The organism is Nocardioides bigeumensis (assembly GCF_039531755.1).
GTDB lineage: Bacteria > Actinomycetota > Actinomycetes > Propionibacteriales > Nocardioidaceae > Nocardioides > Nocardioides bigeumensis.
This window is the reverse complement of sequence record NZ_BAAAQQ010000012.1, coordinates 281889-336597: the sequence shown is the minus strand read 5'-3', so window position 1 is coordinate 336597 and position 54709 is coordinate 281889. Positions and strand designations below refer to the sequence as shown.

63 protein-coding genes (2 of these 63 only partly in view) are annotated in these 54709 nt (G+C 71.4%); 22 read left to right on the top strand and 41 right to left on the bottom strand.

Going from position 1 to position 54709, the window contains the following annotated elements:
* Nucleotides 1–817 carry the 3' portion of an FHA domain-containing protein gene (locus ABD295_RS14155; RefSeq protein ID WP_344304406.1) on the top strand. Its footprint begins 368 nt before the window's first position, so only the last 817 of its 1185 coding nucleotides appear in the window; its start codon lies off the left edge, out of view; the stop codon is at nt 815–817.
* Nucleotides 818–822: 5 nt separating this feature from the next.
* Nucleotides 823–2262, top strand: a complete 1440-nt coding sequence (locus ABD295_RS14150; RefSeq protein WP_344304405.1) for a serine/threonine-protein kinase — start codon at nt 823–825, stop codon at nt 2260–2262.
* Nucleotides 2263–2499: 237 nt separating this feature from the next.
* Here ABD295_RS14150 and ABD295_RS14145 read toward each other — a convergent pair whose 3' ends face one another.
* The 25 genes from ABD295_RS14145 to rpsJ all read right to left on the bottom strand — a co-directional run bounded on the left by ABD295_RS14145 (nt 2500) and on the right by rpsJ (nt 16350).
* Nucleotides 2500–3585 (bottom strand): TerC family protein, encoded by a 1086-nt coding sequence (locus ABD295_RS14145; RefSeq protein ID WP_344304404.1) that lies wholly within the window; start codon nt 3583–3585, stop codon nt 2500–2502.
* Between the two features lie 68 nt (nt 3586–3653).
* Entirely contained in the window at nt 3654–4484 is an 831-nt protein-coding gene (map, locus tag ABD295_RS14140; protein ID WP_344304403.1) for a type I methionyl aminopeptidase, read from the bottom strand.
* 22 nt (nt 4485–4506) lie between these two features.
* On the bottom strand, nt 4507–5082 hold the full coding sequence (locus ABD295_RS14135) for an adenylate kinase (RefSeq protein WP_344304402.1): 576 nt from the start codon (nt 5080–5082) through the stop codon (nt 4507–4509).
* Nucleotides 5082–6377: a preprotein translocase subunit SecY gene (gene secY, locus ABD295_RS14130; RefSeq protein ID WP_344304401.1), complete on the bottom strand. Its 1296-nt coding sequence runs from the start codon at nt 6375–6377 to the stop codon at nt 5082–5084. The genes ABD295_RS14135 and secY overlap by 1 nt, the downstream gene beginning before the upstream one ends.
* 155 nt (nt 6378–6532) lie before the next feature.
* Nucleotides 6533–6973 (bottom strand): 50S ribosomal protein L15, encoded by a 441-nt coding sequence (gene rplO / locus ABD295_RS14125; RefSeq protein WP_344304400.1) that lies wholly within the window; start codon nt 6971–6973, stop codon nt 6533–6535.
* Between the two features lies 1 nt (nt 6974).
* Nucleotides 6975–7157: a 50S ribosomal protein L30 gene (gene rpmD, locus ABD295_RS14120; protein ID WP_344304399.1), complete on the bottom strand. Its 183-nt coding sequence runs from the start codon at nt 7155–7157 to the stop codon at nt 6975–6977.
* Nucleotides 7157–7795 carry a 30S ribosomal protein S5 gene (rpsE, locus tag ABD295_RS14115; protein WP_344304398.1) on the bottom strand — a complete coding sequence of 213 codons (639 nt, stop codon included), beginning with the start codon at nt 7793–7795 and terminating at the stop codon, nt 7157–7159. Before rpsE ends, rpmD begins: the two co-directional genes overlap by 1 nt.
* 40 nt (nt 7796–7835) lie before the next feature.
* Complete coding sequence (gene rplR, locus ABD295_RS14110; RefSeq protein ID WP_344304437.1) at nt 7836–8219, bottom strand: 50S ribosomal protein L18; 384 nt, start codon at nt 8217–8219, stop codon at nt 7836–7838.
* A gap of 2 nt (nt 8220–8221) precedes the next feature.
* The gene (gene rplF / locus ABD295_RS14105) at nt 8222–8764 is read right to left on the bottom strand and encodes a 50S ribosomal protein L6 (protein ID WP_344304397.1); all 543 of its coding nucleotides are present in this window, start codon (nt 8762–8764) and stop codon (nt 8222–8224) included.
* Nucleotides 8765–8793: 29 nt separating this feature from the next.
* Complete coding sequence (gene rpsH / locus ABD295_RS14100; RefSeq protein WP_344304396.1) at nt 8794–9201, bottom strand: 30S ribosomal protein S8; 408 nt, start codon at nt 9199–9201, stop codon at nt 8794–8796.
* An 88-nt stretch (nt 9202–9289) separates the two neighbouring features.
* On the bottom strand, nt 9290–9475 hold the full coding sequence (locus ABD295_RS14095; RefSeq protein ID WP_028636399.1) for a type Z 30S ribosomal protein S14: 186 nt from the start codon (nt 9473–9475) through the stop codon (nt 9290–9292).
* A 1-nt stretch (nt 9476) separates the two neighbouring features.
* The gene (gene rplE / locus ABD295_RS14090) at nt 9477–10085 is read right to left on the bottom strand and encodes a 50S ribosomal protein L5 (protein WP_344304395.1); all 609 of its coding nucleotides are present in this window, start codon (nt 10083–10085) and stop codon (nt 9477–9479) included.
* Nucleotide 10086: 1 nt separating this feature from the next.
* Nucleotides 10087–10488: a 50S ribosomal protein L24 gene (gene rplX, locus ABD295_RS14085; RefSeq protein WP_344304394.1), complete on the bottom strand. Its 402-nt coding sequence runs from the start codon at nt 10486–10488 to the stop codon at nt 10087–10089.
* Nucleotides 10488–10856, bottom strand: a complete 369-nt coding sequence (rplN, locus tag ABD295_RS14080; protein WP_135266712.1) for a 50S ribosomal protein L14 — start codon at nt 10854–10856, stop codon at nt 10488–10490. The genes rplX and rplN overlap by 1 nt, the downstream gene beginning before the upstream one ends.
* An 81-nt stretch (nt 10857–10937) precedes the next feature.
* The gene (gene rpsQ, locus ABD295_RS14075; RefSeq protein WP_344304392.1) at nt 10938–11210 is read right to left on the bottom strand and encodes a 30S ribosomal protein S17; all 273 of its coding nucleotides are present in this window, start codon (nt 11208–11210) and stop codon (nt 10938–10940) included.
* Nucleotides 11207–11470 carry a 50S ribosomal protein L29 gene (rpmC, locus tag ABD295_RS14070; protein WP_344304391.1) on the bottom strand — a complete coding sequence of 88 codons (264 nt, stop codon included), beginning with the start codon at nt 11468–11470 and terminating at the stop codon, nt 11207–11209. The genes rpsQ and rpmC overlap by 4 nt, the downstream gene beginning before the upstream one ends.
* Nucleotides 11470–11889: a 50S ribosomal protein L16 gene (rplP, locus tag ABD295_RS14065; RefSeq protein WP_344304390.1), complete on the bottom strand. Its 420-nt coding sequence runs from the start codon at nt 11887–11889 to the stop codon at nt 11470–11472. Before rplP ends, rpmC begins: the two co-directional genes overlap by 1 nt.
* Before the next feature lie 5 nt (nt 11890–11894).
* A complete protein-coding gene (gene rpsC / locus ABD295_RS14060; RefSeq protein WP_344304388.1) occupies nt 11895–12734 on the bottom strand; it encodes a 30S ribosomal protein S3 in 840 nt (279 codons plus the stop codon).
* Complete coding sequence (rplV, locus tag ABD295_RS14055; protein WP_344304387.1) at nt 12734–13168, bottom strand: 50S ribosomal protein L22; 435 nt, start codon at nt 13166–13168, stop codon at nt 12734–12736. The genes rpsC and rplV overlap by 1 nt, the downstream gene beginning before the upstream one ends.
* The gene (rpsS, locus tag ABD295_RS14050; RefSeq protein WP_344304386.1) at nt 13165–13446 is read right to left on the bottom strand and encodes a 30S ribosomal protein S19; all 282 of its coding nucleotides are present in this window, start codon (nt 13444–13446) and stop codon (nt 13165–13167) included. Before rpsS ends, rplV begins: the two co-directional genes overlap by 4 nt.
* 6 nt (nt 13447–13452) lie before the next feature.
* Nucleotides 13453–14289, bottom strand: coding sequence for a 50S ribosomal protein L2 (gene rplB / locus ABD295_RS14045; protein WP_344304385.1), 837 nt, complete (start codon nt 14287–14289; stop codon nt 13453–13455).
* Between the two features lie 28 nt (nt 14290–14317).
* Nucleotides 14318–14623, bottom strand: a complete 306-nt coding sequence (rplW, locus tag ABD295_RS14040) for a 50S ribosomal protein L23 (RefSeq protein WP_344304384.1) — start codon at nt 14621–14623, stop codon at nt 14318–14320.
* On the bottom strand, nt 14620–15366 hold the full coding sequence (rplD, locus tag ABD295_RS14035) for a 50S ribosomal protein L4 (RefSeq protein ID WP_344304383.1): 747 nt from the start codon (nt 15364–15366) through the stop codon (nt 14620–14622). The genes rplW and rplD overlap by 4 nt, the downstream gene beginning before the upstream one ends.
* Nucleotides 15363–16022 (bottom strand): 50S ribosomal protein L3, encoded by a 660-nt coding sequence (gene rplC / locus ABD295_RS14030; protein ID WP_344304382.1) that lies wholly within the window; start codon nt 16020–16022, stop codon nt 15363–15365. Before rplC ends, rplD begins: the two co-directional genes overlap by 4 nt.
* A gap of 19 nt (nt 16023–16041) precedes the next feature.
* Entirely contained in the window at nt 16042–16350 is a 309-nt protein-coding gene (gene rpsJ, locus ABD295_RS14025) for a 30S ribosomal protein S10 (RefSeq protein WP_008360994.1), read from the bottom strand.
* 659 nt (nt 16351–17009) lie between these two features.
* On the opposite strand from rpsJ, the gene ABD295_RS14020 reads away from it, so the two are divergent.
* The 5 genes from ABD295_RS14020 to ABD295_RS14000 are packed head-to-tail and all read left to right on the top strand — an operon-like array spanning nt 17010 to nt 22072.
* On the top strand, nt 17010–17984 hold the full coding sequence (locus tag ABD295_RS14020) for a hypothetical protein (protein WP_344304381.1): 975 nt from the start codon (nt 17010–17012) through the stop codon (nt 17982–17984).
* A complete protein-coding gene (locus tag ABD295_RS14015) occupies nt 17981–18607 on the top strand; it encodes a DUF4129 domain-containing protein (protein WP_344304380.1) in 627 nt (208 codons plus the stop codon). Before ABD295_RS14020 ends, ABD295_RS14015 begins: the two co-directional genes overlap by 4 nt.
* Nucleotides 18604–19779, top strand: a complete 1176-nt coding sequence (locus ABD295_RS14010) for a DUF4350 domain-containing protein (RefSeq protein WP_344304379.1) — start codon at nt 18604–18606, stop codon at nt 19777–19779. Before ABD295_RS14015 ends, ABD295_RS14010 begins: the two co-directional genes overlap by 4 nt.
* Nucleotides 19776–20771 (top strand): AAA family ATPase, encoded by a 996-nt coding sequence (locus ABD295_RS14005; RefSeq protein WP_344304378.1) that lies wholly within the window; start codon nt 19776–19778, stop codon nt 20769–20771. Before ABD295_RS14010 ends, ABD295_RS14005 begins: the two co-directional genes overlap by 4 nt.
* A gap of 8 nt (nt 20772–20779) precedes the next feature.
* A complete protein-coding gene (locus ABD295_RS14000) occupies nt 20780–22072 on the top strand; it encodes a DUF58 domain-containing protein (protein ID WP_344304376.1) in 1293 nt (430 codons plus the stop codon).
* A gap of 130 nt (nt 22073–22202) precedes the next feature.
* Here the strand turns inward: ABD295_RS14000 and ABD295_RS13995 are convergent, their stop codons facing one another.
* On the bottom strand, nt 22203–23198 hold the full coding sequence (locus ABD295_RS13995) for a stage II sporulation protein M (RefSeq protein ID WP_344304375.1): 996 nt from the start codon (nt 23196–23198) through the stop codon (nt 22203–22205).
* Nucleotides 23199–23246: 48 nt separating this feature from the next.
* On the opposite strand from ABD295_RS13995, the gene ABD295_RS13990 reads away from it, so the two are divergent.
* Nucleotides 23247–24074, top strand: coding sequence for an RDD family protein (locus tag ABD295_RS13990; protein ID WP_344304374.1), 828 nt, complete (start codon nt 23247–23249; stop codon nt 24072–24074).
* Here the strand turns inward: ABD295_RS13990 and ABD295_RS13985 are convergent.
* Entirely contained in the window at nt 24050–25414 is a 1365-nt protein-coding gene (locus tag ABD295_RS13985; protein ID WP_344304373.1) for an MFS transporter, read from the bottom strand. The two genes, ABD295_RS13990 and ABD295_RS13985, sit on opposite strands and share 25 nt — an antisense overlap.
* A 120-nt stretch (nt 25415–25534) precedes the next feature.
* Here ABD295_RS13985 and ABD295_RS13980 point away from each other — a divergent pair, with 120 nt between their 5' ends.
* Complete coding sequence (locus tag ABD295_RS13980; protein ID WP_344304372.1) at nt 25535–25948, top strand: hypothetical protein; 414 nt, start codon at nt 25535–25537, stop codon at nt 25946–25948.
* A 28-nt stretch (nt 25949–25976) separates the two neighbouring features.
* On the opposite strand, the gene trmB is transcribed toward ABD295_RS13980, so the two are convergent.
* Nucleotides 25977–26723 carry a tRNA (guanine(46)-N(7))-methyltransferase TrmB gene (gene trmB, locus ABD295_RS13975; protein WP_344304371.1) on the bottom strand — a complete coding sequence of 249 codons (747 nt, stop codon included), beginning with the start codon at nt 26721–26723 and terminating at the stop codon, nt 25977–25979.
* The gene (locus ABD295_RS13970; RefSeq protein ID WP_344304370.1) at nt 26720–27241 is read right to left on the bottom strand and encodes a DUF4190 domain-containing protein; all 522 of its coding nucleotides are present in this window, start codon (nt 27239–27241) and stop codon (nt 26720–26722) included. Before ABD295_RS13970 ends, trmB begins: the two co-directional genes overlap by 4 nt.
* Before the next feature lie 33 nt (nt 27242–27274).
* Here ABD295_RS13970 and ABD295_RS13965 point away from each other — a divergent pair, with 33 nt between their 5' ends.
* Complete coding sequence (locus ABD295_RS13965; protein WP_344304369.1) at nt 27275–28132, top strand: alpha/beta fold hydrolase; 858 nt, start codon at nt 27275–27277, stop codon at nt 28130–28132.
* Nucleotides 28133–28317: 185 nt separating this feature from the next.
* Here the strand turns inward: ABD295_RS13965 and tuf are convergent, their stop codons facing one another.
* The 5 genes from tuf to ABD295_RS13940 all read right to left on the bottom strand — a co-directional run bounded on the left by tuf (nt 28318) and on the right by ABD295_RS13940 (nt 34270).
* Nucleotides 28318–29511 carry an elongation factor Tu gene (gene tuf / locus ABD295_RS13960; protein WP_344304368.1) on the bottom strand — a complete coding sequence of 398 codons (1194 nt, stop codon included), beginning with the start codon at nt 29509–29511 and terminating at the stop codon, nt 28318–28320.
* Between the two features lie 78 nt (nt 29512–29589).
* On the bottom strand, nt 29590–31701 hold the full coding sequence (gene fusA, locus ABD295_RS13955) for an elongation factor G (RefSeq protein WP_344304367.1): 2112 nt from the start codon (nt 31699–31701) through the stop codon (nt 29590–29592).
* 83 nt (nt 31702–31784) lie between these two features.
* A complete protein-coding gene (rpsG, locus tag ABD295_RS13950) occupies nt 31785–32255 on the bottom strand; it encodes a 30S ribosomal protein S7 (protein ID WP_344304366.1) in 471 nt (156 codons plus the stop codon).
* 245 nt (nt 32256–32500) lie between these two features.
* On the bottom strand, nt 32501–33763 hold the full coding sequence (locus ABD295_RS13945) for an MFS transporter (RefSeq protein WP_344304365.1): 1263 nt from the start codon (nt 33761–33763) through the stop codon (nt 32501–32503).
* A gap of 57 nt (nt 33764–33820) precedes the next feature.
* Nucleotides 33821–34270, bottom strand: a complete 450-nt coding sequence (locus tag ABD295_RS13940) for a MarR family winged helix-turn-helix transcriptional regulator (protein WP_344304364.1) — start codon at nt 34268–34270, stop codon at nt 33821–33823.
* Nucleotides 34271–34425: 155 nt separating this feature from the next.
* Between ABD295_RS13940 and ABD295_RS13935 the strand changes: the two genes are divergently transcribed.
* From ABD295_RS13935 to ABD295_RS13925, 3 genes are read left to right on the top strand one after another with little or no spacing between them, the layout of a single operon-like run.
* On the top strand, nt 34426–35577 hold the full coding sequence (locus ABD295_RS13935; protein WP_344304363.1) for a glycoside hydrolase family 16 protein: 1152 nt from the start codon (nt 34426–34428) through the stop codon (nt 35575–35577).
* A gap of 46 nt (nt 35578–35623) precedes the next feature.
* A complete protein-coding gene (locus ABD295_RS13930) occupies nt 35624–36079 on the top strand; it encodes a hypothetical protein (RefSeq protein ID WP_344304362.1) in 456 nt (151 codons plus the stop codon).
* A 52-nt stretch (nt 36080–36131) separates the two neighbouring features.
* A complete protein-coding gene (locus ABD295_RS13925; RefSeq protein WP_344304361.1) occupies nt 36132–36434 on the top strand; it encodes a DUF2530 domain-containing protein in 303 nt (100 codons plus the stop codon).
* A 39-nt stretch (nt 36435–36473) separates the two neighbouring features.
* On the opposite strand, the gene ABD295_RS13920 is transcribed toward ABD295_RS13925, so the two are convergent.
* The gene (locus tag ABD295_RS13920) at nt 36474–37265 is read right to left on the bottom strand and encodes a DUF3027 domain-containing protein (protein ID WP_344304360.1); all 792 of its coding nucleotides are present in this window, start codon (nt 37263–37265) and stop codon (nt 36474–36476) included.
* 101 nt (nt 37266–37366) lie between these two features.
* Between ABD295_RS13920 and ABD295_RS13915 the strand changes: the two genes are divergently transcribed.
* Nucleotides 37367–38788, top strand: a complete 1422-nt coding sequence (locus ABD295_RS13915; RefSeq protein ID WP_344304359.1) for an MFS transporter — start codon at nt 37367–37369, stop codon at nt 38786–38788.
* On the opposite strand, the gene ABD295_RS13910 is transcribed toward ABD295_RS13915, so the two are convergent.
* Both ABD295_RS13910 and ABD295_RS13905 read right to left on the bottom strand, forming a co-directional pair.
* Nucleotides 38757–39164 (bottom strand): cold-shock protein, encoded by a 408-nt coding sequence (locus ABD295_RS13910; protein WP_344304358.1) that lies wholly within the window; start codon nt 39162–39164, stop codon nt 38757–38759. The two genes, ABD295_RS13915 and ABD295_RS13910, sit on opposite strands and share 32 nt — an antisense overlap.
* 351 nt (nt 39165–39515) lie before the next feature.
* Complete coding sequence (locus ABD295_RS13905) at nt 39516–40133, bottom strand: HAD family hydrolase (protein ID WP_344304357.1); 618 nt, start codon at nt 40131–40133, stop codon at nt 39516–39518.
* A 122-nt stretch (nt 40134–40255) separates the two neighbouring features.
* Between ABD295_RS13905 and ABD295_RS13900 the strand changes: the two genes are divergently transcribed.
* Nucleotides 40256–42397: a S8 family serine peptidase gene (locus ABD295_RS13900; protein ID WP_344304356.1), complete on the top strand. Its 2142-nt coding sequence runs from the start codon at nt 40256–40258 to the stop codon at nt 42395–42397.
* 106 nt (nt 42398–42503) lie between these two features.
* Here ABD295_RS13900 and ABD295_RS13895 read toward each other — a convergent pair whose 3' ends face one another.
* Nucleotides 42504–44120, bottom strand: a complete 1617-nt coding sequence (locus ABD295_RS13895) for an AMP-binding protein (protein WP_344304355.1) — start codon at nt 44118–44120, stop codon at nt 42504–42506.
* 47 nt (nt 44121–44167) lie between these two features.
* On the opposite strand from ABD295_RS13895, the gene ABD295_RS13890 reads away from it, so the two are divergent.
* Nucleotides 44168–44950, top strand: a complete 783-nt coding sequence (locus tag ABD295_RS13890) for an inositol monophosphatase family protein (RefSeq protein ID WP_344304354.1) — start codon at nt 44168–44170, stop codon at nt 44948–44950.
* Nucleotides 44951–44956: 6 nt separating this feature from the next.
* Here ABD295_RS13890 and ABD295_RS13885 read toward each other — a convergent pair whose 3' ends face one another.
* From ABD295_RS13885 to ABD295_RS13875, 3 genes are read right to left on the bottom strand one after another with little or no spacing between them, the layout of a single operon-like run.
* A complete protein-coding gene (locus tag ABD295_RS13885; protein ID WP_344304353.1) occupies nt 44957–46000 on the bottom strand; it encodes an RDD family protein in 1044 nt (347 codons plus the stop codon).
* A 6-nt stretch (nt 46001–46006) separates the two neighbouring features.
* Nucleotides 46007–47203 (bottom strand): FHA domain-containing protein, encoded by a 1197-nt coding sequence (locus ABD295_RS13880; protein WP_344304351.1) that lies wholly within the window; start codon nt 47201–47203, stop codon nt 46007–46009.
* Nucleotides 47200–48057 carry a PP2C family protein-serine/threonine phosphatase gene (locus ABD295_RS13875; RefSeq protein ID WP_344304350.1) on the bottom strand — a complete coding sequence of 286 codons (858 nt, stop codon included), beginning with the start codon at nt 48055–48057 and terminating at the stop codon, nt 47200–47202. The genes ABD295_RS13880 and ABD295_RS13875 overlap by 4 nt, the downstream gene beginning before the upstream one ends.
* A 99-nt stretch (nt 48058–48156) precedes the next feature.
* Here ABD295_RS13875 and ABD295_RS13870 point away from each other — a divergent pair, with 99 nt between their 5' ends.
* The 6 genes from ABD295_RS13870 to ABD295_RS13845 form a co-directional block, all read left to right on the top strand.
* On the top strand, nt 48157–50433 hold the full coding sequence (locus ABD295_RS13870) for a helicase-associated domain-containing protein (protein WP_344304349.1): 2277 nt from the start codon (nt 48157–48159) through the stop codon (nt 50431–50433).
* Between the two features lie 23 nt (nt 50434–50456).
* A complete protein-coding gene (locus ABD295_RS13865; protein WP_344304348.1) occupies nt 50457–50981 on the top strand; it encodes a CGNR zinc finger domain-containing protein in 525 nt (174 codons plus the stop codon).
* Between the two features lie 50 nt (nt 50982–51031).
* Nucleotides 51032–51937, top strand: a complete 906-nt coding sequence (locus ABD295_RS13860) for a GNAT family N-acetyltransferase (RefSeq protein ID WP_344304347.1) — start codon at nt 51032–51034, stop codon at nt 51935–51937.
* A 23-nt stretch (nt 51938–51960) separates the two neighbouring features.
* Nucleotides 51961–53613: a DNA repair helicase XPB gene (locus ABD295_RS13855; protein ID WP_344304346.1), complete on the top strand. Its 1653-nt coding sequence runs from the start codon at nt 51961–51963 to the stop codon at nt 53611–53613.
* 202 nt (nt 53614–53815) lie between these two features.
* Entirely contained in the window at nt 53816–54403 is a 588-nt protein-coding gene (locus tag ABD295_RS13850; RefSeq protein ID WP_344304344.1) for a hypothetical protein, read from the top strand.
* 37 nt (nt 54404–54440) lie between these two features.
* A protein-coding gene (locus ABD295_RS13845; RefSeq protein ID WP_344304343.1) for an HNH endonuclease signature motif containing protein crosses the window boundary here: on the top strand, nt 54441–54709 show its 5' portion. 208 nt of this gene lie beyond the right edge of the window; 269 of the gene's 477 nt are visible here — the first part of the coding sequence; the start codon lies at nt 54441–54443; its stop codon lies beyond the right edge, outside the window.

Sequence of the window (54709 nt, the reverse complement as noted above, 5' to 3'; positions counted from 1 at the left end):
CAGCGAGCGCAGCGAGCGGATAGTCGACACCACCCGCCACCTGATCGACGCAATCCCCGCCCACATCCTGGCCGCCGGCGCGCCCGACCGGGAGTCCGACGCCGGCCGGCTGGCCCGCGCCCTGGACTCCACGCCCCGCTCGGCGGCGACCGAGGACCCCGTCATCACCACCGAGTCGCCCGGCGACCCCGACCACGACGGCGACCACGACGGGCAGACCAGCTTCCGCCCCGCTGTCGTCCGGCTCTCGGGCCAGGCCCCGCCGGGTGAGACCGACACGGACGGGGACGAGACCGACGAGGACGGCCGCACCGTGCGCAGCGTCGCCCGGCACCTGCGGCCCCCGACGAGCGAGACGGTGCTCGCCGTCAACTGCCCCGACGGCCACCTCACCGCGGCGTACGCCCCCGACTGCCGCGTCTGCCACCAGCCGGTGCCGACGCAGGACCCGCGGCGGGTGCCGCGCCCGCGGCTCGGCGTCCTCGCGCTGCCGACGGGAGAAGTCGTCCCGCTGGACCGCGGCGTCGTGCTGGGCCGCAAACCGCGGGCCGTGGCGGGCGGCGAGCCCTACCCTCACCTGGTGCACCTGCCGGCGGAGTCGACGTACCTCTCGCGGCTGCACCTCCAGATCGAGCTCGACGGCTGGCTCGTGCTCGCGCGCGACCTGGGGGCGGCGGGCGGCACCCGGCTGCACGTGCCCGGCCGCGACCCCGAGCAGCTGCGCGCGCAGGAGGCCTACGTGCTCGAGGACGGTCACAAGCTCGACCTGGCCGACGTCTACCCCGTCACCTTCCACGTCTCGCAGGCGAGCGGCTGAAACGGGTGAGCGCACCCACCATCTCGGGCTACACGTTCGTCGAGCACCTCGGCAGCGGGGGCTTCGCCGACGTCTTCTGCTACGAGCAGCAGTGGCCCCAGCAGAAGGTCGCCATCAAGGTCGTCCGCGCCGTCAACGACAAGGGGGCCCTCAACGAGCGCGAGCGGTCGCTCTTCACCTCCGAGGCCAACGCGATGGCCCGGCTCGGCGACCACCCCAACATCGTGCCGGTGCTGACCGCGGGCGTGACCGACGACGGCCGCCCCTTCCTGGTGATGCGCTACTGCCCGCCACCCGACCTCGGCGCACGCGTCCGGCACAGCCCGCTCTCCGTCGCCGACGCGATCAGCACCGGCATCAAGCTGGCGAGCGCGATCGAGACCGCGCACCGGGCGGGCATGGTGCACCGCGACATCAAGCCGAGCAACGTGCTGGTCACCAGCTATCACGAGCCCGCCCTGACCGACTTCGGCATCGCCGGGAGGCTCCAGGAGGTCGCCGCCGAGGACGAGGTGCGCATCTCCTACCCGTGGTCGGCCCCGGAGATGCTCGACGGCCGCTCCAACGGCTCGATCGCCTCCGACGTCTACTCCCTCGGCGCCACGATCTGGCACCTCCTGGTGGGCCGCTCGCCGTTCTCGATCACCGGCGGCGACAACTCCGCTCGGGCGTTGAGCGCGCGGATCCTGCACGCCGCCCCGCCGCCCACACAGCGCCCCGACGTCCCGCCGGCGCTCGACCGGCTGCTCCAGCAGGCGATGGCCAAGCAGCCCGGCCACCGCCCCGAGACCGCCCTCGACCTGGCGCGCACGCTGCAGCGCCTCGAGGCGGCCGCCGGCTTCCCGCGCACCCAGATCGCGGTCGAGGGCGACCGGGCGCCGGTCGCGGTCGCCCGCCGGCGGGACGACGGGCCGGACGGGCCGGACCTCGACCTCACCCAGGTCAAGCCGGTGAGCGTCGTCTCCGCGTCGGGACCGCGGGCGGTGGCCCCCGCCGGTGCACCCGACGCTCACGAACCGTTGCCACCCGTACGCCGCTCGCTGCTCGTCTGGGCGGGCATCGCGGTGGCGGTGGCGGCCGCCGTCGTGATCGGGCTGCTGGTGACCGGCCGCGACCCGTCCGACCGCGAGCCCTTCACCGAGCTGACCGTCACCCCCACCCCCGACGACGTCGCGCCGGAGGCTCCCGACGGGCCGCCCGTCCTCGACGGGCGCCGCACCCGGCAGGGGGTGGTGTTCACGTGGGCGGGTCCCGATGCGGGACAGCCCGGTGACTCCTGGCAGTGGCAGCGCCCTGACACCGGTGAGAGCGAGCGCACCGACGACACCCGCCTGCTGATCACCGGGCCCGAGGCCCAGGAGTCGGTCTGTCTCCAGGTGCGGCTGATCCGCGGCTCCTTCGCCTCGGAGTGGGCGCAGGCCTGCGTCGACGAGCAGGCCGGCTGACGTGCGGCGCTGGGCGGTGGCGGTTCGGTCGACGCGCCCGACCCACGGGCCGAAGAGAACGATTGGTCAGGAACCGCAGATCTGGGGTCGGTTTCCTTGCAGTTCCTGACCAAACCTGACTCCCAGGTGAGGTTTGGTCACTAACCGCAGGTCCGCGCGCGGGCGGAGGGCGGTCCGAGCTTGCGAGGCCCGCTATCGCCCGGACCAGTCCAGCCCGCAACACCGACCCGAAGAGAGTCAGGCGTTGTCGGTCCGGGTCTCCGAAGAGGACGCCTCCGACCCAGAGCCCGACTCGTCGGCCTTGCGCGAGCGCGCCTCGGCGGGCGTCTCGCGCACGATGCCCTTGGCCCGGTCGCGGCGGTCCTTGGCGAAGCTGGCCACCGCGGTCACCGCGAGGGTGCCGACGATGACGACCAGCGACAACCAGATCGGGATCTCCGGGGCCCACTTGATGTGCTCGCCACCGTTGATGAAGGGCAGCTCGTTCTCGTGCATCGCGTGCAGCACCAGCTTCACGCCGATGAACAGCAACAGGAAGGCCAGCCCGTAGGACAGGTAGACCAACCGCTGCAACAGGTCACCGATCAGGAAGTAGAGCTGCCGCAGACCCATCAGCGCGAACACGTTCGCGGTGAAGACCAGGTAGGGCTCCTTGGTCAGCCCGTAGATCGCCGGGATCGAGTCCAGCGCGAACAGCAAGTCGGTCATGCCCAGCGACAGCACCACGATGAACATCGGGGTCAACAGCCGCTTGCCGTTCTCGTGGACGAACAGCTTCACGCCGTTCCACTCGTCGGCGACCGGGAAGTGCCGCTTCACGTACGACACGACCCGCGGCTCGTCGTAGCCGCCGTCCTCGTCATCGTCCATGCCCTCCCGGGCCAGCTGCACCGCGGTGAAGATCAGGAACGCGCCGAAGAGGTAGAACACCCAGCTGAAGTTGTTGATCGCTGCCGCACCCACCGCGATGAACATGCCCCGCATCACCAGCGCGATCACGATGCCGACGAGCAGCGCGGTCTGCTGGTACTCCCGGGGCACCGCCAGCTTGGTCATGATGATGATGAAGATGAACAGGTTGTCGATCGAGAGCGAGTACTCCGTCAGCCAGCCCGCGAAGAACTCACCGCCGTACTGCCCGCCGTACTGCCACCACACCCACAGCCCGAACACCACCGCGAGCCCGATGTAGCCGGCCAGGTGGCGTGCCGACTCGGCCGTCGTGGGCTCGTGCGGACGGCGACCGATGATGAAGACGTCGAAGAGCAGGACGCCGACCGTGATGGCCACCGTCGTCCACCAGAGCCAGGCTTCAACGTGCACCGAGGAGTCCTTCGTGTCGGGGAGCGGGGGCCCGGCCCATCGCACGGGCAGGCTCGACCAGCTCCAACCTATCGGCCACCGAAAGGCACACCCAGCGCAGCCAGCTGCGTCTCACCGCCGTCGAGGGCGGTCAGCACCCACGCCCCGTCCGGCGTGAGGGTGAACGTGTGCTCGAAGTGCGCGGCCCAGGAGCCGTCGGCGGTGACCACGGTCCAGTCGTCGTCGAGGACCTCGACGTCGGGGCTGCCCAGCGTGACCATCGGCTCCACGGCGAGGGCCAGGCCCTGCACGAGCTTGGGCCCGCGACCGGCTGCGCCGTAGTTGGGCACGTTGGGCGGCTGGTGCATGGCCGAGCCGATGCCGTGGCCGACGTAGTCCTCGAGGATGCCGAAGGACCTCCCGTGTCCGGCGTGGCTGCGGACGTGCTTCTCGACCGCGTGCGAGATGTCGGTGACGCGACCGCCGAGGCGCGCGGCGGCGATGCCGTGCCAGAGTGCTTCCTCGGTGACCCGCATCAGCTCGGTGACCTCGGCCGGCACCGCGCCGACGGCCACCGTGACGGCCGCGTCGCCGTGCCACCCGTCGACGATGGCGCCGCAGTCGAGGGACACGACGTCGCCCTCGGCGAGGACTCGCTCCCCGGGGATCCCGTGCACGACCTCGTCGTTCACCGAGGCGCAGATCGAACCGGGGAACCCGTGGTAGCCCAGGAAGGACGGAGTCGCTCCGGCGGACCGGATGTGGTCCTCGGCGATGCCGTCGAGCTCGGCGGTGGAGACGCCGGGGCGTACGGCGGCGCGCAGCACCTCCAGGGCACCGCCGACCACCAGGCCGGCCCGTCGCATCGCCGCGATCTGCTCCGGCTTCTTGATCTCGATCCCGCGGTCGCGCAGGCCCATCGGTCTGCCCAGTCCCTCGGGGTCAGCTCTCGGCGATGCCGGCGAGCGCGTTGAGGATGCGACCCGTGACCTCGTCGACCTCACCCATGCCGTCGACCTCGAGCAGCAGGCCGCGGTCGCGGTAGACCTCGATGAGGGGTGCGGTCTGCTCGGCGTAGAGCTCCTGGCGCCGGCGGATCACGTCCTCGGTGTCGTCGGCGCGGCCCTCGGACTCCGCCCGCTGCAGGAGCCGCTGCACGATCTCGTCACCGTCCACGGTCAGCGAGACGACCGCGTCGAGCCGGTGCCCGGTGAAGCGGATCATCCCGTCGAGCTCCTCGACCTGGGCGAGGGTGCGCGGGTAGCCGTCGAGCAGGAAGCCCCGCTCGGCGTCGGGCTCGTCGATGCGGTTGCGCACCATGCGGTTGGTGACCTCGTCGGGGACGTACTCCCCGGCGTCCATGTAGCGCTGGGCCTCCCGTCCGAGCTCGGTGCCCTGGGAGACGTTGATGCGGAAGATGTCTCCGGTGGAGATGGCCGGGATGGAGTACTTCTCGGCCACGAACTTGGCTTGGGTGCCCTTGCCGGCCCCGGGGGGGCCCATGAAGATGAGTCTCATTAGCGCAAGAAACCTTCGTAGTTGCGCTGCTGGAGCTGGGACTCGATCTGCTTCACCGTGTCGAGCGCGACACCCACCATGATCAGGATGGAGGTTCCGCCGAAGGGGAAGTTCTGGTTGGCGTTGATCACCGCGAAGGCGATGAGCGGGATCAGCGAGATCAGACCGAGGTACAGGGCGCCGGGCAGCGTGATGCGGGACAGGACGTAGGACAGGTAGTCCTCGGTCGGCTTGCCCGCCCGGATCCCGGGGATGAAGCCGCCGTACTTCTTCATGTTGTCCGCGACCTCTTGCGGGTTGAAGGTGATCGAGACGTAGAAGTACGTGAAGAAGATGATGAGGGCGAAGTAGATCGCCATGTAGAGCGGGTGGTCGCCACCCACCATGTAGTCGTTGAGCCAGCGGACGATGGTGGAGTCGCTGGTGGTGTTGAACTGGACCGCCATCGCCGGCAGGTAGAGCAGCGAGGACGCGAAGATGACCGGGATGATGCCGGCCTGGTTGACCTTGAGCGGGATGTAGGTGGAGGAACCGCCGAACATCTTGCGGCCCACCATCCGGCGGGCGTACTGCACCGGGATGCGGCGCTGGGCCTGCTCGATGAAGATGACCGCCGCGATGATGATCAGGCCGATCACCAGCACGATGCCGAAGACCCACGGGCCCTGCGACTTCTGCACGTCCCACAGCGAGGCCGGGAACGTCGCGACCACCTGGGTGAAGATCAGGATCGACATGCCGTTGCCGACGCCGCGGTCGGTGATCAGCTCGCCGAGCCACATGATCACGGCGGTGCCCGCGGTCATGGTGATGACCATGACCAGGAAGGTCCCGGTGCCGTCGCTGTGCAGGAGGTCCTGGGTGCAGCCTTGGAGCAGCTGGCCGGAGCGGGCCAGGGCGACGATGCCGGTGGCCTGCAGGACCGCGAGGCCGAGGGTGAGGTAGCGGGTGTACTGGGTGATCTTGGCCTGACCGGCCTGCCCCTCCTTCTTGAGGGACTCCAGCCGCGGGATCACCACCACCAGCAGCTGCAAGATGATGCTCGCGGTGATGTAAGGCATGATCCCCAGCGCGAAGATCGTGAGCTGGAGCAGCGCACCGCCCGAGAACAGGTTGATCAGGCTGTAGAGGCCGCCGTCGTCGAGCTGGTCGAGGCAGGACTGCACGTTCGACACGTTGACCCCGGGCGCGGGCACCTGCGAGCCCAGCCGGAAGATCACGATGATGAAGAGCACGAACAGCAACTTGCGTCGCAGGTCCGGCGTCCGGAATGCGTTGACGAACGCGCTCAGCACGAGGGTCCTCTTTCTTGCGCGGGTGTGGATCGGGCCGGACCCGTCGGCGGGAGTTCCACCTGCGGTCCGGCCCGACCTCCGAGACTAGACGAAAGCCCCCCCACATCGAGATGTGCGGGTGGCGTACGTGGGGCACGCACGCTCAGGCCCCTGTGTCAGCGGACGGCGACGGAGCCGCCGGCGGCCTCGATCTTCTCCTTCGCCGAGCCGGAGAACGCGTGGGCGCTCACCTGGACGGCGACGGAGATCTCACCCTGGCCGAGGACCTTGACGGGCTGGTTCTTGCGGACCGCGCCCTTCGCCACGAGCGAGTCGACGGTGACCTCGCCGCCCTCGGGGAACAGCTCACCGAGCCGGTCGAGGTTGACGACCTGGAACTCCACCTTGAAGGGGTTCTTGAACCCCTTGAGCTTGGGCAGCCGCATGTGGATCGGCATCTGGCCACCCTCGAAGGCGGCCGGGACCTGGTTGCGAGCCTTGGTGCCCTTGGTACCGCGACCCGCCGTCTTGCCCTTCGAGCCCTCACCGCGACCCACACGGGTCTTCGCGGTCTTGGCACCCGGAGCCGGACGCAGGTGGTGCAGCTTCAACGTCATCTCAATCAACTTCCTCGACAGTCACGAGGTGACGGACCGTGTGGACCATGCCCCGGATCTCGGGGCGGTCCTCCTTGACGACCACGTCACCGATGCGCTTGAGACCGAGCGAGCGCAGGGTCTCGCGCTGGTTGGCCTTGCAGCCGATGGTGGACTTCTTCTGCTGGACCTTGAGCTGCGCCATCAGGACGCACCACCCGCAGCGGCGGCGGCAACCGCCTCGGCCCGGCCCGCGGCCTTGGCCTCGAGCAGCTTGCGCGGCGCGACGTCCTCGACCGGCAGCCCGCGACGCGCAGCGACCGCCTCCGGCTCCTCCAGCATCCGCAGCGCCGCAACGGTCGCGTGCACGATGTTGATCTGGTTCGACGAGCCGAGCGACTTGCTCAGCACGTCGTGGATGCCGGCGCACTCGAGCACGGCACGCACCGGACCGCCGGCGATGACACCGGTACCGGGAGCCGCCGGGCGCAGCATGACCACGCCGGCAGCCTTCTCGCCCTGGACGGGGTGCGGGATGGTCCCCTGGACCCGGGGCACCCGGAAGAAGGCCTTCTTGGCCTCCTCGACACCCTTGGCGATCGCCGCGGGCACCTCCTTGGCCTTGCCGTAGCCGACGCCGACCAGGCCGTCGCCGTCGCCGACGATCACCAGGGCGGTGAAGCTGAAGCGACGACCACCCTTGACGACCTTGGCGACGCGGTTGATCGCGACGACGCGCTCGAGGTAGGCGCTCTTCTCAGCTCCGCCGCGGCCTCCGTCGCGTCCGCGACGATCGCCTCCGGCGCGCTCGCCTCCGCGCTGTCCGCGCTGGGGTCCGCTCATCAGAATCTCTCCCTTAGTCTTTCGGTCTCGATCGCCACTGTCAGAAGGTCAGCCCACCCTCGCGGGCAGCGTCCGCGAGGGCCGCGATGCGACCGTGGTACTTGTTGCCGGCGCGGTCGAAGACGACCGTCTCCACACCAGCGGCCTTGGCGCGCTCGGCCACGAGCTCGCCGACCTTGGTGGCCTTGGCGGTCTTGTCGCCGGAGACGGCCCGGACGTCGGCCTCCATCGTCGAGGCCCAGGCCAGCGTGTGCCCGGCCAGGTCGTCGACGACCTGGACCGAGATGTGCTTGGCCGAGCGGGTGACGACCAGGCGCGGTCGCGCCGGGGTGCCGGAGATCTTCTTGCGACCCCGGACCTGGCGGCGCAGCCGCGAACGGACACGTCCTGCGGTGTGCTTGTGGTGCTTGAGCGAGATGCCCATCGTCACTTACCAGCCTTTCCGACCTTGCGGCGGATGTGCTCGCCGGCGTAACGGACGCCCTTGCCCTTGTAGGGCTCGGGCTTGCGCAGCTTGCGGATCTTGGCCGCGGTCTCGCCGACCAGCTGCTTGTCGATGCCCACCACCGCGAGCCGGGTGGGGCCCTCCGTGGTGAAGGTGATGCCCTCGGGGGCGTCGAAGGTGATCGAGTGGGAGTACCCGAGCTGGAACTCCAGCTGGGTCGGGCCCTTGGGCAGCACGCGGTAGCCGACGCCCACGATCTCGAGCTTCTTCTCGTAGCCCTCGGTGACGCCCACGACCATGTTGTTGATCAGGGTGCGGCTCAGCCCGTGCAGGGCCTTGCTCACGCGCTCGTCGTCGGGGCGCTTGACGTCGAGGACGCCGTCGTCCCCCTTCGCCACGGTGATCGGGGCGGCCACGGTGTGCGACAGGGTGCCCTTGGGGCCCTTGACGGTCACCAGCGCGCCGTCGATCGCCACGTCCACTCCGGACGGGACCGGGACGGGGAGCTTGCCAATACGCGACATTGTTGTTTACTCCTTCGCTGGTCTCGTCGTCACCAGACGTAGGCGAGGACTTCCCCACCCACGCCCTTCTTGTTTGCCTGACGGTCGGTCAGCAGGCCCTGGCTGGTCGAGATGATCGCGACGCCCAGGCCACCGAGGACACGCGGCAGGCCGGTGCTCTTGGCGTAGACCCGCAGACCGGGCTTGCTGATGCGGCGTACGCCGGCGATCGAGCGCTCGCGGTGCCGGCCGTACTTCAGCGTGATCGTCAGGGTCTTGCCCACCTGGCCCTCGGTCGGCTCGGCGACCTCGAAGGAGGTGATGTAGCCCTCCTGCTTGAGGATCTCGGCCACGCCCTCCTTCAGCTTGGAGTAGGGCATGGAGACCTCGTCGTGGAACGCCTGGTTGGCGTTGCGCAGACGCGTGAGCATGTCTGCGATCGGGTCAGTCATCGTCATGGTGCTGGTTCTCTCTCTTCTGTGGTTTCCCCGCGAGGGGACCTTCAGCGGTTGGTGCGAAGCATCGGGTGGTCGAGCCTGTCGAGGCTCACCAGGAGGACTTGGTCACGCCGGGCAGTTCGCCGCGGTGCGCCATCTCGCGCAGGCAGATCCGGCACAGGCCGAACTTGCGGTAGACGGCCTTGGGCCGGCCGCACCGCTGGCACCGGGTGTAGCCCCGGACCGCGAACTTGGGCTTGCGGGCCGCCTTGACCCTGAGCGCTGTCTTCGCCATCTCAGTTCTCCTTGAACGGGAAGCCGAGCTGCTTGAGCAGCGCGCGTCCTTCGTCGTTGTTGGTCGCGGTCGTCACGATCGTGATGTCCATGCCCCGGGAACGGTCCAGACGGTCCTGGTTGATCTCGTGGAACATCACCTGCTCGGTCAGACCGAAGGTGTAGTTGCCCTGCCCGTCGAACTGCTTGGGCGAGAGGCCACGGAAGTCACGGATGCGCGGGAGCGCGAGGCTCAGCAGGCGGTCGAGGAACTCCCACATCCGGTCGCCGCGCAGCGTCACGTGCGCGCCGATCGGCATGCCCTCACGCAGCTTGAACTGGGCGATGGACTTGCGAGCGTTGGTGACCGACGGCTTCTGGCCGGTGATCGCGGTGAGGTCCTTGATGGCACCCTCGATCAGCTTGGAGTCGCGAGCAGCCTCGCCGACACCCATGTTGACCACGATCTTCACCAGACCGGGCACCTGCATGATGTTCTTGATGTCGAACTCTTCGCGCAGCGCGGGGACGATCTCCTCGCGGTAGCGGGTCTTCAGGCGCGGGGTGACCTTCTCCTCGGCCGTGGCCGGGCCGTCAGTCGCCTGAGTCTCCTCGACAGTGGTGTCCGTCATGTCAGATCTCCTTCCCGGTCTTGCGGGAGACGCGCACGCTGCGGTGCGCGGTGTAGGTCGACCCGTCGGGGCGGCGCTTCTGCACCTCTTCGCGCTTGAAGCCGACGCGGGTCACGCCCTTGCCCTCGACCAGCATCACGTTGCTGACGTGGATCGGGGCCTCGGTGGTGATGATGCCGCCGGTGGTGCCGGCGCGACCGCCCTGGTTGACGACCTTGGTGTGCCGCTTGACGCGGTTGACGCCCTCGACGATCACCCGCTGCTCCTCGCGGAGCACCGAGATGACCTTGCCCTCGACGCCCTTGTCCCGGCCCGAGATGACGACGACCTGGTCGCCCTTCTTGATGTTCAGGGACTTGGCCTGCTTGCCGGTCTTGGCGGACTTGCTCGAACTGTTCGTCATCACAGCACCTCCGGGGCCAGCGAGATGATCTTCATGAAGCGCTTCTCGCGCAGCTCGCGGCCGACGGGGCCGAAGATGCGGGTGCCGCGCGGCTCGCCGTCGCTCTTGAGGATCACCGCGGCGTTCTCGTCGAAGCGGATGTACGAGCCGTCGGCGCGGCGGCGCTCCTTGACGGTGCGCACGATGACTGCCTTGACGACGTCGCCCTTCTTGACGTTCCCGCCCGGGATCGCGTCCTTGACGGTGGCGACGATGACGTCACCGATGCCGGCGTAGCGACGACCCGAGCCACCGAGCACGCGGATGCACAAGATCTCCTTGGCACCGGTGTTGTCGGCGACCTTGAGTCGCGACTCCTGCTGAATCATGTCTGTTTTCTCCTTGTCGCCCTGGTTCTCCGGGTGCGGAGCCTGGGGGAACTCAGTGTCGGATCTGGGAGTTCGCCGGGATTACTTGGCGCGCTCGAGGATGGACACGACGCGCCAGCGCTTGGTCGCCGACAGCGGACGGGTCTCCATGACCCGCACGCGGTCGCCGATGCCGCACTCGTTCTGCTCGTCGTGGGCCTTGAGACGCGAGGACTTGCGCATGACCTTGCCGTAGAGGGCGTGCTTGACGCGGTCCTCGACGACGACGACGACGGTCTTGTCCATCTTGTCGCTGACGACGATGCCCTCGAACGTCTTGCGCGCGTTGCGCGTCTCCTGCTGCTGCTCGCTCATGCGCCAGCACTCTCCTTCTTGGCCTTCTTGGCGTCGTCTGCACCGGGTGCGGACCGGATGCCGAGCTCGCGCTCACGCACCACGGTGTAGATCCGGGCGATGTCCTTCTTGACGGTGCGCAACCGACCGTGGCTCTCCAGCTGGCCGGTGGCCGCCTGGAAGCGGAGGTTGAACAGTTCCTCCTTGGCGTCGCGCAGGCGCGCCTCGAGGTCGACGGCGTTGAGCTCGTCGAGCTCGTGGGCGGTAAGGTAGTCAGCCATCAGAACTCACCTGCCTCACGGGTGATGAACCGGCACTTCATGGGGAGCTTGTGCATCGCGCGGCGCATCGCCTCGCGGGCGACGTCCTCGGTGACACCGGACAGCTCGAACATGACGCGACCGGGCTTGACGTTGGCGATCCACCACTCGGGCGAGCCCTTGCCGGAACCCATGCGGGTCTCGGCGGGCTTCTTGGTGAGCGGGCGGTCGGGGTAGATGTTGATCCACACCTTGCCGCCACGCTTGATGTGGCGGGTCATCGCGATACGGGCCGACTCGATCTGCCGGTTCGTGACGTAGTGACCCTCGATCGCCTGGATCCCGAACTCGCCGAAGGCGAGGCGGGTGCCACCCTTGGCCGCACCGGTCCGCTTGGGGTGGTGCTGCTTGCGGTGCTTGATCCGACGGGGCATCAACATGGCGCTCAGGCCTCCTGTCCGGCGCTCGGGGCTGCCTCGGCAGAAGCAGCGGCGGGGGCGACGGCAGGAGCCTCGGTCGTCGACGGAGCGCTGCCGGCCCCGTCCTCACGAGGGGCGCGGCTGCCGCGGCTGGGACGCTCGCGCTCGCCGCCGCGGGTCGGACGACCGCGGCCGGGAGCCCCGGCGCGGGCCGCAGCCTGCGCCTGGCGCTCGGCGCGCGTCGCGGCGACCTCGCCCTTGTAGATCCAGACCTTCACGCCGATCCGGCCGAAGGTCGTCTTGGCCTCGTAGAAGCCGTAGTCGATGTCCGCACGCAGGGTGTGCAGGGGCACACGGCCCTCGCGGTAGAACTCCGTGCGCGACATCTCGGCGCCGTTGAGGCGGCCCGAGCACTGGATGCGGATGCCCTTGGCGCCCGAGCGCATGGTGGTCTGCATCGCCTTGCGCATCGCGCGACGGAACTGCACGCGGCCGCTGAGCTGCTCGGCCACACCCTGGGCGACCAGCTGGGCGTCCACCTCGGGGCTCTTGACCTCGAGGATGTTCAGCTGGACCTGCTTGCCGGTGAGCTTCTCGAGCTCGCCGCGGATGCGGTCGGCCTCGGCGCCACGGCGACCGATGACGATGCCGGGGCGCGCGGTGTGGATGTCGACGCGGACCCGGTCACGGGTGCGCTCGATCTCCACCTTGGCGATGCCGGCCCGCTCCATGCCCTTGGAGAGCAGCTTGCGGATCGCGACGTCCTCGCCGACGTACGCCTTGTAGAGCTTGTCGGCGTACCACCGGCTCTTGTGGTCGGTGGAGATGCCCAGGCGGAAGCCGTTGGGGTGGATCTTCTGGCCCATCAGACGGCCCGTCCCTTCGTGTTCTTGCGGGCGGCCACGACATCGGCCGGCTGCACAGCCAGCGTGATGTGGCTGGTGCGCTTGTTGATGCGGGTGGCGCGGCCCTGTGCACGCGGACGCCAGCGCTTCATGGTCGGACCCTCGTCGACCATCGCGACGGAGACGACCAGGTCGGCCCGGGTGAGGTTCTCGGTGGTCTCGGCGTTGGCGATGGCGCTCTCGAGGACCTTGTAGACGGTCTCGGAGGCCGACTGCGGCGCGAAGGCGAGCAGCGACAGCGCCTCGTCCACGGGCATGCCGCGGACCAGGTCGACGACCCGGCGCGCCTTGAGGGGCGTGATCCGCACGAAGCGGGCGCTGGCGAAGGCTCCCGGCTGGTCGCCGAGCAGCGACTCACGACGGGCGCTGGTGCGATTGCGCTCGGTGACACTCATCGACGACGTCCCTTCCGGTCTTCCTTCACGTGCCCGCGGTAGGTGCGGGTCGGTGCGAACTCCCCGAGCTTGTGACCGACCATCGAGTCGCTCACGAAGACGGGGACGTGCTTGCGACCGTCGTGCACCGCGATGGTGTGGCCGATCATGGCCGGCACGATCATCGAGCGGCGCGACCAGGTCTTGATCACGTTGTGGCTGCCCTTGTCGTTCTCCGCGTCCACCTTCTTCATGAGGTGGTCGTCGACGAAGGGGCCCTTCTTGAGACTGCGAGGCATTGTCGGTTACTTCCTACCCTTGCCGGACTTGCGACGACGGATGATCTGGGAGTCGGAGGCCTTGCGCTTGCGCGTGCGGCCCTCGGGCTTGCCCCAGGGGGAGACCGGGTGGCGACCACCGGAGGTCTTGCCCTCACCGCCACCGTGCGGGTGGTCGACGGGGTTCATCACGACACCGCGGACGGTGGGCCGGCGGCCCTTCCAGCGCATCCGGCCGGCCTTGCCCCAGTTGATGTTGGACTGCTCGGCGTTGCCGACCTCGCCGACCGTGGCGCGGCAGCGGACGTCGACGAACCGCATCTCGCCCGAGGGCATGCGCAGGGTGGCGCGCGAGCCCTCCTTGGCGACCAGCTGGGCGCTCATCCCCGCGGAACGGGCGATCTTGGCGCCACCGCCGGGCCGCAACTCGATGCAGTGGATCGTCGTGCCGACCGGGATGTTGCGCAGCGGCAGGTTGTTGCCGGGCTTGATGTCGGCGTTGGGGCCGGACTCGACCGGCGTGCCCTGCGTCAGACCGTTGGGCGCCACGATGTAGCGCTTCTCGCCGTCCACGTAGTGGAGCAGCGCGATCCGAGCGGTGCGGTTGGGGTCGTACTCGATGTGGGCGACCTTGGCCGGCACGCCGTCCTTGTCGTAGCGACGGAAGTCGATGATGCGGTAGGCGCGCTTGTGACCGCCACCCTGGTGCCGGGTGGTGATCCGGCCCTGGTTGTTGCGGCCGCCCTTCTTGGGCAGCGGGCGCGTCAACGACTTCTCCGGCGTGGTCCGGGTGATCTCGACGAAGTCGGCCACCGACGAGCCACGGCGGCCCGGAGTGGTCGGCTTGTACTTGCGGATTGCCATCAGATTCTCAGTCCCTCACTAGACCCGGTCAGGAGACCGGACCTCCGAAGATGTCGATGCGGTGACCCTCGGCAAGGCTGACGATGGCGCGCTTGGTGTCCTTGCGCTTGCCGAGCCCACTGCGGGTGCGGCGCGTCTTGCCCTGACGGTTGAGGGTGTTGACCGAGGTGACCTTGACGTTGAACACCTTCTCGACCGCGATCTTGATCTCGGTCTTGTTCGCGTCCGGGCGGACCAGGAAGGTGTACTTGTTGGCGTCGAGAAGGCTGTAGCTCTTCTCCGAGACCACGGGCGCGATCAGGACGTCGCGGTGGTCCTTGTGGATGGTGCTCACGCGGAGGCCTCCTCGTCGGTCGTCTCGGCGGCGGCGCTGTCGGTCGAGGACTCGTCAGCGTCGGCCTTCTTGGCGGTCTTCTTGGCCGCGGTCTTCTTGGCGGCGGCCTTCTTGGCGGCGGCCTTCTTGGCGGGCTTGGTCTCCTCGACCGGCTGGCCGGTGTAGACCTCGAAGGCGCCCTTGGTGAAGACCACGTCGTCGGCGGCGATCACGTCATAGGTGTTGAGCTGGTCGACGGCCACGATGTGCACCTCGGGGGCGTTGCGCAGCGACAGCCAGCTGATGGCGTCGGTGCGCTCGAGCACCACGAGGTACTTGACGCGGTCGCTCAGCCCGGCCAGCGCGGCGAGCGCCGACTTGGTCGAGGGCGTGTCACCCGAGACCAGGGCCTCGATGACGTGCACGCGACCGTTGGCCGCCCGGTCCGAGAGCGCGCTGCGCAGGGCGGCGGCGATCATCTTCTTGGGCGTGCGCTGGGAGTAGTCGCGCGGCTGCGGGCCGTGGACGACGCCACCACCGGTGAACTGCGGCGCACGGGTCGAGCCCTGACGGGCGCGGCCGGTGCCCTTCTGCTTGTGCGGCTTGCGGCCACCGCCGCGAACCTCGCCGCGGGTCTTGGTGGCGTGCGTGCCCTGGCGGGCCGCGGCGCGCTGGGCGACGACGACCTGGTGGATCAGCGGAATGTTGACCGGCGCGCCGAAGAACTCGGCGGGCAGGTCGACCTTCAGGGTCTTGGCAGTCACAGCGCAGCCTCCTTCTTGGCGGCCGAGCGGAGCACGATCAGACCGCCCTTGGGGCCGGGAACGGCGCCCTTGAGCAGGATCAGGCCCTTCTCGACGTCGACCGCGTGGACGGTGACGTTCTGGGTGGTCACGGTGTCGCCACCCATGCGGCCGGCCATCCGGGTGCCCTTGAAGACGCGACCCGGGGTCGCGCAGGCGCCGATGGAGCCCGGCTTGCGGTGGTTGCGGTGCGCGCCGTGCGAGGCGCCCACGCCGTGGAAGCCGTGTCGCTTCATGACGCCGGCGAAGCCCTTGCCCTTGCTGGTGCCGGTGACGTCGATCTCCTCGCCCACGGCGAAGAGGTCGGCGGCCAGCTCCTGGCCCACGTCGTACGACGACGCGTCGGCGGTGCGGATCTCGACCACGTGCCGGCGGGGCGTGACGCCCGCCTTGGCGAACTGTCCGGCGTCCGGCTTGTTGACCTTGCGTCCCTCGATCTCACCGAACCCGACCTGGATGGCGTTGTAGCCATCGCTCTCGGGCTTGCGGACCATGGTGACGACATTGGTCGAGGCGGCGATGACGGTGACGGGCACGACACGGTTGTTGTCGTCCCAGACCTGGGTCATGCCGAGCTTGGTGCCCAGCAGTCCCTTGACGTTTCTCTCGACGGTCATGGCAGATATCTCCCGTGCCTCAGAGCTTGATCTCGATGTCGACGCCCGCAGGGAGGTCGAGTCGCATGAGCGAGTCGACCGTCTTCGGGGTCGGGTCGATGATGTCGATGAGGCGCTTGTGCGTGCGCATCTCGAAGTGCTCGCGAGAGTCCTTGTACTTGTGGGGCGAGCGGATCACGCAGTAGACGTTCTTCTCGGTCGGCAGCGGCACCGGCCCGGCCACCTTCGCACCCGTGCGCGTGACCGTGTCGACGATCTTGCGCGCCGAAGTGTCGATCACCTCGTGGTCGTAGGCCTTGAGCCTGATGCGGATCTTCTGTCCCGCCATGTGCTCTCTCGTCCTTCTCAGCTGGCCCTCGCGGGCACCGCGTGCAGTTCATGTCTCGGTCGACCTCGGGTGAGGCCTCCCGCCCGGTTCCACCCGCCCCGGCCCGCCGACCCCCGCGGTCGGGCGTGTCGCGGCTGTTGGACGGCGCGACGCGCACCCCCTGCGAGAGGGTCTGCGTTGTGGTTGTGGATGGCACCCGACGGTTCGTCGGGCTGAACGGGTTCCTCCTGGCCGGGGCCGAGGTGGTGCGGACGCACGCGCGACAGCCTCACTTGGTCGGAACCACGATTCAGCAGTCAATGTGCGGCGCACCCCGATCGAGCAGGTGGCACCCGCCGGAGCAACCGGAACAGTTTGTCAGAGAGCAGGGCACACGCCAAATCGGTCTGGTGGCCGTTGCACGGGGACTCCGATCGGGCCTGACAAGATAGCCGTCCCAGCCTGCCCCACCCACCCGAGCCGGAGGCCGCACGTTGTCCGGGCACGAGCACTTCCCGCCACCTGGCGCTCCCCCGCCGGGGCCACCGCCCGGTCCTGCGTTCGCGCCAGGAGGCGGGGCGCCCCCCTTGCCGGGCCAGTTCCAACCGGGCCAGCTCCAACCGGGCCAGTTCCAACCGGGCCAGTTCCAACCGGGGATGGCGCCGGGCCCGACACAGGGCATGGCCCCGGGCGTTCCGGGCTTCCACGGGGCCGCCCACAAGCCCGGCGCGATCCCGCTGCGCCCGCTCGGCCTCGGCGACATGTACGACGGGGCCCTCAAGATCATCCGCTTCAACCCGAAGGCGACGGTCGGCTCGGCGGTGCTGGTGGCCAGCGTGGCGATGGCGGTGCCGATCGTGATCACCGCGGTCGTCACCTTCGCCTTCGGGCTCACCCTGGACCTGGAGGCGACCTCCTTCTCCACCAGCGAGGTCGTGGGGCTGGTCGTGTCGGTCGGGTCGCTGGTCCTGGGGCTGGTGCTGCAGAGCCTCGGCCTGGTCCTGGTCACCGGGATGGTCGCCCACGTGACGGCCGCCGCCGCGATCGGCCAGCGGTTGTCGATGGGTGAGGCCTGGGCGCGCACCCGGGGCAAGCGCTGGCGGCTGATCGGACTGACCACCCTGCTCGGGCTCCTGAGCCTGCTGGGGTTCGCCGCGTACGCCGCCCTCTGGATCCCGGTCATCCAGCTCGGTGACCTCGGGACCGCGGTGATCTTCGGGCTGGTCACCCTGCCCCTCTTCCTGGTCGCGCTCTGGCTCTTCTGGGTCCGCGTCTACTACCTGCCGGTCCCCGCGCTGATGCTCGAGCCCGTCGGCGTCTTCGGTGCGATCGGCCGCGGCTACCGCCTCACCCGCAAGGCGTTCTGGCGGACCTTCGGCATCGGCATGCTCACGCTGCTGGTCACCTCGATCGCCGGTCAGGTGCTGGCGACGCCGATCGCGGTGGTCGGCCAGGTGGCCGCGGTCGCCGGCGCCACGAGCGAGTACGGCGCGCTCATCCTGATCGTCTCGCAGGCCCTGTCCTCGGTGGTGACCGCCGCCTTCGTCGGTCCCTTCACGTCGGCCGTGACCTCGCTGCAGTACCTCGACCAGCGCATCCGCAAGGAGGCCTACGACGTCGAGCTGATGACGCAGGCGGGGATCACCGCTCGATGAGCTGGTCGGCCTCGGTGCTTCCGGTGACGGACCCGCCACTGGACCCGTCCGGCGGCGACGGCCGCTCGCTGCTGCGCCGCGAGCTGCTCAAGCCCGAGTACAACGACCAGGCCCTGATCAGCCGCTTCGTCGACTGGCTGCGCGACAAGATCCTCGACGGTGTGGGCGCCGCGTCCGGCTCACCGCCGTACACCGCCTTCGCCACCATGGTCGTGGCCGTCGCGCTGGTGCTGGCGCTGGTCTGGCTCGCCGCGCGCGTACGCCGCTCGCACGCGGGGCCCGGGTCGGCCGGTCCCGCGCTCGGGGGCGAGCGGCTCTCCGCGAACGAGCTGCGCCGCCGCGCGGAGGCGGCCCTCGACGCGGGCCGGTCCGAGGAGGCCCTGGTCGACGCCTTCCGGGCCCTCGCGGTGCGGCAGGTGGAGCGAGCCAGGATCGAGGACGTCCCGGGCGCGACCGCCCACGAGCTGGCCGTGCTCCTGGCCGAGGCGTTCGGGCCGCAGGCCGGCCGGCTGCGCGACGCCGCCGACCGTTTCGACCTGGTGCTCTACGGCCACCGGGCGGCGACCCCCGACCAGGCGCGCGCCGTGCTCGCCCTCGACGACGACCTGGTGGGGGTCCGGTGAGCGCCCCCTCGACCTCGACCACCGGCACCGCGGCGCCGCGTGGACGCCTGCGCCTGTGGCAGCGGCACCGCTCGACGCTGCTGATCGTCGTCGGCCTGGCCCTGGCGGTCTTCGTCGTGCTGGTCCTCGGCGGCGGCTCGGCCAGCACCGGCCCTCTCGACCCGGACAACCCCGGCCACCTGGGCGGCCGGGCGCTGGCCCAGGTGCTCGACGACCAGGGGGTCGAGGTCGACGTGGTGCGCTCCGCGGACGGCCTCGACGGCGCCGGCGTCGACGCGGGCACCACCGTGCTGGTCACCTCGGCCGACAGCCTGGGCGAGTCGACCGTGGAGCGGCTGCGCGCGGCCGGCGCCGGTCACGTCGTGGTCGCCGTGCCCGGCCAGAGCGTCGCCTCGGAGCTCGGCGCCGAGGTGGTCGGTCCCGCCAGCGATGCCACCGAGCAGGCCGCCTGCCAGGGCGCCGGGCTGGTCGCGCTCCTCGAAGGGCTGGAGATCCGCACCGGGGAGGGCTACGAGTACGCCGCCAGGTCGGGCTGCTTCTCGGGCGACCTGGGCGCTCTGCTCGCTCAGCCGGAGGACGGGCTGGTGGTGCTCGGCGCCACTGACGTGCTGCGCAACGGCGGCATCCTCCAGGCCGACAACGCCGCTGTGGCGCTGCGGCTGCTGGGCCAGGACGACCGGCTGGTCTGGTACGTCGCCGACGCGGCCGACCTCGCCGGCGACGACGCCGTCAGCCTGGGGACGCTGCTGCCCGACTGGCTGCGCCCGGCCCTGTGGGTGCTGGCGCTGGCGCTCGCCGGGCTCGTGGTCTGGCGGGCTCGGCGCCTGGGTCCGCTGGCCACCGAACCGCTGCCCGTCGTGGTTCGCGCCATCGAGACCACCCGCAGCCTCGGCCGGCTCTACCGCCGAGCGGACGACCGCGCGCATGCCGCGGCGTCACTGCGCGCAGCCGGCCGCGCGAAGGCCGCCGAGCGGCTGCGCCTGCCCGACCCCGACCGGCGCGGCGGGGACCCCCACGCGCTGATCCGCGACGTCGCGCGGCACCTCGGCCGACCCGTCACCGAGGTCGGCTACCTGCTGCACCCCGAGGCGCCCGCCCCGACCACCGACCAGGACCTGATCTCGCTGGCGACCGCGCTGGACGAGCTCGACAGAGAGGTACGCCGTACATGAGCCCGGACGAGTTGCCAGACCAGATGCCAGACCAGGCCTACGACGCGCAGGTCCGTGAGCGGCTCGGCGCCGTCCGCAGCGAGGTGGCCAAGGCGGTCGTCGGCCAGGACGCCGCCGTCTCCGGCCTGCTCGTCGCGCTGCTGTGCGGCGGGCACGTGCTGATGGAGGGCGTGCCCGGCGTCGCGAAGACGCTCCTCGTGCGGACCCTGGGCAGCGCGCTCGACGTACGCACGCGACGGGTGCAGTTCACCCCCGACCTGATGCCCGGCGACATCACCGGCTCGATGGTGATCGACAGCCAGCGCGGCGAGCTGACCTTCCGCGAGGGACCGCTCTTCACCAACCTGCTCCTCGCCGACGAGATCAACCGCACCCCGCCCAAGACCCAGTCGGCGCTCCTGGAAGCCATGGAGGAGGGCACCGTCTCGGTCGACGGGGTCTCCCACGAGCTGCCGCGGCCCTTCCTGGTGGCGGCCACGCAGAACCCCGTCGAGTACGAAGGCACCTATCCCCTCCCCGAGGCGCAGCTCGACCGCTTCCTCCTCAAGGTGGTGCTGCCGATCCCACAACGCGACCACGAGCTGGAGATCCTCCGACGGCACGCGCAGGGGTTCGACCCGCGGCGTGTCGCGGCGGCCGGCGTCACGGCGGTCGCCGGGGCGGCCGACATCGCCGCCGGTCAGGCGGCCGTGCTCGGCGTCCAGGTCTCGCCGGAGGTCACCGGCTACATCGTCGACATCGCCCGGGCCACCCGCGAGTCCCCCTCGCTCAGCCTCGGGGTCAGCCCCCGAGGGGCCACCGCGCTGTTGCGGGCGGCCCGCGCGTGGGCCTGGCTCAACGGGCGCGACTTCGTCACCCCCGACGACGTCAAGGCGCTCGCGCACGCGACGCTGGTGCACCGGCTTGGGCTGCGGCCCGAGGCGGAGCTCGAGGGCGTCGACGTCGCCGAGGTGCTGGCCTCCGCGCTCGGCTCGGTGCCGGTCCCCCGCTGAGCCGCGACATGGCGATCTCCGGCAGGGTCCCGCTGCTGCTGCTCCTCGGAGTGGTGGCCGTGCTGCTGCGCCCGCAGATGAGCACGACCTGGCTGTGGCTGCTGGTCGTCGTGGTGGCCGTGGTCGTCGACTGGGCGCTGGCCCCGCGACCCGACTCCGTGGCCCTCGATCGCCGGCCCCTCTCGTCGGTGCGCACGGGCTACCCGACGTCCACCGTCCTGGTCGCCGGCAACGCCGGGCGCCGGGCCCTGCACGGCCTCATCCGCGACGCCTGGCAGCCGACGGCCGGAGCGACCGGCAACCGGCACCGCGTGCACCTGTCCGCCGGCGACCGGGTGCTCCTGGAGACCCCGATGGTGCCGGTACGCCGCGGCGACCTGCGTGCGGTCGGCGTCACCGTGCGGCTGTGGGGGCCGCTGCGGCTGGCCGCCCGCCAGCGCACCCGCGAGGTCCCGGGGGCGTTGCGGTCGTTGCCGCCCTTCGAGTCCCGCAAGCACCTGCCCTCGCGGTTGCTCCGGCTCCGCGAGCTCGACGGCCGGGCCGCGGTGCGCGTGCGCGGCCAGGGCACGGAGTTCGACTCGTTGCGTGAGTACGTCCGCGGCGACGACGTCCGCTCCATCGACTGGCGGGCCAGCGCGCGCAACCGGAGCGTCGTGGTCCGCACCTGGCAGCCCGAGCGCGACCGTCGCGTCGTGCTGGTGCTCGACACCTCCCGCACGTCGGCTGCCCGGGTCGAGGACGTGCCACGCCTCGACTCCGCCATGGACGCCGCCCTGCTGCTCGCAGCGCTCGCCGCCCGCGCCGGCGACCGGGTCGACTTCGTGGCCGGTGACCGGCGCGTCCGCACCCGCCTGCGAGCAGCCGGCTCCCGCGAGGTGACCGCGCAGCTGCAGGACGCGATGGCGACCCTCCAACCCGTGCTCGCCGAGGCCGACTGGGCCGGCCTGGCCGCCGCGGTCACCGCGATGGGCCGCCAGCGTGCCCTCGTCGTCCTGCTCACGCCCCTCGAGCCGTCGGCGATCGAGGAGGGCCTGCTCCCCGTCCTCCCCACCCTGACCCGCCACCACAGGGTGATCCTGGCGTCGGTCCGCGACCCTGCCCTCGGCGAGCTGACCAGGCACCGCCGGTCCGTCGACGAGGTCTACGACGCCGCCGCCGCCGAGCAGGCACTCCGCCGCCGTCGGCGTACCTCGGAGCTCCTCTCGGCCCTCGGCGTCGACGTGGTCGACACCGACGCCGAGCGGCTCCCGCCGGCGCTGGCCGACCACTACCTGATGCTGAAGTCGAAGGGTTTGCTCTGACGGACCTGTCGGCTTGCGGTCGCCGCTGCCGGCTCGCCGAGCGTCTCGGGATCTCGTCGTACCTGGTGCGTCGACGTCACCAGTAGTCGGTGAGGTTCGCTCGGTCAGCCGGGGGATCTCGCCGGATCGATCACGCAGCCGACGCGACCTTGTCCTCCAACAACGCCGCGTCGAGGTCACCCGTGTGCCCGCGCGCGTACGCCGCGCGCCCGAGCCCGAACACGTAGGCGAAGAAGCACGCCTCGGCCAGGATGCCGATGCCGACCCTCGCCTCGGTGGGCAGCGGCGACGGCGTCACGAAGGCCTCGATGATCCCGCTCACCAGCAGCACGGCCACGAGCCCGAGGGCGATGGTGCCGGCGGTGCGGCCCTCGCGGGCGACGGACTGCGTGCGCGTCAGGGAGCCCGGCTCGATCCACGACCAGAAGAGCCGCAGCCCCATGCCGCCGGCGACGAAGACGGCGGTGAGCTCGAGCAGGCCGTGCGGGAGGATCAGCCCGAAGAAGTGGCCGCCGTGGTCGTGGCGGATCATGATCGAGCCGATGATCGCCAGGTTCGCGATGTTGTTGAAGAGCAGGTAGACCACCGGCAGGCCGAGGATCCCCAGCGCCAGGCACAGCGCCGACACCCACGCGTTGTTGATCCACACCTGCAGGGCGAAGTGAGAGGCGGCGTTCTCGCTGTAGTAGTTCTCGAAGTCCTGGTTGACCAGCTGGTCGACCTGGGCCGGATCCATCAGCGACTGCTCGACGACCGGGTTGCCGAGCAGCCACCAGATCATCACGCCGGTGACGAGCACGTTCGCCGCGAGCGTGCCGAGCCACCAGTAGCGGATGCGGTACAGCGCGGCCGGGAAGCGCTCGGTGAAGAAGCTCACGACGCCGCGCCAGGACGCGGTGCGGGTGCCGGCCGACCGGGTCCGGGCCTTGGCCAGCACGGACGAGAGGTAGGCGACGAGCGAGGCGTCCGGGGCGGAGGTGCGCACCACCGAGAGGTGCGTGGCCACCTGCTGGTAGCGCTCGACCAGCTCGTCGCTCTCGGCCCCGGACAGCCGCCGCTGCCGGGTCAGCTCCTCGAGCCTGCGCCACTCGTGCACATGAGCGTGCACGTAGGCGTCGAGGTCCACGCGGCCCAATCTACGGGCCTCCTCGATCGGCGGAGTACGGTGACGGCGATGTCCACGGGTCTGCCCTCGCCAGCCGGGGAGTTCGCCACCCTCACCGACGACGACCTCGTCACCGGCGAGGCGGTCGCGCTCGACCTGCCGCCGGCCTCGCTCGGCGCGCGGATGGTCTCGGGGCTCATCGACATCATCGCCACCGTCGCCACGCTCATCATCGTGGTGCTCCTGGTGCTGCCGATCGCGCTCCAGACCGACGACGCGCTGATGTGGGTCGCCTACGTCGGCACCATGATCACCGTCTTCCTGGTGGTCCCCACCACCTTCGAGACGCTCACCCGGGGGCGCAGCCTCGGCAAGCTGGCGATGGGGTTGCGGACCGTGCGCGACGACGCCGGACCCATCTCGTTCCAGCACGCGTTCGTGCGGGCGCTGATCGGGTTCGTCGAGATCTACGCCTTCTCCGGCGTGCCCGCCTTCTTCTCGGCCCTGCTCAGCAGCAAGGGCAAGCGTCTGGGCGACTACGCCGCCGGCACGTACGTCGTGCGCGAGCGGGTCGTGCTCCGGCTGCCGATGCCGGCCCCGATGCCGCCGCCGCTGGCCCGCTGGGCCGCCAGCGCGGACATCGCGTCGCTGCCGACCGGCCTGGCCGTCGCCGTACGCCAGTTCCTCGGCCGCTCAGGGCAGATCGACCCTGCGGTGCGGCACGACCTGGCCTCCCGCCTGGCCGACCAGGCACGTCCCTACGTCGCGCCCGCACCACCGCCCGGCACGCCGCCCGAGGCGTTCCTGGCTGCCGTGATCGCGGCCCGGCGCGACCGTGACCACCGGCGGCTCCACCGCGAGGCCATGCTGCGTCACCGGCTGACCGCGCGGCGCTGAGCACCGCCGCGCTCGCCGACCACGCGGGGGATGGTCAGGCAGAGCGCGGCTGCCAGCACGCACAGCCCGCCTGCCGTCATCCAGGCCGAGAAGTAGTCGCCCTGGCTCGTGCGGATCCAGCCGGCGAAGCTGGCAGCGACGCCGGCGCCCACCATGTGCGCGGCGAAGACCCAGCCGAAGACCACGCTCGACCGTTCGAGACCGAAGTGCTGGCGGCACAGCATCACCGTCGGCGGCACGGTCGCGACCCAGTCGAGGCCGTAGAAGACGATGAAGACGAAGAGGCTCGGCTGCACGTGCGGCCCCAGCAGGTAGGGCACCGCGAGGAGCGAGAGCCCGCGGAAGAAGTAGTAGCCGCACAGCAGGTAGCGCGAGTCGACCCGGTCGGTCAGCCAGCCGCTGGCGATGGTGCCGATGATGTCGAAGATCCCGATCGTCGCGAGCAGCGTCGCGCTCGTGGTGGCCGGCATCCCGTGGTCGTGGGCGGCGGGGATCAGGTGGGTGCCGATCAGTCCGTTGGTCGACCAACCACAGATCCAGAAGGTCACGAAGAGGATCCAGAAGGTGCGCGACCGGCTGCTCTCCTTCAGCACGCGGATCGCGACCCGGGCAGCTCCCTCCGACTGTGCGGTGGGACCAGGAGGCGCCACCGGCAGCGGCTGCGCCCCCGGCACGGGGACCTCGACCGGCAGCTCGACCGGCGTGTCGCTTGGGGCCGCGCCGTACGCCGTGGTGCCGACGTCCTCGGGGCGGTCGCGCAACAGCCACCACACCAGGGGCACCAGCGCCAGCGCGAAGCCGCTGACCAGGAAGGCCGCGAAGCGCCAGCCCGGGCCCTCGGCGAGACGCGCGATCGCCGGGAGGAAGACCAGCTGCCCCGTCGAGCTGGCCGCCGAGAAGACGCCCACCACCAGGCCCCGGTGCTTCTCGAACCAGCGGTTGGCCACGATCGCGCCGAAGACCAGCGCGAGAGAGCCGGTGCCGATGCCGACCGCGAAGCCCCACAGCACCCACAGCTGCCAGGGCGACGTCATCACCAGGGTCAGCCCCGAGCCGACCGCGACCAGCGTCAGCGAGGCGGCCACCACTCGGCGTACCCCGAAGCGCTCCATCAGGGCGGCCGCGAACGGCGCCGTCAGGCCGTAGACGATCAGGTTGAGGCTCACCGCGCCCGACGTCGTCGCGCGGGACCAGCCGAAGTCCTCCTCGAGGGGGACCAACAAAGCCCCGGTCGAGGAGCGGAAGCCGGCCGCGGCGATCAGGGCGGCCATCGTGACGGCGGCGACCCACCACGCGCGGTGCACGCGCGGCCGCGTGGCCCGCTCGACGGTGGCTGTCACGACCGAATTCTAGGAGCGACGCCGGCGATCAGCCGCCCGCCGGACTGCCAGGCAGGATCGATCCCCGGCCAACCTCCGTGTTCTCTTGTGAACGCCGCGCTCCGGATCTACCGTCGAAGAATGTTGGTGGAGATCGGGAGGGTGGCGCTGGCCATCGTCGCGTTCTCCCTCGCGGTCGCCTGCCTGTTCAACCTCATGGTCGGCTGGGAGCCCTGGGCGAAGCCCGCGGCCCGGTTCACCGCCTGGCGCGAGAGCCGCCGGCCCGTGGTCCCCCTCACCCGTCCGCTCGAGGAGCTGGCCGTCCAGGCCCGCCGCCTCGGCCGCCGCTTCCACCACCCGCCGGAGGGTCAGCGCTTCGAGAAGTGCGAAGCCGTACGCCGCGCCTACGACACCGTGCTGGCCGAGGCCAGCCAGGCGCTCGGTGTCACCACCCTGCTCACGGTGATCGCTCCAGGACCCGAGCTCGACCTCGAGCGGCAGCGCGTCGAGCTCGCGCTCGAGGAGAGCGGCTTCGAGCTCGGCCTGCCGCTCTAGCGACCCGGACAGGAGTCCGGGCACGGGCTCACACCCGCTGGTATGCCAGGTCGGTGATCGCCCTCCCGACAGCGATGCCCTTGCGCTCGAACTTGGTCATCGGCCGCTCCTCCCACCGCTCGACCACGCCACCGGACAGCCGTGGCTCGGCATCGAGCACCGCGGCCATCACGTCGGCGTACGCCGCCCAGTCGGTGGCCAACCGCCAGGTCGCTCCGGGCGCCAGCCGGTCGGCGGCCAGCGCCGCGAAGGCGGGATCGACGAGGCGGCGCTTGTGGTGGCGGGTCTTCGGCCACGGGTCGGGGAAGAAGGTCCACAGCCCGGCCAGCGCGCCGCTGCCCACGAGGTTCTCGAACGCCCAGACCGCGTCGAGAGCGCAGAACCGCACGTTGGTGGCACCCACGCGAGCGACCTCGGCCAGGGAGGCGGCGATGCCGGGCACCCACACCTCCAGCGCCAGCACGTCGAGCTCGGGGTGCGCCGCGGCGAGCGCGGCCGTGGCCTCGCCCACCCCCGACCCGACCTCCACGACCAGCGGCGCCGCGCGGCCGAAGCGGTCGGCCAGCACGAACCCGGGGTCGTCCACGTCGTCGACGGGGATCACCCAGTCCTCGTGGTGCGCCACCCAGGCCGCCTCCTGCGACGGCGTGAAGCGACTGCCCCGACGGGCATAGCTCAGCACCTCACGGACCGGACGTCCGTCCTCGGTGAGCCGCGCCGCTCCCCTGCGTGCCGGCCGGGCCCGAGGGGACGGGCGGCCAGGCGTGTCGCTCACGGGTTGATGAGGTATCCCGAGTCGAACGAGGACTCCGACGTCCCGGCCACGACGGCGATCGCGAAGATGGCGACGAACGCGAGCACGGTGAGGATCAGCAGCACGCTGGCGATGATGCCGCAGATGCGTCCGGCGTTGGCCGAGCTGCGGCCGCCGATGGACCCGCGGCCGGCGTCGATCTCCCGGACCACGCGGTTGCCCATCACCCATGCGAAGGGCCCGAGGATCTGGCACACGACGAGCGAGACGATGCCGAGGACCAGGACCGTCGTCGACTGCGGGTGGTCGGGCGGCGGGCCCGCGTAGCCGCCGTACTGGGGCTGCTGCCCGCCGTACTGAGGCTGCCCGTACTGCCCGTAACCGGAGTACTGCGACGGGTCGGCCTGCTGCCCGCTCGACCAGCTCGGACGGTTCGCCTCGCCCTCCGGCTGGGACTGGTACGGGTTGGTCGGCTCGCCGCCGCCAGGGTTCTGCGGATCTCCGGCCGGGGTCCCCGAGGGAGGAGTCTGGTCGCTCATGCGGGCCATCCTGACACGGCTAGCCTCCCTCTCGTGGCCACAACGGAACTGCCAGACGGTCGCGTCGCCCAGCTGTGGTCCGGCGGTGCGGACGGCGAGGACCCCGTCGTGCTCTTCTTCCACGGTTGCCCCGACACGAGGTGGGCGGCCCGCTCGGGCGAGGAAGCCGCGCGGCGGGCCGGTGTGCGGCTGGTCAGCGTGAACCGGCCTGGCTACGGACGGTCCTCCCCTGCAGCCTCCACACACGCGTCGGTCGCCGACGACGCGGCGACCGTCCTCGACAGCCTCGGCATCGGTGCGGTGGCGGCGCTCGGCATGTCCGTCGGGGGCGCGTACGCCGCGGGCTTCGCCGCCCGGCACGCCGACCGGGTCAGCGGGCTGGGCGTGGTCGGCACGCTGCCCATGCCGACGACCGGCGAAGCAGCGGGCAGCACCGTCACCGAGGCGATGGCGGCCCTCAGGCCGGAGTTCGAGGCGTGGGCCGCGTCGATGGACGTGAGCGACCCCGACGACGAGGCGGTGGCCGCGCGCTGGACGGCCTCGCTGCCGGAGCAGGACGGCGCACTGGTCGGTGCGCGGCCGGCGCGCGAGGTCGCCGCCGCCGCCCGTGAGGCGCTCGCGTCCTACGACGGCTACCTGCGCGACGCCGCCCTCACCTTCCGGCCGTGGGACGTCGACGTCTCCGCGGTGCGCTGCCCGACCTGGCTGTGGTACGGCGGCGCCGACGAGCGCGCCCGGCCCGGTGCCGACTGGTTCGCGGCGCAGATCCCGCACGCCACCGTCACGATCCGGCCGGGGGTCACGCACTGGGCGACGCTCGCGGCGTACTGGGACGAGATCCTGACGACGCTGACTTCCGGTGGTCGAGCATCGAGCGAAGCGAGCGGATAGTCGAGATCAACCAGAACGACCCCGGACCTTGCGGTCCGGGGTCGTTCTCTGTGCTGTGCTTTAGGTTGCCTTTCGGCTCACCGGGCCTCGACTCGCCCTTGCGCGACTTCGCAAGCTCAGTCGCGGGGCTTGCTCGACCTGACCGAGCTACGCCGAGGGCGACTTCGTCGCACTCGGCTGCTCGGTCACTTGGTGATCTTGGTGACCCGGCCGGCGCCGACGGTCCGGCCACCCTCGCGGATGGCGAAACGCAGGCCCTCGTCCATGGCGATCGGCTGGATCAGCTCGACGGCCATCTCGGTGTTGTCGCCGGGCATGACCATCTCGGTGCCCTCGGGGAGGGTCACCACGCCGGTCACGTCCGTGGTCCGGAAGTAGAACTGCGGACGGTAGTTGTTGAAGAACGGCGTGTGACGGCCACCCTCCTCCTTCGACAGGATGTAGACGCTCGCGTCGAAGTTGGTGTGCGGGGTGTGCGTGCCGGGCTTGATCACGACCATGCCGCGCTCGACGTCCTCGCGCTTGGTGCCGCGAAGCAGCAGCCCGACGTTCTCGCCGGCCTGACCCTCGTCGAGCAGCTTGCGGAACATCTCGACACCGGTGACGGTCGACTTCTGCGACTTCTCGCGGATGCCGATGATCTCGACCTCCTCGTTGACCTTCACGATGCCGCGCTCGATACGGCCGGTGATGACCGTGCCGCGACCGGTGATGGTGAAGACGTCCTCGACGGGCATGAGGAACGGCTTGTCCGTCTCACGTGCCGGGGTCGGGATGGCCTCGTCGACAGCCGTCATGAGCTCCATGATCGACTCGCCCCACTTCTCGTCGCCCTGGAGCGCCGGGAAGGCGGCCACGCGCACCACGGGGATGTCGTCGCCGGGGAACTCGTACTCGGAGAGGAGCTCGCGCACCTCCATCTCGACGAGCTCGATGAGCTCCTCGTCGTCGACCATGTCGCACTTGTTGAGCGCCACGACCAGGGCGGGGACGCCGACCTGGCGGGCGAGCAGCACGTGCTCGCGGGTCTGCGGCATCGGACCGTCGGTGGCGGCGACCACGAGGATCGCGCCGTCCATCTGGGCCGCACCGGTGATCATGTTCTTGATGTAGTCCGCGTGACCGGGGCAGTCGACGTGCGCGTAGTGGCGCGACTCGGTCTGGTACTCGACGTGCGCGATCGAGATGGTGATACCGCGCTGACGCTCCTCGGGGGCCTTGTCGATCTCGTCGAAGGCCGAGGCTGCGTTCAGGGTCGGGTACTTGTCGTGCAGGACCTTGGTGATCGCCGCGGTAAGAGTGGTCTTCCCGTGGTCGATGTGACCGATCGTGCCGATGTTGACGTGCGGCTTGGTCCGCTCGAACTTCGCCTTAGCCACTGGGGCTCCTCCTGTGTGTTGTTACTTGACTCGTAGGTGTCGTGCTGTGCCGAGGGTCCGGCGGGAATCCGTGGACGATTATTCGCCGCGGACCTTCTTGATGATCTCGTCGGCGATGCTCGTGGGAACCTCGGCGTACGAGTCGAACTCCATCGAGTACGACGCCTGGCCGGAGGTCTTCGACCTCAGGTCGCCAACGTACCCGAACATCTCCGACAGCGGCACAAGGGCGTTGACGACGTGGTCGCCGTGACGCTCTTCCATGCTCTGGATGTGACCGCGACGGGAGTTGATGTCGCCGATGACATCACCCAGGAAGGTCTCCGGGGTGATGACCTCGACAGCGAACACCGGCTCCAACAGGACCGGCTTGGCCTTGCGTGCCGCCTCCTTGAACGCCTGGTTTCCGGCGATCTTGAAGGCGAGCTCGGAGGAGTCGACGTCGTGGTAGGCGCCGTCCTCCAGGGTGAACTTCACGTCCACCATGGGGTAGCCGGCGAGCACGCCGAACTCCATGGCGTCCTGGCCACCCTGGTCGACCGAGGGGATGTACTCCTTCGGGATGCGACCACCGGTGACGTTGTTGACGAACTCGTAGCCCGCACCCTGACCGGTCTCGGGGTCGATGCTCGGCTCGAGGGTGATGAGCACCTTCGCGAACTGGCCCGACCCACCGGTCTGCTTCTTGTGGGTGTAGGAGTGCTTGGAGACGGTGCCGCGGATGGTCTCGCGGTAGGCGACCTGCGGCTTGCCGACGGTGGCCTCGACGCGGAACTCGCGCTTCATCCGGTCGACCAGGATCTCCAGGTGCAGCTCGCCCATGCCGGCGATGATGGTCTGCCCGGTCTCCTCGTCCGCCTTCACCGTGAAGGTGGGGTCCTCGTCGGACAGCCGCTGGATGGCGGTGCCGAGCTTCTCCTGGTCGCCCTTGGTCTTGGGCTCGATCGCGACCTCGATCACCGGGGCCGGGAAGCTCATCGACTCGAGCACGACGGGGTGCTGCGGGTCGCAGAGCGTGTGGCCGGTCTTGGTGTCCTTGAGGCCCATCACCGCCACGATCTGGCCGGCGCCGACCGACGCGATCTCCTCACGCTTGTTGGCGTGCATCTGGTAGACCTTGCCGATCCGCTCCTTGCGGCCGTTGACCGAGTTCATCACGGTCGTGCCGGCCTCGAGCTTGCCGGAGTAGACCCGGACGTAGATCAGCTTGCCGAGGTGCGGGTCGCTGGCGATCTTGTAGGCCAGGCCGGCGAAGGGCTCGGAGTCGGCGGGCTGCCGCTCGATCTTCTCGTCCTCGTTGTTGGGCTTGTGGCCCACGATGGCGTCGATGTCGAGCGGCGACGGGAGGTACTTCACGACCGCGTCGAGCAGGGGCTGCACGCCCTTGTTCTTGAACGCCGTGCCGCACAGGACCGGGTTGATCTTGTCGGCCAGCGTGGCGCGACGGATCGCGGCCTCGAGCTCGTCGACGGAGAAGGTGCCCTCCTCGAGGTACTTCTCCATGATCTCGTCGTCGGCCTCGGCCAGGGTCTCGAGCAGCTTCTCGCGGTACTCGTCAGCCTGGGCCTTGAGCTCCGCGGGGATCTCCTCGACCTCGTAGTCCTCGCCCATCTTGGTCTCGCCGCGCCAGGTGAGCGCGCGCATCCCGACCAGGTCGACGACGCCGAGGAAGTCGGACTCGGCACCGATCGGCAGCTGGAGGACCAGCGGGGTGGAGTTGAGGCGCTCGACCATCATGTCGACGCAGCGGAAGAAGTCCGCTCCGGTGCGGTCGAGCTTGTTGACGAAGCACATGCGCGGCACGGAGTACTTGTTGGCCTGGCGCCACACCGTCATCGTCTGCGGCTCGACGCCGGCCACGCCGTCGAAGACGGCGACCGCGCCGTCGAGGACGCGCAGCGAGCGCTCGACCTCGGCGGTGAAGTCCACGTGACCGGGGGTGTCGATGATGTTGATCTGGTGGTCCTTCCACCAGCAGGTCGTCGCGGCGGACGTGATCGTGATGCCGCGCTCCTGCTCCTGCTCCATCCAGTCCATCGTGGCCGCGCCCTCGTGGACCTCACCGATCTTGTAGGTGATGCCGGTGTAGAAGAGGATGCGCTCGGTGGTGGTGGTCTTGCCGGCGTCGATGTGCGCCATGATGCCGATGTTGCGGACCTTCTTCAGGTCCGTGGTGATGTCGACAGCCACAGTGGGTCTCAGTCCCTTGGAAAAGTAGGTGTGGGCGCAGGTGAGGGGCCGGGCCTCCCATCAGGGAGACCCCGCGCCCGGTGTCACCAGCGGTAGTGGGCGAAGGCCTTGTTGGACTCGGCCATCTTGTGCGTGTCCTCGCGCTTCTTCACTGCGGCACCGAGGCCGTTGGAGGCGTCGAGGATCTCGTTCATCAGGCGCTCGGACATCGTCTTCTCGCGGCGGTCGGCGGCGTAGCCGACCAGCCAGCGCAGGGCGAGGGTCGTCGAGCGGTTGGGCTTGACCTCGATCGGCACCTGGTAGGTCGCACCGCCGACGCGGCGGGACTTGACCTCGATGGCCGGCTTGACGTTGTCGAGGGCACGCTTGAGGGTGACGACGGGGTCGGTGCCGGTCTTGTCGCGGCAGCCCTCGAGCGCGGTGTAGACGATGCGCTGGGCGACCTGCTTCTTGCCGTCCTTGAGCACCTTGCTCACGAGCTGGGTGACGACCTGGGACCCGTAGACAGGGTCGACGTCGAGGGGGCGCTTCGGGGCGGGACCCTTGCGAGGCATCAGCAGGCCTCCGTAGCGCAGTGGCGGATCTGGGAGATGGTGGGCACCGGGTGGTTCCCCTTCTTGTCCTCTGTCACGGCCCGGCACTCTGCCGGGCACGGTGGTGTTGCGGTGTAGTCGTGCCTTCGTGATCTGTGCTGCGCGGTCCCGGTCGGCGCGGGGGTGGCCCCCATTGCCGCGGGCTCGTGAGCGCATGCGAGAGGTGCCGGGCGGACCCAGACACAAGGTTTGAGGCTACTCCGCGCCTAAACCCCGGTCAAAACGCCGGGACGCCCCTGCACCAGCCGCTCGGCACGGCGTACGCCGCGCAGGTACAGCAGGCTCGCGGCAGCCACACCGGCCATGGTCATCAAGCCCCCGAGGATCAGCGTCCAACGAGCCCCGAAGCTCTCGCCGACCCAGCCGACGACGGGCGCCCCGAGAGGCGTGCCACCCATGAAGATCATCATGTACAGCGCCATGACGCGCCCGCGCATTCCCGGCGTGGTGTGCAGCTGCATGAAGGTGTTCGCGGCGGTGATCATCGTCAGCGCCGTCAGGCCCAGCAGCGGGGTCATCAGCGCGAAGGTGAGGTACGTCGGCATCAGCCCGGCGGCGACCTCGATCGCCCCGAAGGTCAGCGCGGCCCCGACGACCAGCCGGTGCCGGACCGACGTGCGGCTCGCGGCCATCAAGGCCCCGGTCAGCGAGCCGACCGCCAGGAAGGTGCCGAGCAGGCCGTACTCCGTGGCGCCCTTGCCGAAGACCTGGGTCGCCATCAGCGCCGAGGTCATCTGGAAGTTCAGCCCGAAGGTGCCGGTGAAGAACACGATGGCCAGGATCAGCATCAGGTCGGGCCGCTCGCGGACGTAGGCCACGCCCTCGCGGATCATGCCGGGCTCGCGCGGCGCCACGTCCGGCGAGTCCAGGCGGCTCATGTCCAGGCCGCGCAGCGCCAGGATGGGGGCGGCGTACGTCAGCGCGTTCAGCAGGATCACCCAACCCGTGGCCTGGGCGCCGCCGCCCAGCGCGCCGATCAGGACGCCTGCTACCGCGGGACCCACCAGGCGCGCGGCGTTGAACGACGCGGAGTTGAGGCCGACCGCGTTGGTGAGGTCGTCCTCGGACACCAGCTCGGAGACGAACGACTGGCGCGCGGGCGCGTCGAACACCGCCGCGGTGCCGAGCAGGAGGGCGAGGACGTAGACGTGCCAGGTCTCCGCCACGCCGGTGACCGCGAGCACTCCGAGGATCGCGGCGGGGACGGCCATGCCGATGTTGGTGAGCTGGAGCAGTCGCTGCTTGGGCATCCGGTCGGCGACCAGACCGGCCACGGGGGCGAGCAGCAGGAAGGGCAGGAACTGCAGGCCGGTCGTGATGCCGAGGGCGGTGCCGGAGCCACCGGACAGCTGGAGGACCAGCCAGTCCTGCGCGATGCGCTGCATCCAGGTACCGGTGTTGGACACCATGCCGCCGGCGGCGTACAGGCGGTAGTTGGCGTTGTGCAGGGAGCGGAACGTCGGGGACAAGATGCCTTTCGCGGGGAGGTTCGGGCCGGTGGTTCGGGCAGTGGTTCGGTCAGTGGGTCAGTCGGTGCCGGCCAGCCGGTCGAGGATCGGGGCGGCCCGGCGCAGGACGTCGCGGTCGTCGGGGTCGAGCTCGGCCAGCCGCTGGGTGAGCCAGGCGTCGCGGCGCCGCCGGTCGGCGAGCACCGTGTCGCGGCCCCGTTCGGTGATCCTGACGACGACCAGCCGGCCGTCTGCGTCGCTGGTGCCGCGCTCGACGTAGCCGTCGTCCTCGAGGCAGTTGACGGTGCGGGTCATCGAAGGCGGCTGCACGCGCTCGCCGCGGGCGAGCTCGCCGACGGTCTGGCCGTCGCGCACCGCCAACGCCCCCAGCACGGCCATGGCCCCGAGGCTGAGCTCGTTGTCGGGGTGCCGCTCGAGGGCGAGCCGCCGCCGCAGCCGCATGACCCCGATGCGCAGCTCGCTCGCTACCCCCGCGTTGGTGCGGGCGACCTTCTCTGACGTCGGCATATCGATAGCGTAACTCATTACCCTTGCTAGGTATTCCTCGTCACGTCCCGCTCCTGGGCGGGTGCCCCGTTTTGGTCCGGCGCCGGGTCGGCTGCGTAGGTTGGGTACGCCGCGTCGACCAGGACCCCGCAGTCACACGAAGGAGCCCAGGACCCGTGACCCGACCAAGCCGTGCTCTCGCGTTCGTCGCGATCGGCGGCGCCCTCACCATCACCGCCGCCTGCTCGGGCGGAGGCTCGGACGAGGAGCCGCCCGCCAGCGAGTCGTCGTCCGGAGTGACCGCGAGCCTGCTGCCGCCGATCGCGCAGGCCGGCGCCGACGTGGCGTCCGCAGACGATGCCGAGGCCGTGATCGCCGCTCGCACCGAGCCCGCCGAGGAGGGCGTCGAGCTCACCCTCGAGCAGGACGCCGGGTCGGGTTGGGAGGAGGTCGGCACCGCGGAGACCAACGCCGCCGGCACGGCCGACTTCGTCGTCAGCGGCGGCACGGACGCGTCGTACCGCGTCTCCGCCGACGGTGGCGCGCCGAGCAAGGTCTCCGGGACGTGGACGCTCGAGTCCGGCGACGAGTTCGACGGCGACGCCCTCGATCCGGCCCAGTGGTACCACCGTGGCGGGGAGTACAACCCCGAGGGCCTGCGCGCCTGCTCGAAGGGATCCCCCGACGCGGTCGACGTCAGCGGGGGCGCGCTGGCCCTCCGCGTGCAGGTCGACCCCGATCGTGCGGGTGAGTCCTGCGAGGCCAAGGCCGCCGACGGCAAGTCCCTCGGACGGTTCCCCTACCGGCTCAACGGGCACGTCGCGAGCACCAAGCTGTTCCGCTACGGCGTCACCGCCGCGCGGATCAAATTCCAGCCCGCACGCGGCCAGCACGGCTCGTTCTGGTTCCAGTCCCAGCTCGCCGCAGCCAACCACGAGGACGCAGCCAGCGGTGGCGCGGAGATCGACGTCGTCGAGTACTTCGGCCGTGACGACGACGACCGCCTGGCCAGCTTCGTCTACTACCCGAGCCCGGACGGCATGGCGAAGGAGGGCGACTGGATCGAGGAGGCGAGCCGCTTCCTCACCGACCAGGACGACGACTGGTACAAGCGCTACCACGTGTTCGCCCTCGAGTGGACCGAGGACGAGTACGTCGTCCGCATCGACGGCCAGGAGGCCTGGCGCACGGACAAGGGCGTCTCGCAGCAGCCCGAGTTCGTCGTGCTCAGCCTGCTCAGCTCCGACTACGAGCTGCCCAAGCTCAAGGGTGCCCCGCTCCCCCAGACCATGTCGGTCGACTGGGTCCGGCACTGGTCCCAGGGCTGACCCGCCCGGCCCGCTAGCCGGCGGCCGCAGCGGGTACGACGTCGGGGTGAACGACTCCGCTGACGACCTCCGCTCACGATGGGGGTCCGCCCGTCGACCCGACCGCCCCTCCGAGCACCCACGACCCGACGGCGCCGACGACGCCACCGTCGCCGCCCTCGGCAAGGTCTCCGAAGCGCTGGAGGCGGTCGAGCACGCTCGCGGTCACCTCTATGCGTTCCACCGGCTCTCCGGGACCGCGGACCTCACCCTGCAGGACGGTGTCGCCCAGCTGCGCGACGCCGGACACGCCGACCTGGCCGACCTGGTCGACGAGGTGCTGGTGGGCCGCGACGTCATCGACGGACGCTGGACCTTCCAGCTGGTCGAGGCGTACGACGCGTCGTACTGGTCGGCCTTCCGGGACGTCGAGGCCCACCTGCGCCAGGAGACCGGGGTCGAGCAGCACACGTACGAGGCGGAGCTGAAGACCCGGGAGCAGCGCGGCGGCAGTCTCGACTGAGCTCGACCACCGGTGGTCGAGCCGGGTCCAGACCCACCGGTAACCTCGGACCGTGGACCTCCACGACGACCAGCCGATGCAGCACGAGATCGGCAACCGCACCTACATCGTGGCCGACGTGGACCCGCTCGACGTCGACGGGGTGCGCACCGTGTCGGTCGGCGTCGGGCTGTGGCTGCTCGGCTTCCTCGCGCTGCTGCCGTTCTACGGCCGCCTCGACGAGGCGGGGCACGGCTGGTGGCTGTGGACCTGCCTGGCAGGGTTCGGTCTGGGTCTCTTCGGCCTGGAGTTCTGCCGCCGCCGCAAACGGGCGCGCGACGAGCTGCGCGCGGCCGCGTCCGACGATCTCGACTGACCGGGCTCGACCGACCAGGCTCGACTGACCGGGCTCGGGTCAGAGCGGGTCGAACTCGTCGTCCCAGTCGTCGAGCGCGTGCTGGGGCAGCGCCTTGGGCAGGTGGCGCTTCTGCAGGGTGACCTCGGAGTGCGCCCCGCACCCGTGGTCGAAGGAGACCACGCGGCCGTCGTCGTTGGCGTTGCCGTTGGCACACACCCCGAAGGACTCGGAGAGCGAGCCCGCCACCCGGATCAGGAAGCCACAGGTCCGGCACGGCTCGGGCGCGGCCTGCGCGAGCGGCGAGTCGGGGCCGCCGAGGCCGTCGTACCAGCGCTGGGCGGCCTGCTCGCGGCCTTCGAGCGAGAGCGTGCGCACCCGGCCGATACCGAGCTCGAAGGCCACGGAGTGCACCTGCGCGACGTCGTCCTCGCTGAGGCCCTCGTCCTCGCCGACGGCGTACGTCGGCACGAGCCGCTCGTCGTCCTCCTCGACCGGGAGCAGGTCACCCGGGGACAGGTCGCCGGGCTTGATGCGCTCCTTGTAGGGCACCCAGGGCGGCGCGACGATCGCCTCGTCGCCGGGGATCAGCACGATCTCGTCGACCGTGACGGACTTCTGCCGCGAGGCCCGCGCCACGGTGACCGACCAGCGCCACCCGAGGTAGCCCGCCCGCGTGCACGCGAACAGGTGGGTGGCGACCCGGTCGCCCTCGACGAGCGCGCCGAGGTGGTCCCCCACGTCGCCTTCGTCGACCTCCTCGACCAGGGCCGCGCGTGCCCGGTCGACGGCACCCACGACGGTCGCGTCGCTCTTGGCACGGGCGGTCGACGCCACAGGGGTCAGGGTCACCGGGAGATTGTCGCTCATCGCGCCACCGCTGTCAGGTCGTGGGCCCGGCCGGCTCGGCGCGTGCCCGGTCCGCGTGCCCTGTCTCGGGGCAGGATGGGGCAGTGACCACGAGCCAGCCGGGGCACCGCCCCGCCGACCCGTCGGGTCGCGAGCGCGCCCGGCAGGCCGGGCGGATCGTGGGGAGCGGCGCGAAGGTCGCCGGCAGGGGTTTCGCGGGCGCCGCCCGGGTCACCGGCAGGCTCGGCCGCGCCACGCTGCGCCAGGCCCGCCGGGGCGCCGAGGCCGAGGGGGCAGGGCAGTCCGGGCTCTCGCGGCTGATCGAGCTGCACGCCTTCAACGCCGCCGGCGACGCGGCCGTCGCGATCTCGCTCGCGGGCACGCTCTTCTTCCAGGTCCCGACCGGTGAGGCCCGCGGCCAGGTCGCGCTCTTCCTCGGGCTGACGATGCTGCCGTTCGCGATCGTGGCGCCGCTGATCGGGCCGTTCCTGGACCGGTTCGCCCACGGCCGCCGTTGGGCGATCGGCTCGACGATGGCGATCCGGGGGCTCCTGTGCCTGGCTCTTGCCGGGGCGGTGGTCGACGAGTCCGGCTGGCTCTTCCCGGCCGCGCTGGGCGTCCTGGTGTCGTCGAAGGCGTACGGCGTCACGCGGGCCGCCGCCGTGCCCCGCCTGCAGCCCGAGGGCGTGAGCCTGGTCAAGGCCAACGCGCGCACGTCACTGGCAGGGGTGGTCGGGGTGGCCGTGTCGGCACCGCTGGCCGGCCTGGCGGCGTACTTCGGGCCCGAGTGGTCGCTGCGCTACGCCTTCCTCGTCTTCGTGCTGGCCACGATCTGGGCGATCCGGCTGCCCCAGCGGGTCGACTCGAGCCTCGGCGAGGGCGAGATGACGCTGCGCGGCAGCGAGCACCCGACGCCCGGACGCAAGGGCCGGCCGCGGATGCGGATCCCGGGCACGGTCGCCTTCGCACTGCGCTCCAACTGCGGGCCGCGCTGGATGTCGGGCTTCCTGACGATGTTCATGGCGTTCCTGCTGCGCGAGAACCCCATCGGCGACTGGCGCCCCGAGGTGCTGCTCGGGATGGTGGTCGGCGCCGCCGGTCTCGGCAACACCCTCGGCATCGCGCTCGCCTCGCTCCTCAAGCGCATCAACCCCAAGATCACCGTCGTGCTCGCGCTCGTGGTCGATGCCGTGATGGCGCTGGTGGCGGCGCTGTTCTACGGGCTGGTGCCGCTGCTGCTGCTCGGTCTCACCGCGGGACTCGCCCAGTCGCTGGCCAAGCTGTCGCTCGACTCCACGATCCAGCGCGACGTCCGCGAGCGGGTGCAGACCTCGGCCTTCGCCCGCTCCGACACCACCCTCCAGCTGGCGTGGGTGATCGGCGGCTTCGTCGGCATCGCGATGCCACTGATGCCGCGCACCGGGCTCGGCGTCGCCTGCGCGGTGCTCACCGCGTGGCTGGTGTTCGTCGTGGCGACCCGACCGGTCCTGGCCGTCAGCGCTCGAGCTCGTCCGCCAGCGCCCTGAGCAGCTTGGCCGCCGGCTTGGCGGACTTGGCGTCGGGGTGCCGGCCGTGCCGGTAGCCCTCGCCGACCGCGTCGAGGAGGCGGATGGTGTCCTCGACGATGGTCGCCATCTCCTCGGGGTTCTTGCGCTTGGCCTGCGCCCGCGCCTCCGCCCGGTTGCGGGACACCGAGGGCGGGTTGTCGAGCACCCGCACCTGCAGGGCCTGCTCGCCACGCCGGCCCTGGGCGATGCCGAACTCCACCCGGGCGCCGTTCTTCAGCGCCTTGGTGCCCTCCGGGAGCGCGTCGGCGTGGACGTAGACGTCGGGGCCGTCCTCCTGCGACAGGAAGCCGAAGCCCTTCTCCTCGTCGAACCACTTCACCTTGCCAGTGGGCACGGTCCTGCTCTCCCTACGTGCGCTGCTCGTCCTGCCGCGGCGGCAGGTGCCCGGCAAGCCTATGTGGCGTGCTGTTGCGGGTGCCAACCCGATAGGCCGGCGCGCGTGGCCACAACCGTTCAATTGCGCGGAAATGGTCGGCCCCGGAGCCCACGCACGGCCACAACCGTTCAATTGCGCGGAAATGGTCGCCCCCGGGACCCACACGCGGCCACAACCGTTCAATTGCGCGGAAATGGTCGCCCCCGGGACCCACACGCGGCCACAACCGTTCAATTGCGCGGGAATGGTCGGCCCCAAAGCCCACGCACGGCCATAACCGTTCAATTGCGCGGGAATGGTCGGCCCGGGTCAGCGCTCGCCCGACACATGACCGTCGAGCCAGGCGGGGAAGTCGACCAGCGACGGCAGCACCACGTCCGTGCCGGCAGCCCGCAGGTCCTCCTCGCTCGAGCCGCCGGTCAGCACCGACACGCTCAACGCCCCGGCGGCGTGCGCACCTTCCACGTCGTGCACGTGGTCGCCGACGTAGACCGACACCCGCTCTGCCAGCAGCACGTCCGCCTTGCCGACGCCCCAGACGCCACCGCCGAGGTGGTCGAGGTCGACGCCGAGGTGGTCGAGGTGCAGGCGGGCGTTGGGGCCGTGCTTGCCGGTGACGACGACGACCCGGCCGCCGTGGCGGCGTACGGCGGCGACGGAATCGGCCGCACCCGGCAGCAGCGACACCGGCTCGATCGCCAGGTCGGGGTAGAGCGCCCGGAACCGCTCGACGGCCGCCGGCACCCGCTCGGCGGGGAGGTAGTCGGCGAAGACGTGGTGCAGCGGCGGCCCGAGCGCTGCGGTGATCTCGGCGATCGCGAACTCGACGCCCAGCTCGTCGCCGAGGACGTCCAGGACGGCGCCGATGCCGGGTCCGGTGTCGATGAGCGTCATGTCGAGGTCGAACCCCACGGCAAGTCGCTCCATGACCTGAACCGTAGGACGGTCGTTTGAACCGAGGGGAACGGGGTGCCACCATGACCGGCCTGCGCGAGTATGGACAGTTCACCGGAGAAGACGATCATCACTGTGGCCCGAGGAGGTGCGCGATGAAGAGGTCGACCCGTGTGTCGCTGACGTCCGCGCTGGTCCTGGCAGCCGCGTTGGCCTCCCTCGCGCTGCCCTCGAGCACCGCCCGGGCCGCGGACGACTCGAGCCTCTACCTCGTCGCCCTCGAAGGGCCTGGCGTCACCGGCACCGGCGGCCGTGAGACCGGCACCGCCACGCGGGCGCGGCTGCTCGCCGAGCAGGACGCGACCCTCGCCGTTGTCGGGGCAGCGGAGCCGGTCTACCGGTGGACCGAGGCGCTCAACGGGTACGCCGTGGCCCTGACGCCCGGCCAGGCCACCTTGCTGGCGGCCGACCCGGCCGTGGCGCTCGTGGAGCCCAACGAGGTCCGCGCGCTGGCCGCCGCGCCCGGGCGGCAGGGCACTGGACCGGGCACCGGGGCAGCGCCCGGGTCGGCGTCCGGGCGCGCCCGCGGCGGCGCCGGCACGGTCATCGGCGTGGTCGACTCGGGGTTGTGGCCCGAGAGCGCGCTCTTCTCGGGCGTGCCGAGGCTCGGCAAGCGCCCGCAGGGATTCCGCGGCACCTGCGCGGAAGGCCCGGGCTGGAGCGCGGACACCTGCCAGCGCAAGGTGGTGGGAGCCCGGTGGTTCGTGGACGGGTTCGGCGTCGACCGGGTGCGCAGCTCGTCGTACCTCTCCCCCCGCGACGACAGCGGCCACGGCAGCCAGGTCGCCTCGATCGCCGCGGGCAACGCCGACGTGTCGGTGCGGGGCAGCGGCGAGACGCTGGGCACCTTCTCCGGCGTGGCGCCGCAGGCCCGCCTGGCGGTCTACAAAGCCTGCTGGACCGCACCCGACCCCGCTGACGACGGCTGCGCCACCGCCGACCTGGTGACTGCGGTCGACGCCGCGGTGGGCGACGGCGTCGACGTGCTCAACCTGTCGGTCGCCGGTCCCGTCGAGGTCGACGTGCTGGAGCGGGCCCTGCTCGGCGCCGCCGAAGCCGACGTCGTGGTGGTGGCCGCAGCCGGCAACACCGGCCGGACGGCGTACGCCGCGCACCCCTCGCCGTGGGTCACCACGGTCGGAGGTACCTCGACGGCGCTGCCGGTCGGCCGGGTCAGGGTGGACGGCGGGCCGACGGTCGAGGGCTCGATGGTGTCGCGCCGACCCCTGCCGCAGGCCCGGATCGTGCTCGGTGCCCGGGCGGCGGCGCCCGGAACCGCGCCGCAGGACGCCGCCCTGTGCACCCCCGGCTCCCTCGACGCGGGCGTGGTCGCGAACGCGATCGTCGTCTGCGCGCGCGGCAGCATCGGCCGCCTCGACAAGTCGGCGGCGGTCGCCAGGGCGGGCGGCGTCGGCATGGTGCTGACCGACACCGGTGGCGGTGGAGCGGGTGTGGCGCTCGACCTGCACGCCGTACCGACCGTCCATCTCGCACGTCGTGCGGGACAACGGCTCGCCGCGCACCTCGCCCGCCACCCCCGGGCCCGCGCTCGGCTGACGCCCGCCCGCGACGTCCGCGGACCGGTCCACGTGCTCCGCTGGTCGGGCGGCGGTGACCCCGCTTCGGCCCTGGTCAAGCCCGACCTGGTCGCGCCCGCCACTGGCCGGCTCGGCGCGCTGCCCCCGCGTCCCGACGGCAACCGGTTCGGCTACCTCACCGGCACCTCGGCGGCCGCCGCCCACGTGAGCGGCGTCGCAGCCGTCCTGCGCACCCGGCACCCCGACTGGTCGGCGGCGGCCCTGCGGTCCGCCCTCACCACCAGCGCCCGTCCCGTCTCCGGCGCCGCGCTGCGCCAAGGAGCCGGCCGTAGTGCCGTCGGAGCCGCGCTCCACAGCCGGCTGGTGCTCGACGTCCCCGCCGGTGACTACCGGCGCTGGCTCGACGGGGACCTGCGGCCGGCCGACCTCAACGCGCCGTCCGTCCTGCTCTCGCGGGCCGGCACGGTCACCCGCACCCTGACCAACCTCGGGTCCCGTGCGAAGTACTTCTCCTCCTCTGCCCGAGGCTTCGACCGCCGCTCGGTGCTGGTCACGCCCGCCGCCGTGACGATCCCCGCGGGTGGGTCCGCGACGTTCACGGTCACGGTGGCCGGGGGGCGGGCCGCCGACGACGGGTACGTCGTGTGGCGCGGCGCGGACGGTTCGCGCTTGCGGCTGCCGGTCGTGCTCTCGCGCTGATTCGAGGGGCAACAACTGCGCAATTGCGCGGGAACGGCGCTCGTGTACGCGGCGAGGCGCGCCATAACGGCGCAATTGCGCGGAAACGGGCCTCACGCGGCCACCCCTAGACCAGGCCGAGCTCCCGCGTCGACTGCTCGCGCATCTCGACCTTGCGGACCTTGCCGGTGACGGTCATGGGGAACTCGGAGACGACCTTCACGTAGCGCGGGATCTTGAAGTGCGCGAGCTTGCCGGTGGCGAAGGCCCGGACTCCGTCTGCGTCGAGGGTGGGAGCGCCGGCCCGGAGCTTGATCCAGGCGCACAGCTCCTCGCCGTACTTGTCGTCCGGGACGCCGATCACCTGGACGTCCTCGATGTCGGGGTGGGTGTAGAGGAAGTCCTCGACCTCGCGGGGGTAGATGTTCTCGCCGCCCCTGATGACCATGTCCTTGATCCGGCCGACGATGACGCAGTAGCCATCCTCGCGCATCACGGCGAGGTCGCCGGTGTGCATCCAGCCGTCGGGGTCGATGGCCTCGGCGGTCTTCGCGGGCTCCTCCCAGTAGCCGAGCATCACCGAGTAGCCGCGGGTGCAGAACTCACCGGGCTCGCCGCGCTCGACCGTGGCACCGGTCTCGGGGTCGACGACCTTGATCTCGACGTGCGGGTGGACGCGGCCGATGGTCGCGGTACGCCGGTCGAGGTCGTCGTCGCCGCGGGTCTGGCAGGAGACCGGAGAGGTCTCGGTCATGCCGTAGGCGATGGCGACCTCGGCCATGTGCATGTCGTCGATGCAGCGCTTCATCACCTCGATGGGGCACACCGACCCGGCCATGACGCCGGTGCGCAACGACGACAGGTCGTGCTCGGCGAAGGACTTCGCGTTCTGCATGGCGATGAACATCGTGGGGACGCCGTACACGCCGGTGCACCGCTCGTCGGCGACGGCCGTCAACGTCACGTCCGGGTCGAAGCCGGGCCCAGGGATCACGATCGTCGCGCCGTGGGTGATGCAGCCGAGGGTGCCCATCACCATCCCGAAGCAGTGGTAGAAGGGCACCGGGATGCAGAGCCGGTCCTCCTCGCTGAAGCCGATCAGCTCGGTCGTGAAGAAGCCGTTGTTGAGGATGTTGCGGTGGCTCAGGGTGGCGCCCTTGGGCCGGCCGGTCGTGCCCGACGTGTACTGGATGTTGATCGCGTCGCCCGGCGCGAGGTCCGCCATTCGCTCGGCCACCGCGTCCGCCGGCACCCGCTCCCCCTCGGCCACCAGCGTCGCCCAGTCGTCGGTGTCGAGATAGACCACCCGCTCCAGGCCGGGACAGCTCAGCCCGACCTCGTCGAGCATGGAGCGGTAGTCGCTGGTCCGGAACGCCGACGCGCTGAACATCAGGCGCAGGCCCGACTGGTTGACGGCGTACTCCAGCTCGTGGGTCCGGTACGCCGGGTTGACGTTGACGAGGATCGCACCGACCTTCGCGGTGGCGACCTGCACGAGGGTCCACTCCGCGACGTTGGGCGCCCAGATGCCGACCCGGTCGCCCTTGGCGATCCCGGCCGCCAGCAGACCGCGCGCGACGTCGTCGACGTCACGGTCGAGCTCGGCCCAGGTCCAGCGTCGCCCGGACGCCACCTCGACCAGGGCCTCACGGTCGGGCCACGCCGCGACCGTCCGCTCGAAGGCCGCGCCGATCGTCTCGTCGAGCAGGGGCGGCGAGGTCTCGCCGGCGGCGTAGGACTCCATCCGCCGAACGTACGCCGACGATCGCGGCACCGGTAGGTTCAGGACACGTGGACACCGACGCGATGCTGCTGATGCTTCAGGAGGTCGCGGACGAGGTGATCAACCCGCGCTTCCGCGCGCTGGAGTCCGACCAGATCCACGAGAAGGCCCCGGGAGACCTGGTCACCGACGCGGACCGCGAGGCCGAGGTGATCATCGCGGCGCGGCTCCGCGCGGAGTTCCCGGACGCTGCCGTGCTCGGCGAGGAGGCGTTCGCCGGCGACCCGAGGTCGCTGGAGCGGTACGCCGCCGCCGAGCATGCCTTCACCATCGACCCGATCGACGGGACCAAGAACTTCGTCCGGGGCTCGAAGGACCACGCCACCATGCTCAGCGAGAGCCGGGGCGGTGAGGTGGTGCGGGGGTGGATCTGGCAACCGCAGCACCAGGCGGCGTACGTCGCCGAGAGCGGCGCGGGCGCCTACCGCAACGGCGAGCGGCTCACCCGCGCCACGCCGGACCCCGAGCCGGCGAGCTGGCGACCGGTGACCTCGCGGCGGCGCTTCGTGGGGCGCGAGCTCCCCGGGTTGCGGGCCTTCGAGCTCACCTGGGTGTGCTGCGGAGTGGACTATCCCCAGCTGGTCGAGGGTGCGGCCGACCTGGTCCTCTACGGCCCGCCGCGCCCCTGGGACCACGCGCCCGGCGGGCTGATCCTGCGCGAGGCGGGTGGCTTCCTCGGCACGCTGGACGGCAAGGTGTACCGCGCTCAGGGGCCCGAGCAGCGCGGGCTGATCGGGGCGGCCGACCAGGCGACGTACGCCCACGCGGTGGGACTGCTCGACAGCCTCTGACGGGCCCTAACCGACGCGGCTGACGGTCATCTCGCGGTCGCCGAAGCGCACGAGGTCACCGTCCAGCAGCGTCGCGGGCTTGCCCGCGGCGAGGTCGCGGTCCACACCCTGACGGACGAGCACAGACCCGTTGGTCGAGCCGCGGTCCATCACGACGAGCACTCCGTCGGGTGCGAGGTGGAACTGCGCGTGCGTCTTGGACAGCGACATGTCGGCCGAGGGCAGCGGGACGACATGACGGACCGGCTCCCCCGGGCGGGGTTCGGGACGCCGCCCGACCAGGCCCAGCCCCTCGACCACGAACGCCTCTCCGGTGTCGAAGACCACCCGCCAGCGCAGCCGGGAGGCCTGGCCGCCGCCACGCACGACGGTGCGCCCGTCCTCCGGTGACGCCGACGGCGTGGTGCGCGCCGGCGGAGCCGGGGCGACGGGCGGGGCGGGCACCGGCGCCGGGCGCACGGGGCGAGGTGCCGGGGCGGGCGCCGGAACGGGCGCCGGAACGGGTGCGGGGGCGGCGGCCACCGGGGGTGCCGGCACCAGGCGCATGGCGGTGAGGTTCACGACCTGCCGGGGGCCGCTGTCCTCGACCTCGACCTCGGCCGGCACCGGGCGTACGTCGACGACGACCGACCCGCAGAGCTGGTCGTGCCAGCCCCGCCGCTGCCGCCCCGGGTCGCTCACCGCCGTCCACGCCAGCGTCGCCAGGCCGAGCCCGAACGCCGGGAGCGTGGCGACCCAGAGGACCGCACCGCGCAGGAGCGCTGGGGCCACCCCGATCGACGCCCCGCTGCCGGCGCGGACGGTGCGCAGGCCGAGCAGCGCCTTGCCGGGGGTGAGTCCGGTCAGCCCCTGGCCCAGCGCGAACGCGACCCCGACGCCCAGCACCGCTCCCACGATCACGGCTACGCCGGTCGCGGTCTCACCCCGGTCGAGGAAGAGCCACCACGCCAGCCACAGGGCGGCGCCCTGCAAGCCCCACGAGACCAGCCGATCGACGGCGAACGCGTAGAAGCGACGGTCCAGCCCCGCGGCCGGGTACGCCTCGGTCATCTGCACTCAGACGTTGGTGACCTGGATGGTCACGCCGTCGCCGAGGTCGATGATCGCGCCGGGGATGAGCTGCACGGCGATGCCGGGCTGCAGGCTCTCGGGCGGCAGCCCGGGCTGCACGAGCACGGTGCCGTTGGTCGAGCCCAGGTCGGTGACCACGGCCGAGCCGTGGTCGGCGCCCGATCCCGGGCGCACCTCGAGGTGGGTGGACGAGATCTCCTGGTGCGGGCTCGGCACCGTGACCAGCCGGGGCTGCTCGGCGGCGCCGAACCTGCGCGCCTCCGGCGACCTGCCGACCAGGACCGCGCGATCGACCTCGACGGTCGCCCCGTTGGACAGCACCAGCCGGGCGACCGGGCGGGACGTCACCGCCGGAGCCTGGGGCTGTCCGGGGATGCCGGGCAGGGCCGGGCCCGTGGGCTGCCAGGCGCCCGGCGCCAGCTGCTCGGTCTGCTCGTCGTCCGGGTCGGGCTGCGCGTGCACGGGGTCGGGCAAGGGATCGGAGAGCGGGTCCGGAGTCGGGGCGACCGGCGCGAGAGAGAGCCCGTCGCGCAGGGTCGGCTGCGGTCGCGGCTCGCGCGGCGGCGCCAGGGGCTCGATCTCCGGCTCCTCGATCTCCGGCTCCTCGGCCAGCGGTTCGGGGGACCCCTCGAGACCGGTGACGTCCTCGCTGGCGACGGGATCGGCCGGCTCCGTCGACTCGTCCTCGACCTCGGGGACGGCCGCCACGTCAGCCTCGTCGGGCGCCGCGGCGTACGCCGGCTCGTCGACCCTGCCGACGCGGACCAGCCCGCTCACCACGCCGAGGTCGGGACCGTCGACGTCCTCGATCTCCACCGAGGTGCTCCGGACCCCGCGCACCCGGCGTTCCGCCCAGGTCGCGGCGGAGGCTCCGTCGAGCACGTCCTCGCCGTCCGCCGTGGTCAGCACCACCCGGGCCGGGCCACGCACGACCACCTGCATGAGGTCGTCGGCGACGCTCCAGAGCACGAACCCCTCGAGGTCGCTGAGCCCTCCGGCGAGCAGCGCGTCGAGCACCTCGTCGAAGCCGGCGCCCCCGTCCACCAGCTCCCACAGCGCGGCCACCCGGGCGCGCTCGCCGGGTGGCAGGAGCAGGCTGGCGGCCGACTGCGCAGGGTCGCCGAGCACGCCGTACCACGAACCGGGCCGGTAGGACCGAGGCGTCCTCGCGTCGTCGCTCACGGCAGGGCCCCCAGCTTCTGTTCGAGGCTGACCCCTTCGGAGGCCGAGCCACGGGCGTCGTCGGTGAGCAATCCCACCACATCGACCACGACCGCTGTCGCGTTGTCGCGCCCTCCGGCCTCCAGGGCGGCCGCCACCAGCTGGTCGGCCGCGTCGCGGGGGTCACCGACCTCCTGGAGGATCTGCTCGATCGCCCGGTCGTCGATCATCCCGTTGATGCCGTCCGAGCAGAGCATCAGCCGCTCCACGGCCGTCAACGGCAGCAGGAAGTAGTCCGCCTCGGCGTTGTCGGGGCCGCCCAGCGCACGGGTCACCACGTGCCGCTCCGGGTGCGTCTCCAGCTCGTCCTCGGTGATCGTCCCTGCCTCGAGAAGCTCCTGGACGACCGAGTGGTCGACCGAGACCTGCTCGAGGGTTCCGGCGTCGAGCCGGTAGATGCGCGAGTCGCCGAGGTTGGCCAGCAGCCACTTGGGTCCGTCGTCGTCGCCCACCAGGAGCCCGACGACGGCGGTGGTGCCGGCGTACCAGCGAAACGCGCCCTCGCGGCCGCCGCCCAGGCGCTGCTCGAGCGCGTACTGGTTGATCTCCTTCTGGGCGCGGACCAGCAGCTCGGCGATGGCCGCGGCGCCGCTGCGGGCGTCGTGCTCGGTGTCGACGAGCTCGGCGAAGACCTCCACGACGATGCGGCTCGCGACGTCGCCACCCTCGTGACCGCCCATGCCGTCCGCGACGACGAAGACGGGCGGGGCGGCGAGGTAGGAGTCCTCGTTGACGGACCGCACCTTGCCCACGTCGGTCGTGGCGCCGTAGTGCAGCTCGACCTTGCGGGTCGCGGCGGATCGGTGCTGACTCATAGGGCGGGACTCATCGGCCGGGTGCCACCTCCTGGGTGGGCGTGAGAGTAGCGGCTCGGGCGACTGTCGGCGCGCGAGCCGGGAGTAGCCTCGGCCACGATGGACGGGCACCGGACGCTGGCAGACCAGTTCAGGTCCTGGCCGGACCAGAGACTGGCCCGACTCCTCCGCGACCGACCCGACCTCGCCACCCCTGCTCCTCACGACTCGGCTCACCTGGCGTCCCGCGCCGCCACGCGCGCCTCGCTGGCACGCGCGCTCGACCGGCTGAACCGCTTCGAGCTCACCGTCCTTGATGCCCTCGTCCTCGCGGGTCAAACCTCGATCGACGGGTTGGCCGACCTCGTGCTCGCCGACCGGGCGTCGGTCGAGGAGGCAGCCACCCGGCTCGTCGACCTCGCGGTCGCCTGGGAGGCGCGTAGCGCGGAGGGTGCCGCACTGCGCCCGCTGACCGGTGTCGCCGAGTGCCTCGCCGGAGGTCCGGCGGCGGGCGCGAGCGGGTTGCACGCGCTCGAGCCCGACCAGACCGTCGACGAGGCACGCCGCCGCATCGACGCCCTGTCGGCGCCGGCCCGCGCCATGCTCGAGCACGTCGACGGCCAGGGCGGGTCCGGCCACACCGACGCAGCCTCGGACCCCGCACCCGACCCGGCCACCCCTGTGGGTGAGCTGCTCGCCCAGAGGCTGCTCGTCCCGCGGCAGCGCGGGCTGGTCGTCATCCCCGGCCAGGTGGGCCTGGCGCTGCGCGGCGGGCGTACGACGCGCGAGCCGGCCGACGTCCCTCCTGCGCTGGCGACCACGCCCCGCGGTGGTGACCTGGTCGACCGGACCGCCGCGGGTGCTGCGTTCGAGGCCGTACGCCGCGTCGAGCTGCTCCTCGACCACTGGGGCACCACCCCGCCCGGCGCCCTGCGCAGCGGTGGCCTCGGGGTGCGCGACCTCAAGGCCGCGGCGGCCCACCTGCACGTCGACGAGCCCGCAGCCGCGCTGCTGGTCGAGGTGGCGCACGCAGCAGGTCTCCTGGAGCAGGCCGTCGCGCCCGACGGCGACGGCGTGTGGCTGCCCACGGACCTCTTCGACCAGTGGACCGCCGATGTCGCGAGCGACCGGTGGTGGGCGCTGGTGCGCGCCTGGCTCACGACGCCGAGGACCCCTTCGCGGGTCGGCACCAAGGACGCGGCGACCGGCGGACGCACGGCCAACGCGCTCGCCCCCGAGCTCGCCAGCACCTTGCAGGTCGAGGCCCGCCGGATGACCCTCGAGGCGCTGGCCCTGCTGCCTCCCGGTGAGGTGCTCGCCAGCGGGACCGGCCTCCCCTCGCTCGTCGCGCGCGTCGCCTGGGAGCGGCCACGGCGCCCGCGCCTGCGCGAGGACCTGGTGGCCGCCGCGCTCAGCGAGGCGGAGCAGCTGGGCGTCGCCGGGCTCGGCGGCCTCGCGAGCGCCGGCCGGGCCCTGCTCGCCGGGGACGACAAGGCGGCGCGAGAGGCGCTGACGCCGCTGCTGCCCCAGGCCGTCGACCACGTGCTCCTGCAGGCCGACCTCACCGCCGTCGCGCCCGGGCCGCTCGAGCCGACGCTCGCCCGGACCCTGCACCTGGTCGCCGACGTCGAGTCCCGGGGTGGCGCGACGGTCTACCGCTTCACCCCGTCGTCCGTGCGCCGGGCCTTCGATGTGGGATGGCCGGCCGCCGACGTCCACGCGTTCCTCGCCGACGTATCGCGCACCCCGGTCCCGCAACCGCTGACCTACATGGTCGACGACGCCGCCCGCACCTTCGGCACCGTCCGGGTGGGCGCCGTCGAGGCCTTCCTGCGCGCGGACGACGAGGCCGCGCTCACCGAGCTGCTGCACCACCCCAAGGCGTCCTCGCTCGGGCTGCGCCGCCTGGCGCCGACCGTGCTCGTCAGCACCGTCCCCGTCGACGTGCTGTTGCCACGGCTGCGCGACCTCGGCTCGTCCCCCGTCGTCGAGGGGGCGGACGGCACCGTGCACGTCGCCCGCCCGGACCTGAAGCGGGCTCGGTCCCCCCGCGGCCGGCGGGCGGCCGGCCAGGTGGCCGCCCGCGAGACCTCCCAGGTCACCGCCGCCGTCGGCGCCGTCCGCGCCGGCGACCGGATGGCCGAGGTGCGCACCGTCCCGGTCGCCGAGCCGACCACCCCCAGCGGTGCCCTGGCGATGCTCCGCGACGCGGCCGAGGCGCGCCGGTCCGTGCTCATCGGCTACGTCGACAACGACGGCGCGTCCTCCGAGCGGCTGGTGGACCCGCTGCGCGTCGAGGGCGGGCAGCTCACCGCGCACGACCACCGCAGCGACGGGACCCGAACCTTCGCGATCCACCGGATCACCACGGTCCGCCCGACGGGGACGACCGCCTGAGGGCGCGGTCGTACTCTGTCGCGATGGACTTCCTGAGGTACGCCGACTCCTCGGCGCACCTCGTCAACACCCCCCTGCCCGACGAGGTCGCGCTCCGCGGGCTGCTGCGGTCGCGGCCGTGGCTCCAGGAGCAGGCCAAGGACCGCGACGCGATGCTCCTGCGCAAGTTCCAGCGCCAGCTGCGCCCGGTCTTCGAGGCCTCGGCGGCCGGTGACGTCAGCGCCGTGACGCGGCTGCTCAACGACCTGCTGGCCGGCCACCCCATCACCCCGCAGATCTCCGACCACGACCCCGGCGACCTGCACATCCACGTCGCACCGGGCGACTCCGGCGTCGCGAGCCTGCTGATCTCGGAGTCGCTGCTGGGCCTGGCCACCCTGGTGTGCGACCTCGGTGCCACCCGGCTCGGCGTCTGCGCCGCGGCGCCGTGCACCAACGTCTACGTCGACACCTCGCCCAACCGGTCGCGCCGCTACTGCTCCGACCGCTGCTCCTCGCGCGCCAACGTGGCGGCGTACCGCGCCCGTCAGCGTGCAGCCTCGGTCTAACCGGGCTCGAACCCGCGAACTCGATGGACAACCCTCCTAGGGTGGCGCCCGTGACCTCCGCCCAGCCCACCATCGAGCCCGTCCCGACCGCCGATCTCGACGAGGTCCTCGACCTCATCGCTGCCGAGCAGGCCCACCCCGACCGCGGCACGACGATGCTCGGTGAGACCCGCGACGGGATCGCCGCGGAGCTCGACGACCTCGAGCCCGACTGGCGCGGCAGCGTGCGGGCGGTCCGCGAGGAGGGCCGGCTCGTCGCAGCCGTCCTCGGCGACTGGGACGCCGAGCTCGGGCGGGCCTGGATCCACGGGCCATGGGTAGCCGGCGGTGACGCCGAGCTGTGGGCGCGCTGGTCACGCCCGCTGGTCGACGCGGTGCTCGCCCAGCTGCCCGACGGCGTCGACGACTGGGAGCTCGCCGCTGATGCGTCCCACGTCCTGATGGCGTCGCTGGGCGCCGACCTCGGCCTGTCGCCCAGCGAGGCCAACCACGTGTACACCGTCGAGGCCGCGGCGGTCGCCGGCTGGCCGGACCCGTCGGGCGAGGTGCGGCCCGCCGGTGTCGCCGACCGCGACGCCGTCCGGCCGTTGCACGACCAGGAGTTCCCGGCGACGTACGCCCCGGTCGAGACGCTGCTGCCGGACCCTCCGGACGGGAAGTACGTCGTGGTGGTGGCGACGGACGGCGGCCGCCTCCTCGGGTATGCCGCCGGGCGGGTGCAGGCCGACGGCGAGGGTTACCTCGACTTCATCGCGGTGAGCGACGACGCGCGCGGGCGCGGGACCGGCCGCGACCTGATGGCCGCCGTCTGCCGTCCGGTGATCGACGCCAGCACGACGGGCAAGCTGCACCTCACCGTCCAGGACCACCGCGTCCCTGCGCGGCGGCTCTACGAGTCGCTCGGCTTCGTGCCGTCACTGGCCATCGTCGGCTATCGCCACCGGCGGTCGGTGTAGGTGGGCCTCCCTAGACTCGACAGGTGACAGAAGGCCCGCTCATCGTCCAGTCGGACAAGACACTGCTCCTCGAGGTCGACCACGAGCTGGCGGCCGACTGTCGCAAGGCGATCGCACCCTTCGCGGAGCTCGAGCGGTCGCCGGAGCACATCCACACCTACAGGTTGACCCCGCTGGGGCTGTGGAACGCGCGGGCCGCCGGCCACGACGCCGAGCAGGTCGTCGACACGCTGCTGAAGTACTCCCGCTACGCCGTGCCGCACGCGCTGCTCGTCGACGTGGCCGAGACGATGGCCCGCTACGGCCGGCTACGCCTGGAGAAGCATCCCGTCCACGGCCTCGTGCTGGTCTCCACCGACCGGCCGGTGCTGGAGGAGGTGCTGCGCGCGAAGAAGGTCGCGGGGATGATCGGCGACCGCCTCGACGACGACACCGTCGTGGTGCACGCCTCCGAGCGCGGCAACCTCAAGCAGGCGCTGCTGAAGATCGGCTGGCCGGCCGAGGACCTCGCCGGGTACGTCGACGGCGAGGCGCACCCGATCGACCTCCGCGAGGACGGCTGGGAGCTGCGTGACTACCAACGCGCCGCCGCGGAGTCCTTCTGGCACGGCGGGTCCGGGGTCGTCGTGCTGCCGTGCGGTGCCGGCAAGACGATCGTCGGTGCGGCGGCCATGTCCGAGGCCCGCGCGACGACGCTGATCCTGGTCACCAACACCGTGAGCGCGCGGCAGTGGAAGGACGAGCTGCTGCGGCGTACCTCCCTCACCGAGGACGAGATCGGCGAGTACTCCGGCGCGGTCAAGGAGATCCGGCCGGTCACCATCGCGACGTACCAGGTGATGACCACACGCCGGAAAGGCGTGTACTCCCACCTCGAGCTGCTCGACGCCCGCGACTGGGGCCTGATCATCTACGACGAGGTGCACCTGCTCCCGGCGCCGATCTTCCGGATGACCGCCAACCTGCAGGCCCGCCGTCGTCTGGGGCTGACCGCGACGCTGGTGCGCGAGGACGGCCGCGAGGGCGACGTCTTCTCGCTGATCGGGCCCAAGCGCTTCGACGCGCCGTGGAAGGACATCGAGGCGCAGGGCTGGATCGCGCCCGCCGACTGCGTCGAGGTGCGGGTGACGCTCACAGAGTCGGAGCGGCTGGCGTACGCCGTCGCGGAGCCCGAGGAGCGCTACCGCCTGGCCGCGTGCACGCCTGCGAAGACCCGCGTCGCCGAGCAGCTGGTCGCGATGCACCAGGGCGAGCCGACGCTGGTGATCGGGCAGTACCTCGAGCAGCTCGACGAGATCGGCGCCGACCTGGACTGCCCCGTCATCAAGGGCGACACCTCCGTCAGGGAGCGGCAGCGGCTCTTCCAGGCGTTCCGCACCGGCGAGATCTCGCTGCTGGTCGTCTCGAAGGTCGCCAACTTCTCCATCGACCTCCCCGAGGCCGCCGTGGCGATCCAGGTGTCCGGCTCGTTCGGCTCCCGCCAGGAGGAGGCGCAACGCCTCGGGCGGCTCCTGCGCCCCAAGGCCGACGGCCGCACCGCCCGCTTCTACGCCATCGTCTCCCGCGACACCGTCGACGCCGAGTTCGCCCAGAACCGTCAGCGTTTCCTCGCCGAGCAGGGCTACGCCTACCGCATCACCGACTCCGACGACATCGTCCTGGGCAACCTGGACTGAGCTGTGCGGCTACACACCCGGCAGTGGGGCGAAGGAGATCGCGTCGCTGTCCTGGTCCACGGGATGATGGGCGACTCACGGCAGTTCCACGACGTCGGCCCTGCCGAGCTTGCTGCCAGAGCGTGCGGTGCACGTCGACGCCTGTGGAACAACGGGTTTCGGCCAAGGCGTGTTGTCGGTGGCCCCTGCTTGGATTGGTGACATGACAGCAGCACGCGACCACGAGCCGGGTCTCGACGACCTCGGCCCCGCCGCGCTGCTCGACGCCCTCGCCACTGTGGACCGCAGGTCGCGGCAGGCCGAGGCCGACAAGCTCGCCCTGGCCTACCAATGGGCGATCACCCACCCCGCCACCACCCAGACCGGCACCTCCACCTGGGGTGGTGACTCGTTCCTGCTCACCGACGAATCACTCGGCGGCGACGGATGCCCCGGCGTGGAGGCGTTCGCCGCCGAACCCCTCGCGGTCACCCTGGAGATCTCCCCCGCCTCCGCCCGGCAGCTGATCGCCGACGCCCTCGACCTACGCCACCGACTCCCCCTGTGCCACGCCATGGTCGAGACCCTCCAGGTCCCCGCCTGGAAAGCACGCATGTTCACCCCCGACACCCCCGCCTACGCCGGGACCAGCGAGCTCCACATCACCGGCGACACCCTCGGACTCACCCGCCTCTACCAACACGCCTGCCAACAGGCCGCCGCTGCGGGCGAGGCCGGCGACCCGGCCCCTCGGGGCCCGGAAAGCAGAAGCCCTCTGCGGACTCGTCAACACCCCGCCGGGCTCTCCTGACGGTCGCTGCGCGACCTCCTCGACCACCAGCGAGACGGTGCTCTACGTGCACGCCGACCTGACCGACCTCCTCGACGAACCCGTCGCCGTCGGCGAGGTCGAGAAGCTTGGCCCCCTCACCGCCGCCAAGCTCCACGACTGGGTCGGCCACACCCGGGTGAAGATCCAACCCGTCATCTGGATGAACACCGGCCAAGCAGCCCACCCCGAACCCACCGTCAACCGGCACGACCCACCGGTCTCGACTGCGCTCGACCACCGGTGGTCGAGCAGCGAGCCTGCGAGCGGAAAGTCGAGACCCCCCGG

Bases quoted from the DNA above. Each gene is read 5' to 3' on its own strand.
- map (WP_344304403.1), bottom strand. From the start codon at position 4,484: ATGGGCCTGCGCGACCGCGGGATCGAGATCAAGAAGCCGGAGCAGATC.
- ABD295_RS14135 (WP_344304402.1), bottom strand. From the start codon at position 5,082: ATGAGACTCATCTTCATGGGCCCCCCCGGGGCCGGCAAGGGCACCCAA.
- rplO (WP_344304400.1), bottom strand. From the start codon at position 6,973: ATGACGTTGAAGCTGCACCACCTGCGTCCGGCTCCGGGTGCCAAGACC.
- rpmD (WP_344304399.1), bottom strand. From the start codon at position 7,157: ATGGCGCAGCTCAAGGTCCAGCAGAAGAAGTCCACCATCGGCTGCAAG.
- rpsE (WP_344304398.1), bottom strand. From the start codon at position 7,795: ATGAGCGGACCCCAGCGCGGACAGCGCGGAGGCGAGCGCGCCGGAGGC.
- rplR (WP_344304437.1), bottom strand. From the start codon at position 8,219: ATGGGCATCTCGCTCAAGCACCACAAGCACACCGCAGGACGTGTCCGT.
- rplF (WP_344304397.1), bottom strand. From the start codon at position 8,764: ATGTCGCGTATTGGCAAGCTCCCCGTCCCGGTCCCGTCCGGAGTGGAC.
- rpsH (WP_344304396.1), bottom strand. From the start codon at position 9,201: ATGACGATGACTGACCCGATCGCAGACATGCTCACGCGTCTGCGCAAC.
- ABD295_RS14095 (WP_028636399.1), bottom strand. From the start codon at position 9,475: ATGGCGAAGACAGCGCTCAGGGTCAAGGCGGCCCGCAAGCCCAAGTTC.
- rplE (WP_344304395.1), bottom strand. From the start codon at position 10,085: ATGACGGACACCACTGTCGAGGAGACTCAGGCGACTGACGGCCCGGCC.
- rplX (WP_344304394.1), bottom strand. From the start codon at position 10,488: ATGACGAACAGTTCGAGCAAGTCCGCCAAGACCGGCAAGCAGGCCAAG.
- rplN (WP_135266712.1), bottom strand. From the start codon at position 10,856: ATGATTCAGCAGGAGTCGCGACTCAAGGTCGCCGACAACACCGGTGCC.
- rpsQ (WP_344304392.1), bottom strand. From the start codon at position 11,210: ATGAGCGAGCAGCAGCAGGAGACGCGCAACGCGCGCAAGACGTTCGAG.
- rpmC (WP_344304391.1), bottom strand. From the start codon at position 11,470: ATGGCTGACTACCTTACCGCCCACGAGCTCGACGAGCTCAACGCCGTC.
- rplP (WP_344304390.1), bottom strand. From the start codon at position 11,889: ATGTTGATGCCCCGTCGGATCAAGCACCGCAAGCAGCACCACCCCAAG.
- rpsC (WP_344304388.1), bottom strand. From the start codon at position 12,734: ATGGGCCAGAAGATCCACCCCAACGGCTTCCGCCTGGGCATCTCCACC.
- rplV (WP_344304387.1), bottom strand. From the start codon at position 13,168: ATGAGTGTCACCGAGCGCAATCGCACCAGCGCCCGTCGTGAGTCGCTG.
- rpsS (WP_344304386.1), bottom strand. From the start codon at position 13,446: ATGCCTCGCAGTCTCAAGAAGGGCCCCTTCGTCGACGACCACCTCATG.
- rplB (WP_344304385.1), bottom strand. From the start codon at position 14,289: ATGGCAATCCGCAAGTACAAGCCGACCACTCCGGGCCGCCGTGGCTCG.
- rplC (WP_344304382.1), bottom strand. From the start codon at position 16,022: ATGACCGTCGAGAGAAACGTCAAGGGACTGCTGGGCACCAAGCTCGGC.
- rpsJ (WP_008360994.1), bottom strand. From the start codon at position 16,350: ATGGCGGGACAGAAGATCCGCATCAGGCTCAAGGCCTACGACCACGAG.
- ABD295_RS14020 (WP_344304381.1), top strand. From the start codon at position 17,010: ATGGCCCCGGGCGTTCCGGGCTTCCACGGGGCCGCCCACAAGCCCGGC.
- ABD295_RS14015 (WP_344304380.1), top strand. From the start codon at position 17,981: ATGAGCTGGTCGGCCTCGGTGCTTCCGGTGACGGACCCGCCACTGGAC.
- ABD295_RS14005 (WP_344304378.1), top strand. From the start codon at position 19,776: ATGAGCCCGGACGAGTTGCCAGACCAGATGCCAGACCAGGCCTACGAC.
- ABD295_RS14000 (WP_344304376.1), top strand. From the start codon at position 20,780: ATGGCGATCTCCGGCAGGGTCCCGCTGCTGCTGCTCCTCGGAGTGGTG.
- ABD295_RS13990 (WP_344304374.1), top strand. From the start codon at position 23,247: ATGTCCACGGGTCTGCCCTCGCCAGCCGGGGAGTTCGCCACCCTCACC.
- ABD295_RS13980 (WP_344304372.1), top strand. From the start codon at position 25,535: ATGTTGGTGGAGATCGGGAGGGTGGCGCTGGCCATCGTCGCGTTCTCC.
- ABD295_RS13970 (WP_344304370.1), bottom strand. From the start codon at position 27,241: ATGAGCGACCAGACTCCTCCCTCGGGGACCCCGGCCGGAGATCCGCAG.
- rpsG (WP_344304366.1), bottom strand. From the start codon at position 32,255: ATGCCTCGCAAGGGTCCCGCCCCGAAGCGCCCCCTCGACGTCGACCCT.
- ABD295_RS13940 (WP_344304364.1), bottom strand. From the start codon at position 34,270: ATGCCGACGTCAGAGAAGGTCGCCCGCACCAACGCGGGGGTAGCGAGC.
- ABD295_RS13905 (WP_344304357.1), bottom strand. From the start codon at position 40,133: ATGGAGCGACTTGCCGTGGGGTTCGACCTCGACATGACGCTCATCGAC.
- ABD295_RS13900 (WP_344304356.1), top strand. From the start codon at position 40,256: ATGAAGAGGTCGACCCGTGTGTCGCTGACGTCCGCGCTGGTCCTGGCA.
- ABD295_RS13895 (WP_344304355.1), bottom strand. From the start codon at position 44,120: ATGGAGTCCTACGCCGCCGGCGAGACCTCGCCGCCCCTGCTCGACGAG.
- ABD295_RS13885 (WP_344304353.1), bottom strand. From the start codon at position 46,000: ATGACCGAGGCGTACCCGGCCGCGGGGCTGGACCGTCGCTTCTACGCG.
- ABD295_RS13875 (WP_344304350.1), bottom strand. From the start codon at position 48,057: ATGAGTCAGCACCGATCCGCCGCGACCCGCAAGGTCGAGCTGCACTAC.
- ABD295_RS13870 (WP_344304349.1), top strand. From the start codon at position 48,157: ATGGACGGGCACCGGACGCTGGCAGACCAGTTCAGGTCCTGGCCGGAC.
- ABD295_RS13865 (WP_344304348.1), top strand. From the start codon at position 50,457: ATGGACTTCCTGAGGTACGCCGACTCCTCGGCGCACCTCGTCAACACC.
- ABD295_RS13850 (WP_344304344.1), top strand. From the start codon at position 53,816: ATGACAGCAGCACGCGACCACGAGCCGGGTCTCGACGACCTCGGCCCC.